60 protein-coding genes, 1 tRNA gene and 1 pseudogene (2 of these 62 only partly in view) are annotated in these 54,837 nt (G+C 59.7%); 49 read left to right on the plus strand and 13 right to left on the minus strand.

Annotation, left to right across the window (positions count from 1 at the left end; genetic code table 11):
- From LCU97_RS19270 to araH, 10 genes are all read left to right on the plus strand, one after another.
- On the plus strand, positions 1-543 hold the 3' portion of the coding sequence (locus tag LCU97_RS19270; protein WP_053150184.1) for a TetR/AcrR family transcriptional regulator. It extends 96 nt beyond the left edge of the window; the window shows 543 of its 639 coding nt (coding positions 97-639); the start codon falls outside the window, past its left edge; the stop codon is at positions 541-543.
- A gap of 137 nt (positions 544-680) precedes the next feature.
- Positions 681-1,649 (plus strand): GTP 3',8-cyclase MoaA, encoded by a 969-nt coding sequence (locus tag LCU97_RS19275; protein WP_232777492.1) that lies wholly within the window; start codon positions 681-683, stop codon positions 1,647-1,649.
- A gap of 97 nt (positions 1,650-1,746) precedes the next feature.
- Positions 1,747-2,352, plus strand: coding sequence for a DUF4823 domain-containing protein (locus LCU97_RS19280; RefSeq protein WP_053150192.1), 606 nt, complete (start codon positions 1,747-1,749; stop codon positions 2,350-2,352).
- A 15-nt stretch (positions 2,353-2,367) separates the two neighbouring features.
- Positions 2,368-2,928, plus strand: a complete 561-nt coding sequence (locus tag LCU97_RS19285) for a DUF1285 domain-containing protein (protein ID WP_232777493.1) — start codon at positions 2,368-2,370, stop codon at positions 2,926-2,928.
- Between the two features lie 173 nt (positions 2,929-3,101).
- A complete protein-coding gene (locus tag LCU97_RS19290) occupies positions 3,102-3,848 on the plus strand; it encodes a FadR/GntR family transcriptional regulator (RefSeq protein ID WP_053150200.1) in 747 nt (248 codons plus the stop codon).
- Entirely contained in the window at positions 3,845-4,720 is an 876-nt protein-coding gene (locus LCU97_RS19295) for an SMP-30/gluconolactonase/LRE family protein (RefSeq protein ID WP_232777494.1), read from the plus strand. The genes LCU97_RS19290 and LCU97_RS19295 overlap by 4 nt, the downstream gene beginning before the upstream one ends.
- A gap of 113 nt (positions 4,721-4,833) precedes the next feature.
- Positions 4,834-5,652 (plus strand): SDR family oxidoreductase, encoded by an 819-nt coding sequence (locus LCU97_RS19300; RefSeq protein ID WP_232777495.1) that lies wholly within the window; start codon positions 4,834-4,836, stop codon positions 5,650-5,652.
- Positions 5,653-5,823: 171 nt separating this feature from the next.
- Positions 5,824-6,828: a substrate-binding domain-containing protein gene (locus LCU97_RS19305; protein ID WP_053150209.1), complete on the plus strand. Its 1,005-nt coding sequence runs from the start codon at positions 5,824-5,826 to the stop codon at positions 6,826-6,828.
- Between the two features lie 102 nt (positions 6,829-6,930).
- Entirely contained in the window at positions 6,931-8,475 is a 1,545-nt protein-coding gene (gene araG, locus LCU97_RS19310) for an L-arabinose ABC transporter ATP-binding protein AraG (RefSeq protein ID WP_053150212.1), read from the plus strand.
- 9 nt (positions 8,476-8,484) lie between these two features.
- Entirely contained in the window at positions 8,485-9,453 is a 969-nt protein-coding gene (araH, locus tag LCU97_RS19315) for an L-arabinose ABC transporter permease AraH (RefSeq protein WP_053150214.1), read from the plus strand.
- Between the two features lie 139 nt (positions 9,454-9,592).
- On the opposite strand, the gene LCU97_RS19320 is transcribed toward araH, so the two are convergent.
- Together LCU97_RS19320 and LCU97_RS19325 are read right to left on the minus strand one after the other, a co-directional pair.
- A complete protein-coding gene (locus LCU97_RS19320; protein WP_053150217.1) occupies positions 9,593-9,973 on the minus strand; it encodes a Rho termination factor N-terminal domain-containing protein in 381 nt (126 codons plus the stop codon).
- Between the two features lie 31 nt (positions 9,974-10,004).
- Positions 10,005-10,349 carry a hypothetical protein gene (locus LCU97_RS19325; RefSeq protein WP_053150220.1) on the minus strand — a complete coding sequence of 115 codons (345 nt, stop codon included), beginning with the start codon at positions 10,347-10,349 and terminating at the stop codon, positions 10,005-10,007.
- 187 nt (positions 10,350-10,536) lie between these two features.
- Between LCU97_RS19325 and LCU97_RS19330 the strand changes: the two genes are divergently transcribed.
- Positions 10,537-11,019 (plus strand): GNAT family N-acetyltransferase, encoded by a 483-nt coding sequence (locus tag LCU97_RS19330; protein ID WP_053150223.1) that lies wholly within the window; start codon positions 10,537-10,539, stop codon positions 11,017-11,019.
- Positions 11,020-11,024: 5 nt separating this feature from the next.
- Here LCU97_RS19330 and LCU97_RS19335 read toward each other — a convergent pair whose 3' ends face one another.
- Positions 11,025-11,657, minus strand: coding sequence for a glutathione S-transferase family protein (locus LCU97_RS19335; RefSeq protein ID WP_232777496.1), 633 nt, complete (start codon positions 11,655-11,657; stop codon positions 11,025-11,027).
- Positions 11,658-11,843: 186 nt separating this feature from the next.
- Between LCU97_RS19335 and LCU97_RS19340 the strand changes: the two genes are divergently transcribed.
- The 5 genes from LCU97_RS19340 to LCU97_RS19360 all read left to right on the plus strand — a co-directional run bounded on the left by LCU97_RS19340 (position 11,844) and on the right by LCU97_RS19360 (position 17,016).
- The gene (locus LCU97_RS19340; protein ID WP_232777497.1) at positions 11,844-12,821 is read left to right on the plus strand and encodes a 2-dehydro-3-deoxygalactonokinase; all 978 of its coding nucleotides are present in this window, start codon (positions 11,844-11,846) and stop codon (positions 12,819-12,821) included.
- Between the two features lie 13 nt (positions 12,822-12,834).
- Positions 12,835-13,455, plus strand: coding sequence for a 2-dehydro-3-deoxy-6-phosphogalactonate aldolase (locus tag LCU97_RS19345; RefSeq protein WP_232777498.1), 621 nt, complete (start codon positions 12,835-12,837; stop codon positions 13,453-13,455).
- 47 nt (positions 13,456-13,502) lie between these two features.
- On the plus strand, positions 13,503-14,651 hold the full coding sequence (dgoD, locus tag LCU97_RS19350; protein ID WP_053150238.1) for a galactonate dehydratase: 1,149 nt from the start codon (positions 13,503-13,505) through the stop codon (positions 14,649-14,651).
- Positions 14,652-14,842: 191 nt separating this feature from the next.
- Positions 14,843-16,153 (plus strand): MFS transporter, encoded by a 1,311-nt coding sequence (locus LCU97_RS19355; protein ID WP_053150243.1) that lies wholly within the window; start codon positions 14,843-14,845, stop codon positions 16,151-16,153.
- 59 nt (positions 16,154-16,212) lie between these two features.
- Positions 16,213-17,016 (plus strand): IclR family transcriptional regulator, encoded by an 804-nt coding sequence (locus tag LCU97_RS19360; RefSeq protein ID WP_053150246.1) that lies wholly within the window; start codon positions 16,213-16,215, stop codon positions 17,014-17,016.
- Positions 17,017-17,034: 18 nt separating this feature from the next.
- Here the strand turns inward: LCU97_RS19360 and LCU97_RS19365 are convergent, their stop codons facing one another.
- Positions 17,035-18,087, minus strand: a complete 1,053-nt coding sequence (locus LCU97_RS19365) for an NAD(P)-dependent alcohol dehydrogenase (protein ID WP_053150249.1) — start codon at positions 18,085-18,087, stop codon at positions 17,035-17,037.
- 179 nt (positions 18,088-18,266) lie between these two features.
- On the opposite strand from LCU97_RS19365, the gene LCU97_RS19370 reads away from it, so the two are divergent.
- Positions 18,267-19,157: an AraC family transcriptional regulator gene (locus tag LCU97_RS19370; protein ID WP_053150252.1), complete on the plus strand. Its 891-nt coding sequence runs from the start codon at positions 18,267-18,269 to the stop codon at positions 19,155-19,157.
- Between the two features lie 183 nt (positions 19,158-19,340).
- On the opposite strand, the gene LCU97_RS19375 is transcribed toward LCU97_RS19370, so the two are convergent.
- On the minus strand, positions 19,341-21,005 hold the full coding sequence (locus LCU97_RS19375; RefSeq protein WP_232777499.1) for an electron transfer flavoprotein-ubiquinone oxidoreductase: 1,665 nt from the start codon (positions 21,003-21,005) through the stop codon (positions 19,341-19,343).
- A 544-nt stretch (positions 21,006-21,549) separates the two neighbouring features.
- On the opposite strand from LCU97_RS19375, the gene LCU97_RS19380 reads away from it, so the two are divergent.
- The 12 genes from LCU97_RS19380 to LCU97_RS19435 all read left to right on the plus strand — a co-directional run bounded on the left by LCU97_RS19380 (position 21,550) and on the right by LCU97_RS19435 (position 30,396).
- Positions 21,550-22,299, plus strand: a complete 750-nt coding sequence (locus LCU97_RS19380; protein WP_123345866.1) for an electron transfer flavoprotein subunit beta/FixA family protein — start codon at positions 21,550-21,552, stop codon at positions 22,297-22,299.
- A 2-nt stretch (positions 22,300-22,301) separates the two neighbouring features.
- Entirely contained in the window at positions 22,302-23,231 is a 930-nt protein-coding gene (locus LCU97_RS19385) for an electron transfer flavoprotein subunit alpha/FixB family protein (RefSeq protein WP_232777500.1), read from the plus strand.
- An 85-nt stretch (positions 23,232-23,316) separates the two neighbouring features.
- Complete coding sequence (locus LCU97_RS19390) at positions 23,317-24,141, plus strand: substrate-binding periplasmic protein (RefSeq protein WP_053150263.1); 825 nt, start codon at positions 23,317-23,319, stop codon at positions 24,139-24,141.
- 9 nt (positions 24,142-24,150) lie between these two features.
- Positions 24,151-24,510, plus strand: coding sequence for a DUF4398 domain-containing protein (locus LCU97_RS19395; protein ID WP_053150265.1), 360 nt, complete (start codon positions 24,151-24,153; stop codon positions 24,508-24,510).
- Entirely contained in the window at positions 24,507-25,316 is an 810-nt protein-coding gene (locus LCU97_RS19400) for an OmpA family protein (protein WP_053150268.1), read from the plus strand. Before LCU97_RS19395 ends, LCU97_RS19400 begins: the two co-directional genes overlap by 4 nt.
- Positions 25,317-25,511: 195 nt before the next feature.
- Positions 25,512-26,954, plus strand: coding sequence for an aminotransferase-like domain-containing protein (locus tag LCU97_RS19405; protein ID WP_053150272.1), 1,443 nt, complete (start codon positions 25,512-25,514; stop codon positions 26,952-26,954).
- Between the two features lie 104 nt (positions 26,955-27,058).
- Positions 27,059-27,532 (plus strand): hypothetical protein, encoded by a 474-nt coding sequence (locus tag LCU97_RS19410; protein ID WP_053150276.1) that lies wholly within the window; start codon positions 27,059-27,061, stop codon positions 27,530-27,532.
- 139 nt (positions 27,533-27,671) lie between these two features.
- Positions 27,672-27,926, plus strand: a complete 255-nt coding sequence (locus tag LCU97_RS19415) for a YkgJ family cysteine cluster protein (RefSeq protein WP_053150279.1) — start codon at positions 27,672-27,674, stop codon at positions 27,924-27,926.
- A gap of 73 nt (positions 27,927-27,999) precedes the next feature.
- Positions 28,000-28,608 carry an START domain-containing protein gene (locus LCU97_RS19420; protein WP_232777501.1) on the plus strand — a complete coding sequence of 203 codons (609 nt, stop codon included), beginning with the start codon at positions 28,000-28,002 and terminating at the stop codon, positions 28,606-28,608.
- Between the two features lie 139 nt (positions 28,609-28,747).
- Positions 28,748-28,984 (plus strand): hypothetical protein, encoded by a 237-nt coding sequence (locus LCU97_RS19425; RefSeq protein ID WP_053150286.1) that lies wholly within the window; start codon positions 28,748-28,750, stop codon positions 28,982-28,984.
- Positions 28,985-29,186: 202 nt separating this feature from the next.
- Positions 29,187-29,528: a ribonuclease E inhibitor RraB gene (locus tag LCU97_RS19430; protein ID WP_053150289.1), complete on the plus strand. Its 342-nt coding sequence runs from the start codon at positions 29,187-29,189 to the stop codon at positions 29,526-29,528.
- A gap of 64 nt (positions 29,529-29,592) precedes the next feature.
- Positions 29,593-30,396 carry a transglutaminase family protein gene (locus LCU97_RS19435; protein ID WP_053150292.1) on the plus strand — a complete coding sequence of 268 codons (804 nt, stop codon included), beginning with the start codon at positions 29,593-29,595 and terminating at the stop codon, positions 30,394-30,396.
- Positions 30,397-30,440: 44 nt separating this feature from the next.
- Here the strand turns inward: LCU97_RS19435 and LCU97_RS19440 are convergent, their stop codons facing one another.
- Complete coding sequence (locus tag LCU97_RS19440; RefSeq protein ID WP_053150295.1) at positions 30,441-31,268, minus strand: c-type cytochrome; 828 nt, start codon at positions 31,266-31,268, stop codon at positions 30,441-30,443.
- A gap of 586 nt (positions 31,269-31,854) precedes the next feature.
- Between LCU97_RS19440 and LCU97_RS19445 the strand changes: the two genes are divergently transcribed.
- The 3 genes from LCU97_RS19445 to LCU97_RS19455 all read left to right on the plus strand — a co-directional run bounded on the left by LCU97_RS19445 (position 31,855) and on the right by LCU97_RS19455 (position 36,049).
- Positions 31,855-33,060 (plus strand): acetyl-CoA C-acetyltransferase, encoded by a 1,206-nt coding sequence (locus tag LCU97_RS19445; protein ID WP_053150298.1) that lies wholly within the window; start codon positions 31,855-31,857, stop codon positions 33,058-33,060.
- A gap of 39 nt (positions 33,061-33,099) precedes the next feature.
- Positions 33,100-35,244: a 3-hydroxyacyl-CoA dehydrogenase NAD-binding domain-containing protein gene (locus tag LCU97_RS19450; RefSeq protein WP_232777502.1), complete on the plus strand. Its 2,145-nt coding sequence runs from the start codon at positions 33,100-33,102 to the stop codon at positions 35,242-35,244.
- Between the two features lie 85 nt (positions 35,245-35,329).
- Entirely contained in the window at positions 35,330-36,049 is a 720-nt protein-coding gene (locus LCU97_RS19455; RefSeq protein ID WP_053150301.1) for an amidotransferase, read from the plus strand.
- Between the two features lie 80 nt (positions 36,050-36,129).
- Here the strand turns inward: LCU97_RS19455 and LCU97_RS19460 are convergent, their stop codons facing one another.
- The 3 genes from LCU97_RS19460 to LCU97_RS19470 all read right to left on the minus strand — a co-directional run bounded on the left by LCU97_RS19460 (position 36,130) and on the right by LCU97_RS19470 (position 38,861).
- A complete protein-coding gene (locus LCU97_RS19460; RefSeq protein ID WP_053150304.1) occupies positions 36,130-37,101 on the minus strand; it encodes a magnesium and cobalt transport protein CorA in 972 nt (323 codons plus the stop codon).
- Positions 37,102-37,235: 134 nt separating this feature from the next.
- The gene (locus LCU97_RS19465; RefSeq protein WP_232777503.1) at positions 37,236-37,958 is read right to left on the minus strand and encodes a 1-acylglycerol-3-phosphate O-acyltransferase; all 723 of its coding nucleotides are present in this window, start codon (positions 37,956-37,958) and stop codon (positions 37,236-37,238) included.
- Between the two features lie 213 nt (positions 37,959-38,171).
- Entirely contained in the window at positions 38,172-38,861 is a 690-nt protein-coding gene (locus LCU97_RS19470) for a crotonase/enoyl-CoA hydratase family protein (protein WP_053150310.1), read from the minus strand.
- Positions 38,862-39,168: 307 nt separating this feature from the next.
- Between LCU97_RS19470 and LCU97_RS19475 the strand changes: the two genes are divergently transcribed.
- From LCU97_RS19475 to LCU97_RS19500, 6 genes are all read left to right on the plus strand, one after another.
- Positions 39,169-39,258, plus strand: a tRNA-Ser gene (locus LCU97_RS19475).
- A gap of 228 nt (positions 39,259-39,486) precedes the next feature.
- Positions 39,487-39,966: a hypothetical protein gene (locus tag LCU97_RS19480; protein WP_053150314.1), complete on the plus strand. Its 480-nt coding sequence runs from the start codon at positions 39,487-39,489 to the stop codon at positions 39,964-39,966.
- An 89-nt stretch (positions 39,967-40,055) separates the two neighbouring features.
- Positions 40,056-41,150 carry an apurinic/apyrimidinic endonuclease family protein gene (locus LCU97_RS19485; protein ID WP_232777504.1) on the plus strand — a complete coding sequence of 365 codons (1,095 nt, stop codon included), beginning with the start codon at positions 40,056-40,058 and terminating at the stop codon, positions 41,148-41,150.
- 55 nt (positions 41,151-41,205) lie between these two features.
- Positions 41,206-41,706 carry a nuclear transport factor 2 family protein gene (locus tag LCU97_RS19490; protein WP_232777505.1) on the plus strand — a complete coding sequence of 167 codons (501 nt, stop codon included), beginning with the start codon at positions 41,206-41,208 and terminating at the stop codon, positions 41,704-41,706.
- A 109-nt stretch (positions 41,707-41,815) separates the two neighbouring features.
- Entirely contained in the window at positions 41,816-42,448 is a 633-nt protein-coding gene (locus LCU97_RS19495) for a hypothetical protein (RefSeq protein WP_232777506.1), read from the plus strand.
- A 105-nt stretch (positions 42,449-42,553) separates the two neighbouring features.
- On the plus strand, positions 42,554-42,781 hold the full coding sequence (locus tag LCU97_RS19500; protein WP_082339707.1) for an integrase: 228 nt from the start codon (positions 42,554-42,556) through the stop codon (positions 42,779-42,781).
- 98 nt (positions 42,782-42,879) lie between these two features.
- Here the strand turns inward: LCU97_RS19500 and LCU97_RS19505 are convergent, their stop codons facing one another.
- Positions 42,880-43,812 carry a helix-turn-helix transcriptional regulator gene (locus tag LCU97_RS19505; protein ID WP_232777507.1) on the minus strand — a complete coding sequence of 311 codons (933 nt, stop codon included), beginning with the start codon at positions 43,810-43,812 and terminating at the stop codon, positions 42,880-42,882.
- A gap of 353 nt (positions 43,813-44,165) precedes the next feature.
- On the opposite strand from LCU97_RS19505, the gene LCU97_RS19510 reads away from it, so the two are divergent.
- The 4 genes from LCU97_RS19510 to LCU97_RS19525 all read left to right on the plus strand — a co-directional run bounded on the left by LCU97_RS19510 (position 44,166) and on the right by LCU97_RS19525 (position 48,095).
- On the plus strand, positions 44,166-45,515 hold the full coding sequence (locus tag LCU97_RS19510; RefSeq protein ID WP_053150323.1) for an MFS transporter: 1,350 nt from the start codon (positions 44,166-44,168) through the stop codon (positions 45,513-45,515).
- 98 nt (positions 45,516-45,613) lie between these two features.
- Positions 45,614-46,306 (plus strand): fumarylacetoacetate hydrolase family protein, encoded by a 693-nt coding sequence (locus tag LCU97_RS19515; RefSeq protein WP_053150326.1) that lies wholly within the window; start codon positions 45,614-45,616, stop codon positions 46,304-46,306.
- Positions 46,307-46,347: 41 nt separating this feature from the next.
- Positions 46,348-47,106 carry an SDR family oxidoreductase gene (locus LCU97_RS19520; RefSeq protein WP_232777508.1) on the plus strand — a complete coding sequence of 253 codons (759 nt, stop codon included), beginning with the start codon at positions 46,348-46,350 and terminating at the stop codon, positions 47,104-47,106.
- A 32-nt stretch (positions 47,107-47,138) separates the two neighbouring features.
- Positions 47,139-48,095, plus strand: coding sequence for a 2-hydroxyacid dehydrogenase (locus LCU97_RS19525; protein ID WP_232777509.1), 957 nt, complete (start codon positions 47,139-47,141; stop codon positions 48,093-48,095).
- Positions 48,096-48,114: 19 nt separating this feature from the next.
- On the opposite strand, the gene LCU97_RS19530 is transcribed toward LCU97_RS19525, so the two are convergent.
- Together LCU97_RS19530 and LCU97_RS19535 are read right to left on the minus strand one after the other, a co-directional pair.
- Entirely contained in the window at positions 48,115-48,489 is a 375-nt protein-coding gene (locus LCU97_RS19530; RefSeq protein ID WP_232777510.1) for a hypothetical protein, read from the minus strand.
- A gap of 37 nt (positions 48,490-48,526) precedes the next feature.
- On the minus strand, positions 48,527-48,925 hold the full coding sequence (locus tag LCU97_RS19535; RefSeq protein ID WP_232777511.1) for a VOC family protein: 399 nt from the start codon (positions 48,923-48,925) through the stop codon (positions 48,527-48,529).
- Between the two features lie 67 nt (positions 48,926-48,992).
- On the opposite strand from LCU97_RS19535, the gene LCU97_RS19540 reads away from it, so the two are divergent.
- Positions 48,993-49,583, plus strand: a complete 591-nt coding sequence (locus tag LCU97_RS19540; protein ID WP_232777512.1) for a GNAT family N-acetyltransferase — start codon at positions 48,993-48,995, stop codon at positions 49,581-49,583.
- Here the strand turns inward: LCU97_RS19540 and LCU97_RS19545 are convergent.
- Positions 49,577-49,849, minus strand: a pseudogene (locus LCU97_RS19545) (AAA family ATPase); the annotation flags it as partial. The gene LCU97_RS19540 and the pseudogene LCU97_RS19545 sit on opposite strands and share 7 nt — an antisense overlap.
- Before the next feature lie 381 nt (positions 49,850-50,230).
- On the opposite strand from LCU97_RS19545, the gene LCU97_RS19550 reads away from it, so the two are divergent.
- The 6 genes from LCU97_RS19550 to LCU97_RS19575 all read left to right on the plus strand — a co-directional run.
- A complete protein-coding gene (locus LCU97_RS19550) occupies positions 50,231-52,420 on the plus strand; it encodes a response regulator (RefSeq protein WP_053150345.1) in 2,190 nt (729 codons plus the stop codon).
- A gap of 665 nt (positions 52,421-53,085) precedes the next feature.
- The gene (locus tag LCU97_RS19555) at positions 53,086-53,493 is read left to right on the plus strand and encodes a glycine zipper domain-containing protein (protein ID WP_053150353.1); all 408 of its coding nucleotides are present in this window, start codon (positions 53,086-53,088) and stop codon (positions 53,491-53,493) included.
- Between the two features lie 122 nt (positions 53,494-53,615).
- Positions 53,616-53,774 carry a hypothetical protein gene (locus LCU97_RS19560; RefSeq protein WP_172679609.1) on the plus strand — a complete coding sequence of 53 codons (159 nt, stop codon included), beginning with the start codon at positions 53,616-53,618 and terminating at the stop codon, positions 53,772-53,774.
- Positions 53,775-53,804: 30 nt separating this feature from the next.
- Positions 53,805-54,008: a hypothetical protein gene (locus LCU97_RS19565; protein WP_232777513.1), complete on the plus strand. Its 204-nt coding sequence runs from the start codon at positions 53,805-53,807 to the stop codon at positions 54,006-54,008.
- A gap of 87 nt (positions 54,009-54,095) precedes the next feature.
- On the plus strand, positions 54,096-54,449 hold the full coding sequence (locus LCU97_RS19570) for a hypothetical protein (RefSeq protein ID WP_232777514.1): 354 nt from the start codon (positions 54,096-54,098) through the stop codon (positions 54,447-54,449).
- 200 nt (positions 54,450-54,649) lie between these two features.
- Positions 54,650-54,837: the start of an HAD-IA family hydrolase gene (locus LCU97_RS19575; protein ID WP_053150360.1), read on the plus strand. Its footprint extends 508 nt past the window's final position; 188 of the gene's 696 nt are visible here — the first part of the coding sequence; its start codon is at positions 54,650-54,652; its stop codon lies off the right edge, out of view.

Here is a 54,837-nt window from a genome sequence, read left to right on the forward strand (position 1 = left end):
AGCGTCACCGTCGAGATGATTGCGGATGCCGTGGGTATCGGCAAAGGCACGATTTATAAACACTTCAAGTCCAAGGCAGAGATCTACCTGCGCCTGATGCTCGACTATGAGCGCGATTTGAACGAGCTGCTGCATTCGGCGGATGTGGACAAGGACAAGGAAGCCCTGTCCCGGGCCTACTTCGAGTTCCGCATGCGCGATCCGCAGCGCTACCGTTTGTTTGACCGCCTGGAAGAAAAGGTCGTCAAGGGTAACCAGGTGCCGGAAATGGTCGAGGAGTTGCACAAGATCCGCGCCTCGAACTTCGATCGCCTGACCTTGCTGATCAAGGGGCGGATCAGCGAAGGCAAGCTCGAAGATGTGCCGCCTTATTTCCACTACTGCGCTGCCTGGGCGTTGGTGCACGGTGCGGTGGCGCTGTATCACTCGCCATTCTGGAGCAACGTGCTGGAAGATCAGGAAGGCTTCTTCCAGTTCCTGATGGACATCGGCGTACGCATGGGCAACAAGCGCAAGCGCGATACCGACGCCCCGAGCCACTGACATTCACCTGTCTGATAGCGCCATGTCTGCTTACATGGCGCAGTGCCCCAGTAATATACTCAGGCATGGGACTTGCTAAAACTTGAATTCTAGGTCAAGTTTCGGCTCGTCCGATTCTTCTTCCGCCGGAGTGATCCATGATCGTTGATCGTCAGGGCAGGCGTTTTCGCAATTTGCGGGTCAGCCTGACTTCCGCCTGCAACTACGCCTGTACCTATTGCGTACCTGACGGTAAGCGGCTGGTGGCTGCGCAGGATGAACTGTCGGCCGAAGCGATGGCTCGTGGCGTGGCTTATCTGATCGAAGCTGCCGGCATCGAGCGGCTACGCATCACCGGGGGTGAGCCGCTGGTCAGTCCCAAGCTGGAGCACTTCATGACGGCAGTGGGGCAGATGGGTCTGGAGGACATCAGCCTGACCACCAACGGCCAACTGTTGGCGAAAAAACTGCCGCTGCTGCTGCAAGCCGGTATCCGCCGCATCAACGTTTCCCTCGATACCCTGGACCCTGCGGCATTTCGCAGTATCGCTCGTGGCGGTGACCTCGCGACGGTGCTCGACGGCATGCAACAGGCTCGGGCGGCGGGGATGAAGATCAAGGTGAATATGGTGCCGCTGCGCGGGCAGAACCTGGACCAGGTGATGCCGCTGCTCGATTACTGCCTCGAACGGGGTTATGAGCTGCGCTTCATCGAGTTGATGCGCATGGGCCATCTGGCCAGCGATTCCAATGGTTTTTTGCAGCAGTTCGTCAGTCTTCAACAGTTGTTGAGCCTGATTGGCGACCGGTACGAGTATCTGCAAGCCAACGCGCCGGTGGATGCCACGGCGGTGCGTTATGAAATACCGGGAATGGGGTATTTCGGAGTGATTGCCAACGAGAGCGTTCCGTTCTGTCGCACCTGCTCACGGCTGCGGTTGTCGTCTACGGGCTGGTTGCATGGTTGTTTGTCGTCGAGCAATCGCCACTACATTGGCGATCTGCTGGACAAGCCTCGCCATCAGGCATTGCCGGCCATCCAGCGGCTGCTCGTCAAGGCTCTGGGAGACAAGCAGGAAGTGGCGTTCTCCGGTGGGGCCACCATCATGAAGATCATAGGCGGCTGATTTGCCTTGTGGCGACCCCCTTATCTATCGAGCTGGCGCAAAAGCTGCATCCAACGACCATTCGCCGGTTTTCCGACACCGGTTTCTGGAGGGTAGGATGCGTAGCCTGGTTTTGCTGCTGGCCGTCATGGCGCTTGGTGGCTGCATGAATGTCAGCGACATGGGGGAGGGCGTGCGTTATCACATGAGCGATGCCGGTCTGCTGGATCACAGCGACAGCCGTCGTGTGAATAACCTGCGTATCCAGCCCGATTCGTTCATCTATATTGCCCAAGGCGCCTTCGCTCCGCCGGGCAGTGCCTATCCACGTCCCAATGTCGTGGCCGAAGAAGCTTTCAATGGTTTCATCGAATACTTCCCCATGGTTCGTCGTGCCCGGGTGCCCGAAGGACTTGACCAGGCCATGGGCGAAGCTCGTGCCGCCGGTGCGCATTACCTGCTGTACACCCGATTCGCCAAGGCTGACAACCGTATTGGCAATACTGATGAATGGCTCGATGAAGAGGCGGTAGATCGTCTGGGGGTCGACACCAGCGTGATTCAGATCATGTTGATCGAGACCAGCACCCAGTATTTGATCGATACTGCACGTATCAAGAGTCGCGGCGGTTTGCTGACGCTGCATGACAAACAGCCACAAGACCTCATCGCCACGCCCTTGCGTGAATATGCTCGCAGCCTGTTGGGGATGAGCAACGAGTAAACATAAGGAATCACCATGAGCGGACCGCAAAAAGCCAATGACCTGCTGGGGCAGATCCCCAAGACCAAAGGCCTGCCGCCGGTCCACTTGTGGAATCCCGACTTCTGCGGCGACATTGACATGCGCATCGCCCGCGATGGCACCTGGTATTACCTGGGCACGCCTATCGGGCGCAAGCCGATGGTCAAGCTGTTCTCCACCATCATCCGCCGCGATGGCGATGATTACTTCCTGATTACCCCTGTGGAAAAAGTCGGCATTCGGGTCGACGATGCGCCGTTCGTAGCCGTGACCCTCGAAGTCGAAGGCGAGGGAGAGGGACAGGTATTGCGCTTCACGACCAACGTCGATGAAACCACCGAGGCCGGTCCCGAGCATCCTATGCGAGTGGTGATCGATCCGCAGACCCAGGAACCCGCGCCCTATGTACATGTGCGCGCCAACCTCGAGGCACTGATTCATCGCAATGTGTTCTACCAGTTGGTGGAGCTGGCGGTGAGCCGCGAGATCGAGGGGCAGAGGTGGTTGGGCGTGTGGAGTGGTGGGATGTTCTTCCCGATCGGCCTGGAACCGTAAATCCTGTGGGAGCGGGCTTGCTCGCGAAGGCGGTGGATCAGCAAGTGTTGATTTGACTGACCCACCGTCTGCGCGAGCAAGCCCGCTCCTACAATTTTGCGTAAATTCGGATTGACACCCAATCATATGATGATTAGCGTGAGCCACCCATAAAGAGTGGCCGCGGGGTTTTCATGTCCAGCAGTTTTCATGCATCGACCGTCGATTGGCTGGGTGGCTGGATCGCCGCCGGCCAGGTCAAGCCAGGGCAGACCATCAAGGTCGAGGCGGACCTGGGGGAGCAACTGGGGGTCAGTCGCACGGTCATCCGCGAGGCGATCAAGACCCTGGTGGCCAAGGGCATGCTGGAAGTCGGGCCGAAAGTCGGTACGCGGGTCTTGCCGGTGCGACGCTGGAATCTGTTCGATCCACAGGTCGTCGGTTGGCTATCGCGCAGCGGGCTGCCGGAAAACTTTGTCGACGACCTGCTCGACCTGCGTCGCACCATCGAGCCCATGGCGGTGCGTTGGGCCTGCGAGCGGGCGACCGCCCAGCAGATAGAGGCAATCCGTCTGGCCTATCATGCGCTGGAGCGGGCCGTGGACAGCGACGCCGACTACAACCGCGCCGACCAGTATTTCCACGAATGCATCCTAGCCGCCAGCCACAATCAATTCATCGAACAAATGGTCCCGGCCTTGGGGGCGTTGCTGGCGGTGTCGTTCGAGGTGTCGGCGGCCGATCCGGATGAACTGCGCCGGACCTTACCCATCCACAAGGATATCGCCGAAGCCATCGCCGCCCGTGACGCTGCGCGGGGTGTCTGGGCCTGCATGACCTTGATCGATAACGCTGACCTGGCCATCAAGCGCTTTTACCCTGACTTGATGGCCGGTCGTACAGACACTGCCGGGCAAGCCGGAAACAGGAGGATTCAATGATGTGGACGGCTGTGACGGAACACCGGGCGAAACTGGGCGAGGGGCCGTTCTGGGACGAGGCGACCCGGGCATTGTATTGGGTCGACATCGCGGGCAAGCAGGCGCTGCGGTTGATCGGCGCCAATGTGGATATCTGGCAGATGCCCGAGCACGTCTCCGCGTTCATCCCGACGCAGAGCGGGGATGCCCTGGTGACGCTGAGCAGTGGTGTCTACCGGTTGGACCTGGAATCGCCGGGCCTGGAGCCCCGGTTGACTTTGCTGTGCATGGCCGACCCTCAGCCGGGCAATCGGGCCAACGAAGCCCGTTGTGATGCGTTGGGTCGGCTCTGGCTCGGCACCATGCAGAACAACATTGGCGAAAACGGCGAAGACCTGCCCATCGAGCGGCGCTCGGGTGGCCTGTTTCGCGTGGGCGGCGATGGCCGGGTCATGCCATTGCTGCGCGGACTTGGCATCCCCAACACGCTGTTATGGTCTCCCGACGGGACCACGGTGTATTTCGGTGAAAGCCTCGACGGCACGTTGTACAGGCACTTCATTCATCCCGATGGCAACCTGGCGCCAGCCGAGGTCTGGTTCGGTCCTCACTCGCGCGGCGGCCCGGATGGTTCGGCAATGGACGCCCGGGGCTATATCTGGAACGCCCGCTGGGATGGCAGCTGCCTGCTGCGGTTGAGTCCGGATGGCCATGTCGACCGGGTCATCGAACTGCCAGTCAGTCGCCCCACCAGTTGTGTGTTCGGTGGCGAGGATCTCAAGACGTTGTACATCACCAGCGCGGCAAGCCCGCTGGGACACCCTTTGGACGGTGCGGTGCTGTCCATGCGGGTTGATATCCCAGGCGTGGCTTGCACACGGTTTGCGGGTTAAATCCCAAAATATGGGATGTAAATATATATATTGAGATTGTTTGGCGGTCGGGTTTATAGTCGGTCCTATCAGCGATACGCACTTACAAAAAAAACAAAGCAGGTGAAGTTTCCATGGCTGAACCCCTCTCCTTGCCGCCGGTGCCTGAGCCACCGAAGGGCGAGCGACTGAAAAACAAGGTCGTGCTGCTGACGGGCGCCGCCCAAGGCATTGGCGAGGCGATCGTCGCCGCGTTCGCTTCCCAGCAGGCTCGGCTGGTGATCAGCGATATCCAGGCTGAAAAAGTCGAGAAGGTCGCCGTGCATTGGCGTGAGCGCGGCGCCGACGTGCAGGCACTGAAAGCCGATGTATCGAACCAGCAGGATCTGCACGCCATGGCCCGTCGTGCCGTCGAGCTGCATGGCCGCATCGATGTGTTAGTGAACTGCGCCGGGGTCAATGTATTCCGTGACCCGCTGCAAATGACCGAAGAAGATTGGCGACGCTGCTTCGCCATCGACCTGGACGGGGCCTGGTATGGCTGCAAGGCTGTGTTGCCACAGATGATCGAGCAGGGTGCCGGCAGCATCATCAACATCGCTTCGACCCATTCGTCCCACATCATTCCCGGTTGCTTCCCTTACCCGGTGGCCAAGCACGGTTTGCTGGGGCTGACTCGTGCCCTGGGCATCGAATACGCACCCAAGGGCGTGCGTGTGAATGCCATCGCGCCAGGCTATATCGAAACCCAACTGAACATCGATTACTGGAACGGCTTCGCCGACCCTCATGCCGAGCGCCAGCGAGCAATGAACCTGCACCCTCCACGGCGCATCGGCCAGCCGATCGAGGTAGCGATGACGGCCGTGTTCCTGGCCAGCGACGAAGCCCCATTCATCAACGCTTCATGCATCACCCTCGATGGTGGACGTTCGGTCATGTATCACGACTGAAATGTCCGGGGTTTCAGGCATCAACGTGCCTGTCATCCAATCATCATACGATATGACTATTTGGATCTATGCTGTAGCAACACGCTTTGACCGCCCGGCCTGCGCAGTACCACCGATGGTGGGGTAGATACCGGACGTTTGGCTTTCAATAAAAAAAACAAGGAGTCAGCTATGAATCATCGCCGTGGGATTCGTTCCCTGTGTCGCGCCGCCCTGGCGGTTACCGCGTTCAGCCTCAGCAGCAGTCTGCTGGCGGCTGAGGAAGTGAAAATCGGTTTCCTGGTCAAGCAGGCCGAGGAACCCTGGTTCCAGACTGAATGGGCATTCGCTGAAAAAGCCGGCAAGGACAAGGGCTTCAAGGTCATCAAGATCGCCGTGCCTGACGGCGAGAAGACTCTCTCGGCCATCGACAGCCTTGCCGCCAACGGCGCCAAGGGTTTTGTCATTTGCCCGCCGGACGTGTCCCTGGGCCCGGCCATCATGGCCAAGGCCAAGCTCAATGATTTGAAAGTCATCGCGGTGGACGACCGCTTCGTCGATGCCAGCGGCAAGTTCATGGAGGATGTGCCGTACCTTGGCATGGCCGCATTCGAAGTGGGCCAGAAGCAAGGGGCCGCCATGGCCGCTGAGGCGAAGAAACGCGGTTGGGACTGGAAAGACACCTACGCGGTGATCAACACCTTCAACGAACTGGACACCGGCAAGAAACGCACCGACGGTTCGGTCGACGCCCTCAAGAAAGCCGGCATGCCGGAGGACCACATCCTCTACTCGGCACTCAAGACGCTCGACGTACCGGGCAGCATGGACTCCACCAACTCCGCATTGGTGAAACTGCCCAGCGCTGCGAAGAACCTGATCATCGGCGGCATGAACGACAACACTGTGCTGGGCGGCGTGCGTGCCACCGAAGCCGCCGGCTTCAAGGCGGCCAACGTGATCGGCATCGGCATCAACGGCACCGACGCCATCGGCGAGTTGAAGAAACCCGAGAGCGGCTTCTTCGGCTCGATGCTGCCTAGTCCGCACATCGAAGGCTACAAGACCGCCGAGATGATGTTCGAGTGGGTCACCACCGGCAAGGAACCGCCAAAGTACACCGCCATGGACGAGGTGACGCTGATCACCCGGGAGAACTTCAAGCAGGAGCTGGAAAAGATCGGCCTGTGGAATTGACGGTCGGTTGATTCAAAAAAGCGGTGCCGGTGTCCTGTTCTGCAGTCTGTAGGATGGGGCACGCAGGCGGCGCCGCTTGATCTCTGTGAGTTCGAGGTGGTTATGCAAGCGCAGACAGCGACACAGCAATACAGCATAGGCGGCAGCTTGCGATTCAACGGGATCGGCAAATCCTTTCCCGGTGTGCAGGCGCTGGCCAATATCAGTTTCGTCGCCCATCCGGGGCAGGTTCATGCCTTGATGGGTGAGAACGGCGCGGGCAAGTCCACGTTGTTGAAGATTCTCGGCGGTGCCTATATCCCGAGCAGCGGCGAGTTGCAGATCGGCGAGCAGACGATGGTCTTCAAATGCACTGCCGACAGCATCGCCAGCGGTGTGGCGGTGATCCACCAGGAATTGCACTTGGTGCCGGAAATGACCGTCGCCGAAAACCTGTTCCTGGGGCATTTGCCGGCTCGTTTCGGCCTGGTCAATCGCGGCGTGCTGCGCCAGCAGGCGTTGGCGCTGCTCAAAGGCCTGGCCGATGAGATCGACCCCCAGGAAAAAGTCGGGCGTCTGTCCCTCGGTCAGCGGCAGTTGGTAGAGATCGCCAAGGCCTTGTCCCGGGGCGCCCACGTTATTGCTTTCGACGAACCCACCAGCAGCCTTTCAGCACGGGAAATCGACCGCCTGATGGCGATCATCGCGCGCCTGCGTGACGAGGGCAAAGTCGTGCTTTACGTCAGTCACCGCATGGAAGAGGTGTTTCGCATCTGCGACGCGGTGACGGTGTTCAAGGATGGCCGCTACGTGCGGACCTTCGAAGACATGGGCGAACTGACCCATGACCAGTTGGTGACATGCATGGTCGGCCGCGATATCGAGGACATCTATGACTACCGTCCCCGCGAGCGCGGCGAGGTCGCGTTGCAGGTCGATCGGTTGCTCGGTCCGGGGCTGCGCGAGCCGGTCAGTTTCCAGGTGCACAAAGGCGAGATCCTTGGACTGTTCGGGCTGGTGGGGGCCGGGCGCACCGAGCTGCTACGCTTGCTCAGCGGCCTGGAGCGTCAGACCGATGGGCGATTGCTGCTGCAGGGTGAGGAACTGAAGCTGCGCTCGCCCCGGGATGCCATCGCCGCCGGCGTGCTGCTCTGCCCGGAGGATCGCAAGAAGGAAGGCATCATGCCGCTGGCCAGCGTCGGCGAGAACATCAACATCAGCGCCCGCAGCGCTCATTCCACTTTTGGTTGCCTGTTGCGCGGCGATTGGGAACGGGGCAACGCCGACAAACAGATCAAGGCGTTGAAGGTAAAGACCCCGACGGCGGGGCAGAAAATCATGTACCTGTCCGGCGGCAATCAGCAAAAAGCGATCCTCGGTCGCTGGCTGTCGATGCCGATGAAGGTCCTGCTGCTGGACGAGCCGACCCGTGGCATCGACATCGGGGCCAAGGCCGAGATCTATCAGATCATCCACAACCTGGCGGCCGAGGGCATTGCCGTGATCGTGGTGTCCAGCGACCTGATGGAAGTGATGGGCATTTCCGACCGAATCCTGGTGCTCTGCGAAGGGGCCATGCGTGGCGAACTGCCGCGTGACCAGGCCAATGAATCCAATCTGCTGCAACTGGCGCTGCCACGCCAACGCGTTGCCGACGCGGCGAACTGAGAGGTAATCATGACCATTCAAAACAATGCACTGCCAACGGCACGCAAACCCCTGGATATGCGGCGTTTCCTGGACGACTGGGCCATGCTGCTGGCGGCCATCGGGGTCTTCGTGCTCTGCACGCTGATGATCGATAACTTCTTGTCCCCGCTGAACATGCGAGGCCTGGGGCTGGCGATCTCCACCACCGGTATTGCGGCCTGCACTATGCTGTATTGCCTGGCGTCCGGTCACTTCGACCTCTCGGTCGGCTCGGTGATTGCCTGCGCTGGCGTGGTCGCGGCGGTGGTGATGCGTGACACCAACAGCGTCTTCCTGGGGATCAGTGCAGCGCTGGTGATGGGCCTGATCGTCGGCCTGATCAACGGCATCGTCATTGCCAAGCTGCGGGTCAACGCGCTGATCACGACGCTGGCGACCATGCAGATCGTCAGGGGCCTGGCTTATATCTTCGCCAATGGTAAGGCGGTGGGTATTTCCCAGGAGTCGTTCTTTGTCTATGGCAACGGCCAGTTGTTCGGTGTGCCGGTGCCTATCCTGATCACCATCGTCTGCTTCCTGTTCTTCGGCTGGCTGCTGAACTACACCACCTACGGGCGCAACACCATGGCCATCGGGGGCAATCAGGAAGCGGCGCTGCTGGCGGGGGTGAACGTCGATCGCACCAAGATCATCATTTTTGCCGTGCATGGCGTGATCGGTGCGCTGGCGGGTGTGATCCTGGCATCGCGCATGACGTCGGGCCAACCGATGATCGGCCAGGGCTTCGAACTGACGGTGATCTCGGCCTGCGTGCTGGGCGGCGTGTCGTTGAGCGGTGGTATCGGCATGATCCGCCATGTCATTGCCGGAGTGCTGATCCTGGCGATCATCGAGAACGCGATGAACCTGAAGAACATCGACACCTTCTACCAGTACGTCATTCGTGGCTCGATCCTGCTGCTGGCGGTGGTCATTGACCGGATGAAGCAGCGCTGAAGCCTGCGTCGATCGGGCGGGCCTCATCGCGAGCGGGCTCGCTCCCACAGTGGATCAGTGCTGCACCTCAGTTTTGCTGTTGGCACAAGACCCTGTGGGAGCGAGCCTGCTCGCGATGAGGCCGCCAGGACACCAGCGATCACGCGGCCTTGCGCAAGGCCTCGATCAGTTCCTGCTTGCGCATTTTCGACCGGCCGGGAATATTCTTCGCCCGCGCCTCCTTCATCAGGTTATCCACAGTCTGGGCTTCGTGGGAGGCCTTGCTGGTACGCGGATGACCTTCGCGGGTCTTGGCTGCGCGACGGGCTGATTCCTTGCGATCGGTTTTCTTCTCGGCGGCCGGTTTTTTCTTCCCCGAACCGCCGGAGCGTTCGCCGCCGCCGGACTGTTTGTTCACGGTCGCCCAGGCCCGCGCTTCGGCTTCGTTCTCGGACACACCTTTTTTCTCGTAACTCTCTTCGATGTGCTCGGCCTTGCGCTTTTGCTCGGCGGTGTATTTGTCTTTGCTTCCACGAGGCATGGGCTGGTCCTCCTCAAGTATGTGACCTGGATTACTGGCTGGCAGCGCCACCCTCGGAGCCCGACCCGCCCGTGGTGGTCTTCGAACCCACGCCAGTTTCGGCGTTATCAGGCGCGGTAGAGTCCGGCGTGTTCATGCCGCCCTGGCGACCCATATCGTTACCCTGCACACGGGGATCGGTGCCGGTGGCGGGTGGCTGACCGTTGTTCAGGGTGCCACCGGTGCCGTCCGTGTTCAGCTTGGGCATACCTTGGGTGGCAGGGGAATTGGGCGCCTGCACCGGGTCGGTCGGTCCGGTACCGGAGGTGGAAGCCGCGAAGGCCACCGAAGAGAGCAGTGCGGCAAATGTGAACGCTGTCAGCCTTGAAATGATCATGGTGTCGCCTCCATTTTTCAGATGCTTGCCTGATCTTGGGCCGTGAAGGGATGACGATGGTGCCTCGGGATCGACGAATGGCGCTTTCAGCACATGAGCTTGTTGCGGTCATTCCCATGGATTGGCATGTGACGAGCGTCGCATAGCGGCTTAGTATGGCGCTTTCAATTGGCTACAAGGCCCGTTCATGTCGATCGAGATCCGTCCTGCGCAACCCAGCGATGCGCCGCAAATCCTTGCCTTTATTACCGAGCTGGCGGATTACGAGAAGGCCCGTCACGAAGTCATCGCCAGTGTGGCGGACATCGAGCGCAGTCTGTTCAGCGAGGGCGCGACCGCCCATGGGCTGATTTGCCTGCGTGACGGCGTGCCGATCGGTTTCGCGGTGTTTTTCTTCAGCTATTCCACTTGGCTGGGCAGCAACTGCCTGTACCTTGAAGACTTGTACATCACGCCGGAACAACGGGGCGGTGGGGCAGGCAAGACTTTATTGCGGCACTTGGCGAAGATCGCCTGCGACAACGATTGCGGTCGTTTCGAGTGGAGCGTGCTGGACTGGAACACCCCGGCCATTGAGTTCTACAAGTCCCTCGGCGCGCAGCCCCAGGAGGAGTGGGTGCGCTATCGGATGGATGGCAAGGTGCTGCGGGATTTCGCCCAAGGCAACTGAGAGCTTCAGGAATAAGCGTCCCCGCCGTATTCGGCAAAACCCGGTCGTTGTTCGAGCCGTTTGCAATAGGCGGCCACGGCCGGGTAGTCGGGCCGCTCCATCGGCGTCTGGCGCCAGCGGTGCACGGACAGGCCGATGAGCACGTCAGCCAGGGAGAAGTCTGCGCCGGCCACGTAGGCGCCGGTCCGGCTGAGTTGCTGTTCAAGCAGACCCATCTTTTCGTTCCAATCCTTGACGCCGGCGGCGATACGTTGCGGGTCCTGGCAATCCGGGTCCTTGCGCGCCAGAGCGTAAAAAGGGTATCCCCATGAGCGGTTGAGTTCGGTCGCTTGCCAATCCATCCACTGCTCGACGCGTGCCCGGGCGGCGGGCTCGATGGGCAGCAGATCGCCGCGCCCGTGTTTGCCTGCCAGATAGCGGCAGATGGTGTTCGACTCCCACAGCACGCCGTTTTCATCAATGATCACCGGCACCTGGGCGTTGGGATTGAGAGCGAGGAACGCCGGATCATGGGTGGAATTGAAGCCAATGCCCCAATCTTCTCGTTCGTAGGGGATATCCAGTTCCTGACAGGTCCACAGCACTTTTCTGACGTTGATCGAAGAAGTGCGACCGAGGATTTTCAGCAGTTGGCCCATAAACGTTTCTCCCTGAGTGGCGAAGACATCCAGGCAGGAACTTAACAGGGTCGCTGGCGGTTGGCGATGGGATTTGATTCTGGATTTTCCCAATATATGGGATTGATATTTATATATTGAGATTTTCCTGTGCCAAGGTTTATAGTCCGTTCCACTCACTGCCAATAAACAGAACAGGTGAAGCGGATGCAGGCGCAATTGATCGCGCTCGATTGGGGGACCACCTCACTACGGGCTTATAAAATCGCCGCCGGAGGCCAAGTGCTCGAACAGCGTTCGCTGTCGTCGGGGATCATGCAGTTGCCCTCGGGGCCGCGGACCGTGGCGGGGCAGGTCTGCAGAGACGGATTTGAATTGGCCTTCGATGAGGCGTGTGGCGACTGGCTGGACGCACAGCCGGACCTGCCTGTCATCGCCTGCGGCATGGTCGGCAGCGCCCAGGGTTGGCGCGAAGCGCCTTACTGCGGCACGCCTGCCAACGTCGCCAACCTCGGACATTCCCTGCAAACCGTTCGCAGCCTTCGCGGTGTCGATGTGCACATCGTGCCCGGCGTGATCCAGCGTTCGCGGTTGCCCAATGTCATGCGTGGTGAAGAAACCCAGGTGCTTGGCGCGCTGCATAGTTTGCCGAACGAAGCCGTACTGATCGGCCTGCCCGGCAGTCATTCGAAATGGGTGGAGGTGGTCGACGGCTGCATCGTGCATTTCGATACCTTCATGACCGGCGAAATCTTCGCCGTTCTCAGTGACCACAGCATTCTCGGACGCACTCAACAGCGTGGCGCGGCGTTCGACGGCCCGGCGTTCGATCGTGGTGTGCGGGTGGCCTTGTCTCCCGACGGTCAGGCCGGTCCGTTGTCCACCGTGTTCAGCGCCCGCAGCCTGGGGCTCACCGGTGAACTTGGCGCGAACGCCCAAGCGGACTATCTCTCCGGCCTGTTGATCGGCCATGAGCTGACGGCGCTGGCAGCGGTGCAACGTCAACGACGCAACAGCGTTCATCTGCCCGCCGTGGTGTTGATCGGCAACCCTCAACTCTGCGCCCGCTATCAACGGGCCCTCGACGCGTGCGGTTTCGCCCGGGTGACCCTGACCGAACAGGCCACCGAACGCGGGTTGTGGCAACTGGCTTTGGCGGCCGGGCTGCTCGATCGCCAAATTTGACTGGAGGTTTGACATGCTCACACAAGCACTGACGCACAACGGGCTGATCGCGATCCTACGTGGTCTGCGCCCCGGAGAGGCGGCCGCCATCGGCGAAGTCCTTTACAGCGCCGGATTTCGCGTCATCGAAGTGCCGCTCAATTCCCCCGAGCCGTACGAAAGTATCCGCATCCTGCGCAGTACCTTGCCCGCCGATTGCCTGATCGGTGCCGGCACTGTGCTGACGCCGGAGCAGGTGGAGCAGGTCAAGGCCGCTGGCGGTCAGGTGATCGTCATGCCCCACAGCGATCCGAAAGTACTGCGCGCGGCCAAAGCAGCGGGGTTGTACCTGTCCCCGGGCGTCGCCACCCCGACCGAGGCGTTTGCCGCGTTGGCCGAAGGCGCCCATATGTTGAAGATGTTTCCCGCCGAGCAGATGGGCCCGGCGGTGGTCAAGGCCTGGCTTGCGGTATTGCCGTCCGGGACCGTGCTGGTGCCGGTGGGTGGGATTACCCCGGACAACATGGCGGCGTTCGTCGAGGCGGGCGTGAAGGGCTTTGGCCTCGGTTCCGGGTTGTTCAAACCGGGCCTGACGGCCGATGAAGTGGCGGTACGCGCCAAGGCTTACGTGGCCGCGTGGAAGGCTCTGAACTAAAGATTTTTCCGGCGCTCGGCGCTGCATCCAATAAGAGAGACAACAAGATGAAAATCACCAAACTGACCACCTTTATCGTTCCGCCGCGCTGGTGCTTCCTCAAGGTCGAAACCGACGAAGGCGTGACCGGTTGGGGCGAGCCCGTGGTCGAAGGTCGTGCCCACACGGTGGCGGCTGCCGTTGAAGAATTGTCTGACTACCTGATTGGCAAAGACCCACGCAATATCGAGGACATCTGGACCGTGCTGTATCGCGGCGGCTTCTACCGCGGCGGCGCGGTGCACATGAGTGCCCTGGCCGGCATCGACCAGGCGTTGTGGGACATCAAGGGAAAGGCGCTGGGGGTGTCGGTCAGTGATTTGCTCGGTGGCCAGGTGCGGGACAAGATCCGTGTCTATTCCTGGATCGGCGGCGACCGTCCGGCAGACACCGCCCGCGCCGCGAAAGAGGCGGTAGGGCGCGGGTTCACCGCCGTGAAGATGAACGGCACCGAAGAGCTGCAATTCCTCGACACCTTTGAAAAAGTCGACCTGGCCCTCGCCAACGTTGCGGCAGTGCGCGACGCGGTGGGACCGAACGTCGGCATCGGCGTGGACTTCCACGGTCGGGTCCACAAGCCCATGGCCAAGGTGCTGATGAAGGAACTCGACCCCTACAAGCTGATGTTCATAGAAGAACCGGTGCTCAGCGAAAACTATGAAGCCCTCAAGGAGCTGGCGCCGCTGACCAGCACGCCGATTGCCTTGGGTGAGCGGTTGTTTTCCCGTTGGGATTTCAAGCGTGTGCTCAGCGAAGGCTACGTGGACATCATCCAGCCTGATGCATCCCACGCCGGCGGCATCACCGAAACCCGCAAGATCGCCAACATGGCCGAAGCCTACGACGTGGCGCTGGCATTGCATTGCCCGCTGGGCCCCATCGCCCTGGCGGCTTGCCTGCAACTGGACGCGGCCTGCTACAACGCGTTCATCCAGGAACAGAGCCTGGGCATTCACTACAACGAGAGCAACGACCTGCTGGATTACGTCAAGGATGCGCGGGTGTTCGATTACGAAAAAGGTTTCGTGAAGATCCCTAATGGCCCGGGCCTGGGCATCGAGATCAACGAGGAGTACGTCATCGAGCGTGCCGCCGTCGGACACCGCTGGCGCAATCCGATCTGGCGGCATGCCGATGGCAGTTTTGCGGAGTGGTGATTGAGGCCTGATCACACTGTGCAAGCCATGGAATCCTGTGGGAGCAAGGTGTGGGAGCAAGGCTTGCCCGCGATGCAGGCGATGCGTTTTCCAGACGGACCGCGTCATCGTTCATCGCGGGCAAGCCTTGCTCCCACAGAGGCTCGCTCCACTTTTGCCGCATTCGACAAATATAAAAAGAGGCACCTCACATGCAAGCGCACACCTTGAGCGCGCAGGCGTCGTTGGTGACGCCCAGCCGCAAGCGTTTTTTCATCATGGTCCTGCTGTTCATCACCGTCGTGATCAACTACCTGGACCGCAGCAACCTGTCCATCGCCGCCCCCGCGCTGACCAGCGACCTGGGTATCGATCCGATTCATGTCGGGCTGATCTTCTCGGCGTTCGGCTGGACCTACGCCGCCATGCAGATCCCCGGGGGCTGGCTGGTGGACCGGGTGCCGCCGCGCATTCTCTACAGCGCCGCGCTGTTGCTGTGGTCGGTGGCGACGGTAATGCTGGGTTTTGCCGCCAGTTTCATCGCATTGTTCGTGTTGCGCATGGCGGTCGGTGCGCTGGAAGCGCCGGCTTATCCGATCAACAGCCGTGTGGTCACCACTTGGTTTCCTGAACGCGAACGGGCCACGGCCATCGGCTTCTACACCTCCGGGCAGTTTGTCGGCCTGGCATTCCTGACGCCTGTGCTGGCCTGGCTGCAGCATGCGTTCGGCTGGCACATGGTGTTCGTGGCAACCGGCGCGGTGGGCATTCTCTGGGCGGTGATCTGGTACGCCGTGTACCGCGAACCCCGTGATTTCAAAGGGGCCAACGCGGGCGAAATCGAACTGATCCGCGAAGGTGGCGGGTTGGTGGATATCCAGGCCGACACGGCCAAGGCCAAGGCGAAATTCAGCTGGAGCGACCTGGGCATCGTCCTGTCCCAGCGCAAATTGTGGGGCATCTACCTGGGCCAGTTCTGCCTGAACTCCACGCTGTGGTTTTTCCTGACCTGGTTCCCGACCTACCTGGTGAAATATCGCGGCATGGATTTCATCAAGTCCGGTCTGCTCGCGTCGTTGCCATTTCTCGCGGCGTTCGTCGGCGTGCTGTGTTCCGGTTTCTTTTCCGACTGGCTGATCCGTCGTGGCACCAGCGTAGGTTTTGCACGCAAGCTGCCGATCATTGGCGGGTTGCTGATCTCCACGTCGATCATCGGTGCCAATTTTGTCGAATCGACGCCGCTGGTGATCGCTTTCCTGGCGCTGGCGTTCTTCGGTAATGGGCTGGCTTCGATCACCTGGTCGCTGGTGTCCACCTTGGCGCCGGCGCGTCTGCTCGGACTGACGGGCGGGGTGTTCAACTTCATCGGTAATCTCGCCGCCATTGCCACGCCGATTGTGATTGGTTTCCTGGCCAACGGCGATTCGTTTGCCCCGGCCATCACCTATATCGCTGTACTGGCATTGGCAGGTGCGCTGTCTTACATCCTGCTGGTGGGTAAGGTCGAGCGCATCGAGTTGTAGTCCGACGGGGCGGGCGACCATAATGCCGCCCGTTCCCCGATCACTGTTGAAGGCCGGATATGCAGCAAGACGATCCAAAAATCACCAAGGACGCAGCGCCTACAGGCACCCAGACATTGCTGCGCGGCCTGGGTGTGGTCCAGGCGGTTGCCAGCGGTGCGCGGGACTTGAAGGAGATCGCCCGGCTGATCGGCACCACCCGTAGCACCACACATCGCCTGGCTAGTTGCCTGGTGGACGAACGTTACCTGCGCGTGGTGCCGCAAGTGGGCTACCTGCTGGGGCCCAAGTTGATCGAGCTGGGTTTCCAGGCGCGCGAAGAGTTACCGCTGGTAAACCTGGCGGGGCCGTATCTGGATGAGCTGTCGGCGCTGACCGGCGACACGGTGCATCTGGCGATTCGCGAGGGCGACGAGGTCTTGTACCTGTTGAAAAATCCGGGCCGCTACGGTCCGGAGATGCGTTCCCGCGTAGGTCATCGCATGCCGTTGGCACGCACGGGGATCGGCAAGGCGCTGATGTTGGACGACACCGAGGAGCAGTGGCAAAGGTTGTTTGAAATCAGCCAGCCAGCGGCAGGGAAAAATCAGTTCTGGCCGCAGCATCAGGAGCAATCCTGGGAGCAGTTCCAGCAGCGGATGCGAGAATATGTGGCGGGAGGCTACGCGTTCGACCTGGAAGACAACGAACCCTCGATTCGCTGCGTGGCGGCGCCGATCCGCGATGCGGGCAAGCGCATCGTTGCGGGTATCAGCATTGCCAGCACCGTGCCTTACATGCCGCTGGAAAAAATGGCCGAGCTGATTCCCCTGGTCAAAGGAGTCACGGCCCGGCTGTCGGCGGAGTTGGGCGCCAAGGTCTGATTAGTGGCCTGTGTGGCTTCAGGCCTTGAGGGTCGCCATGTCGATGACGAAGCGGTATTTGACGTCGCCGGCGATCATGCGGCTGTAGGCTTCATTGATCTGACGGATGTCGAGCATCTCGATGTCGCAGCTGATGTTGTGTTCGGCGCAGAAATCCAGCACTTCCTGGGTTTCGGCGATTCCGCCAATCAACGATCCGGCCAGGACCCGACGGCCCATGATCAAATTGGCCGCATGGACCGGCGGATCGATCGGCTCGACCAGGCCTACCAGGATGTGCACACCGTCGAACCGCAGGGTGCTCAGGTACGGGTTGAGGTCGTGCTGCACCGGAATGGTGTCCAGCAGGTAGTTGAACCGACCGGCCGCGGCGGCCATCTGTTCGGCATCGGTGGACACGATCACATGGTCGGCGCCCTGGCGACGGGCTTCTTCGGCCTTGCTGGCCGAGCGGGTGAACAACGTCACTTCCGCACCCATGGCCTTGGCGAACTTGATGCCCATGTGGCCCAGTCCGCCCATGCCCAACACGCCGACCTTGTCGCCGGCTTTTACGCCAAAGTGCTTGAGGGGCGAGTAGGTGGTGATGCCGGCACAGAGAATCGGTGCGGCGCTGGCCGGGTCGAGCGCGGCCGGGATGCGCAGCACAAAATGCTCCTTGACCACGATGCTGTTGGAGTAACCGCCCATGGTGTGCCCGCCGCTGACACGATCCGGGCTGGCATAGGTTTGGGTCATGCCCTCTAAACAGAATTGTTCCAGGTCGGCGCGACAGGCATCGCATTGGCGGCAGGAGTCGACCATACAGCCGACGCCCACCAGGTCGCCAACCTTATAGCGCGTAACATTCGCACCGACGGCGGTAACCTTGCCTACGATTTCGTGGCCGGGCATCAGCGGGTAAACAGCGATGCCCCATTCGTTGCGGGCCTGGTGGATATCGGAGTGGCAGACGCCACAGTAGAGAATGTCGATTGCCACGTCGTCGGCCTGCGGGCTGCGCCGTTCGAACTTCATGGGGGCGAGGGGGGCGGTAGGCGATTGGGCGGCGTATCCGATGGCGGTGTACATAATGAACCTCGCTGAGCAGTGAACAATGAGGCGATCTATTCTGGTAGCCGTGACGACATGGGGCGATGGCGATTCCTACGGGTGTCATGCCTAATCCTCCGGCCTTGGCCGTGAATTGATCCTATGGAGTGCCAGACCTGCGATGATGTTCCTATCCCTTTTTCCGTGAAGTCTTTCCCATGTTGTTGACCCGCCATCTCGATGCCAACGCGGCGCTGGTTTCGCTGATCGAACCCTTGGCCAACCGTGACGGTTTCATCCCTACGCGATTGCCTGGCGTGCAAGTGCTGCGGTGTAGCCAGGATATTGCCCGTGGTCCGCAGCTTTACGAACCGAGCCTGGTCATCATCGCCCAGGGCAGCAAACTGGCGTACCTGGGGCCTCGCACGCTGGAATACGGCGCGGGGCATTACCTGATCCAGGCGTTGCCGGTGCCGTTCGAGTGCGAAACCTATGCCATGCCCGATGCTCCGCTGCTCGGGATTTCCGTTGCGATCGATCGGGCGATGTTGGGTGAGTTGGTGCTGGCCATGGGATTGACGCCGGGACGAAGCCTGGCAGCCCAGACGCCGGAGTCCATGACCAGCGCCGAGCTCGATGACGCCATGCGTGGCTGTGTCGAACGTCTGTTGCAGTGCTTGCACGATCCGTTGGAGTGCCAGGTCATGGGCCAGGCGCGGCTGCGGGAGCTGCTGTTCGTTGCCTTGCGCGGACCCCAGGCTGACGTATTGCGGGCATTGGTGGAACAGCATGGGCAGTTTGCCCGGATTGCCGCGGCCCTGAGTCATCTGCATGCGCATTTCACCGAGCCGTTGAACGTCGAGACATTGGCCAGTTGCGCCAACATGAGCGCGTCGACGTTTCATGAGCATTTCAAGCGCAGCACGTTGCTCTCGCCGGTGCAGTACCTCAAGCGTTTGCGTCTGCTGAAGGCGCAACGGTTGTTGCTCGTCGAAGGGTTGGGCGTGGCGCAGGTGGCGCATCAGGTGGGGTATCAGAGCTCGTCGCAGTTCAGTCGGGAGTACAAGCGTTATTTCGAGCGTAGCCCAGGGGAAGAGCGCGCGGCTTGATCCACTGAAGATCCCTGTGGGAGCGGGCTTGCTCGCGAAAGCGGCCTATCAGTCAGCCATGTTGTTACTGACATCTCGCCTTCGCGAGCAAGCCCGCTCCCACATTCCGGACTCGGTGTTTCTTGAAATAGCACGCAACAAAAAGGCCCCCATTGCGGGAGCCTCGTTGTTCAGCGAATCGGCTTACATGTTCGGGTAAGTCGGCCCACCGGCGCCTTCCGGCGTCACCCAGGTAATGTTCTGCGCCGGATCCTTGATGTCGCAGGTCTTGCAGTGCACGCAGTTCTGGGCGTTGATCTGGAAGCGCTTCTCGCCGTCTTCCTGGGTCACCACTTCGTACACGCCGGCCGGGCAGTAGCGCTGGGCCGGTTCGTCGTACAGCGGCAGGTTCTTGCCGATCGGGATGCTCGGGTCGGTCAACTTCAGGTGGCAGGGCTGTTCTTCTTCATGGTTGGTACCGGAGATGAACACCGAGCTGAGTTTGTCGAAGCTGATCTTGCCGTCCGGTTTCGGGTAGTCGATCTTTTTGCAATCGGCCGCCAGCTTGAGGCAGGCATAGTCCGGCTTGTTGTCGTGCAGGGTGAACGGCAGCTTGCCGCCGAAGATGTTCTGGTCGAGCCAGTTGAAGCCGCCGCCGATGATGGCGCCGTACTTGTGAATCGCGGCGCCGAAGTTGCGGCTGGCGAACAGCTCTTCGTGCAGCCAACTCTTCTTGAACGCGTCAACGTAAGTAGTCAGCTCTTCAGTGCCATCTTTCTCGGCGAACAGCGCTTCAGCCACCGACTCAGCGGCGAGCATGCCGGACTTCATGGCGGTGTGGCTGCCCTTGATCTTGGCGAAGTTCAGGGTGCCGAGGTCGCAGCCGATCAGCGCGCCGCCCTTGAACACCATTTTCGGCAGCGAATTGAGGCCACCCTTGCAGATGGCTCGGGCGCCGTAGCTGACGCGCTTGCCGCCTTCCAGGTACTGCTTGAGCACCGGGTGGTGCTTGAGGCGCTGGAACTCGTCGAACGGTGACAGGAAGGTGTTGCTGTAGGACAGGTCGACGATCAGGCCGACCACCACCTGGTTGTTTTCCAGGTGATAGAGGAAGGAGCCGCCGGTGTTCTCGGTGCCCATGATGTCCAGCGGCCAGCCGGCGGTGTGGACCACCAGGCCGGGTTGGTGTTTGGCCGGGTCGATTTCCCAGATTTCCTTCAGGCCGATGCCGTAGTGCTGGGCGTCGGCCTCGCTGTCCAGGTTGAAACGCTTGATCAACTGCTTGCCGATGTGGCCACGGCAGCCTTCGGCGAACAGCGTGTACTTGGCGCGCAATTCCATGCCAGGGGTGTACAGGCCTTCCTTCGGATGGCCTTCGCGGTCGACCCCCAGGTCGCCGGTGATGATCCCGCGGACCACGCCGTTCTCGTCGAACAGCGCTTCCTGGGCGGCGAACCCCGGGTAGATTTCCACGCCCAGGTTCTCGGCCTGCTGGGCCAGCCAGCGGCACAGGTTGCCCAGGGAAATAATATAGTTGCCTTCGTTGTGCATGGTCTTGGGCACGAAGAAGTCAGGGATTTTGCTCGCGGTGTCGGCGTTTCTCAGGACATAAATGTCATCGCGCTTGACGGGCGTGTTCAGCGGCGCACCCAGTTCTTTCCAGTCCGGGAACAGCTCGTTCAGGGCGCGGGGTTCGAACACGGCGCCGGAGAGGATGTGCGCACCGACTTCCGAACCTTTTTCGACCACGCAGACGCTGATTTCCTTACCGGCTTCGGTGGCCTTCTGTTTCAGTCGGCAAGCGGCAGACAGGCCAGCGGGGCCGGCACCGACGATGACCACGTCGAATTCCATGTATTCGCGTTCCACAGGCTATCTCCTACTCAAGGCTCAGCGGTTTTTTCTAATTGGAGGTTTGGCGTTGCATCCATTGTTTCCTTCACCGCAGCGACGAAAGCGACAATGGATGACCCGCGATTCTCTCTTGGGGGCGCATTATATCTACACCACTCTCAGGGTCCAATACAAACGTTTGTTTGAAATCGCTGGAGGCCCGGTAAATCACTGACGTACGGCTTATGACTGGCTATTTTGCCGTATTGACCGGAATAGGTGTTCCGGTCAAGATACGGGCGGTTTTGCGCTCGCCGTAGGCTGACTGTTGGTTTCAAGAGCACCTCTAAAGACAGGGCGAAGGCAGCACAAAGTGACGTAACGCGTGGTTCGGACGCGCAGTTTACACGCCGCGATAATGAATGACTCATCGGTCACCACTGACGAACGGTCTTCACTCCCGTGAGCAAGTCATGTGTGGTTCATGCCGGCGTTTTTAGAGGTGCCCTTGCGCCCATGAGCATCAACCGCCAGGTTCGCCTAGGCGACTTTCTATTCACCGGAGAGTAACGAGGAATCCATGAAGGTTCTTGTAGCTGTCAAACGAGTGGTCGACTATAACGTCAAGGTTCGCGTCAAGGCGGACAACTCCGGCGTCGACCTCGCCAACGTCAAGATGTCGATGAACCCTTTCTGCGAAATCGCCGTAGAAGAAGCCGTACGCCTGAAAGAAAAAGGCGTGGCGACTGAGATCGTCGTTGTCTCCATCGGTCCGACCACTGCCCAGGAGCAACTGCGCACCGCGCTGGCGCTGGGTGCCGATCGCGCCATCCTCGTCGAATCCGCCGAAGACCTGACTTCCCTGGCCGTGGCCAAGCTGCTCAAGGCCGTCGTCGATAAGGAACAGCCACAGCTGGTGATCCTCGGCAAGCAGGCCATCGACAGCGACAACAACCAGACCGGCCAGATGCTCGCTGCATTGAGCGGCTACGGTCAGGGTACCTTCGCATCGAAAGTCGAAGTGTCCGGCGACAGCGTTGCCGTGACCCGTGAAATCGATGGCGGTGCGCAGACCGTTTCCCTGAAGCTGCCGGCCATCGTCACCACCGACCTGCGTTTGAACGAGCCGCGCTATGCGTCTCTGCCAAACATCATGAAAGCCAAGAAGAAGCCGCTTGAAGTGCTGACGCCTGACGCTTTGGGCGTTTCCACCGCTTCCACCAACAAGACCATCAAAGTCGAAGCGCCGGCTGCACGCAGCGCGGGTATCAAGGTCAAGTCGGTGGCTGAACTGGTCGAGAAACTGAAAAACGAAGCGAAGGTGATCTGATCATGACTATCCTCGTAATCGCCGAACACGATAACAAAGCGCTGGCTCCAGCCACGCTGAACACCGTTGCTGCCGCTGCCAAGATCGGTGGCGACATCCACGTGCTGGTGGCCGGGCAGGGCGCTGGCGCCGTTGCCGAAGCATCCGCGAAAATCGCTGGCGTGGCTAAAGTGCTGTCCGCTGACAACGCCGCCTATGCGCACCAGTTGCCGGAAAACGTTGCGCCGCTGGTCGCTGAGCTGGGCAAGGGCTACAGCCACATCCTGGCTGCCGCCACGTCCAACGGCAAGAACATCCTGCCACGGGTTGCCGCTGCGCTGGACGTCGACCAGATCTCCGAGATCATCTCGGTGGAAAGCGCCGACACCTTCAAGCGCCCGATCTACGCCGGTAACGCCATCGCGACCGTGCAGTCGACCGCTTCGGTCAAGGTCATCACCGTGCGTGCCACCGGTTTCGACCCGGTTGCCGCCGAAGGTGGCTCGGCTGCCGTTGAGGCCGTAGGCGCTGCCCACGACGCGGGCATTTCCAGTTTCGTCAACGAAGAACTGGCCAAGTCCGACCGTCCTGAACTGACCGCTGCCAAGATCGTCGTTTCCGGCGGCCGCGGCATGCAGAACGGTGACAACTTCAAACACCTGTACGCCCTGGCCGACAAGCTGGGCGCTGCTGTCGGCGCTTCCCGCGCGGCGGTCGACGCCGGTTTCGTACCCAACGACATGCAGGTCGGCCAGACCGGCAAGATCGTTGCGCCACAGCTGTACATCGCCGTTGGTATCTCCGGCGCGATCCAGCACCTGGCCGGTATGAAGGACTCCAAGGTGATCGTTGCGATCAACAAGGACGAAGAGGCGCCGATTTTCCAGGTGGCCGACTACGGCCTGGTAGCGGACCTGTTCGAAGCTGTTCCCGAGTTGGAGAAGCTGGTCTAATCCGGCATCTTCACTTATAAAGAGCCCGGCCTTTTGGCCGGGTTTTTTATTTTCGCACTGTCCGCTTTCAAGGGAGCGCATCGCCATGGAGCTTCGCCATTTGGCCAGTTGGTCGTTGTCATGGGTACTGGCATGCCTGCCCTCGGTGTCTGTCGCCGCCGGCAAGTGCGAGCGACTGATCGCCACCGGCAGTCCGGATGCGCCGCCTTACCTCTGGCAAGATCCCCAGGATCCCAAGCACTTGATCGGCGCCGGTGCCGACCTGCTGACACAAGTGGCAGGAGAGTTGGGCATCAAGGTCGAATTGCTCTACGCGGGCAAGCGTGCCCAGGCGCTGGAGGAGGTGCGCAGCGGGCGCATGGACCTGCTCACCGATGCTCCGCTGACCCCGACCGGACTTGATTCCCTGGACTACGTCCATCCGCCCTTGTTGGAAAACGACTACTTGGTCTGGACCCGCAAGGGGTCGACACTGGTCGTCAATCGCCCAGAGGACCTTCACGGGCATCCCGGTGCGTTGTCGGAAAAAGCTCGGATGACCCAGGGATTCAGCACTTTTGCAGAGAAGCAATTGTCCCTGACCCGTACCGCCAACTTAACCCAGGCCTTTCAGAAACTGCTGCTGGGAGAGGTTGAATATGTCCTGGCGGGTCGCTATTCGGGCCTGGCGATGGCGCAGACACTGGGCATGGCGAATGATCTACAGGCCACAGCGCAACCGGTGGACAAACCGGGTCTGTTCCTCGCGGTTTCCCATAACTCCGCCTGCAATGAGCCATGGTTACGCGGACAGCTGGCGCAAAAGATGACAGAATTGGCCGCGTCCGGCCTGACTGAGGCTGTGTTGCAGCGCAATCTCGAGCGTTGGAACATGCAGTCGCAGCCATCTGTCAGTGCCCCAAAACAGTAGGGAATATTAGTGATTATTCGACCTCTTTTCGCTGCCCTGGCCGTTCTGGCTCTGGCGGGCTGCGCGGCCGATCCGGCGCCGAATGAACAGATCCGCCTGACCGAACAGGCACTGGAACAAGCCCGGGCGGTGGGAGCCACCGCCGACGAAGTGCCCGAGCTGAAACTGGCCGAAGAAAAGTTCGCCAGGGCCAAGGGCAACATGGCCGATGAGTCGTACAAAAAGGCCCGCATGCGTGCCGAGCAGGCCGAGCTGGATGCCCGCCTGGCTGAAGCGAAGGTGCTGACCCTCAAGAGCCAGGAGCAAGTGAGCGTGCTCGAAACCCGCATCGCACGCTTGCGTAAACAGCTGAGGGAGGATGCCCAATGAAGCACTCCCGTATCGTTGGCGGTCTGGTCCTGCTGGGGTTGGCCAGTTTGTATGGTTGTGCGGGGCAACGCAGCGAGGCAGCGCTGGAAAAAGCCAGCGACGACTTCCAGAAGGTCAAGGAAGACTCCAACGTGTTACGTGCCGCACCCAAGGACGTGATACGTGCCGGTGAATCGCTGGCCCGTGCCGACCGGCTGTCCACGTACTGGGGCACTGGCGAAGATGTGCTGCATTACGCTTACCTCAGCCAGCGCTACAGTGAAATCGCCCGGGAGCACAGCAATCAGGTGCTCAACGAGGAACGCGCGACGAAACTCGAGCTGGAGCGCCAGCGCCTGCAATTGGCCTTGCGCGAGTCCAAGCTGCTCAGCGTCCAGCAGCAAGGCAAATGGCTGGAAGAGCAGATCAAGGAAATGGCGACGACCCAGACCGATCGCGGCCTGGTGATGACGCTCGGTGACGTCCTGTTCGACACTGGCGAAGCTGAACTCAAGAGTTCGGCCAACCGGCTCGTGCTCAAGATCGTGCAGTTCCTGCAGCTCAATCCCAAGCGCGTGGTGCGCATCGAAGGCTATACCGACAGCACCGGCGGCAAGCAGGAAAATCTGAAGTTGTCCCGTGACCGCGCACAGGCGGTGGCGGACGTGCTGGTGGACCTGGGGATCGATGAGAAACGCATCCAGGTCGAAGGCTACGGCGATCAGTTCCCGGTGGACGTCAACGCCACCGAGCGTGGTCGGGCGCAAAACCGTCGCGTAGAGATCGTGTTCTCCGACGAAAAGGGCCAGCTCGGCGCTGCCCGCTGAGGGGCGTCACTGGAAAACCCGGCCCCTGCAATGGCGCCGGGTTTTTTTGAGCCTGTGGATCGCATCATGAGAACAGTTGGGGCTGTCACTCCACTGTACTGTCGAGTAATCTGGCAACTGTCCCAGTACACTTCTAAACTGTTCCGGTATCGTTGCTCATAAGAATAAAATGCCCGTGAAATCGAGTGCTGCGCCATGACCAATCTCTTGCTCTATCAACGTATTGCACAGCAACTGGCCGAAGACATCCGCCGGGGTGTTTACCAGCCCGGTGAACGCGTGCCTTCGGTGCGCAAGATGAGTTCGCAGCTCAACGTCAGCCATGCGACGGTGCTACAGGCTTATGCCAATCTTGAAGACCAGGGATTGATCCGGGCGCGCCCACAATCAGGCTATTACGTGCACCAGACGCCCGCGCTCACGGCGTCGACCCCGGACATCGCTCGGGTGGAGCGTCCGGGTCTGGTGACCCGCAGCAGTATCATCCAGCAGGTGCTGGTCGAATCGCGGCGCGAAGGGGTGTTTCCACTGGGGGCCGCGGTACCCAGCGTCGACTATTTGCCTGTACGGGCGCTGCATCAACAGCTGGCCAAGGTTACGCGCTTTCACAGTCCTCGGGCGTTCAGCTACATGTTCAGCCCGGGCTTCGAGCCGTTGCGTCGTCAGGTGGCAATCCGCATGCGCGATGCCGGTGTGGTGGTCGACCCCTCTGAAGTGGTGATCACCCACGGCTGTGTCGATGCGCTGCAAATGTCCCTGCGGGTCCTGACCCGGCCAGGGGATCTGATCGCCGCCGAGTCACCCACCTACTATGGCTTGTTGCAACTGGCGGATCTGCTGGGCCTCAAGGTCATCGAGATTCCGAGCGACCCGGTGACTGGTATGAGTCTGGAAGCCCTTCAACTGGCGGCCAACCAGTGGTCGATCAAGGCGTTGGTGCTGACCACCCGCTTGAGCAACCCCCTTGGCGGTACCATGCCTGAAGAGCGGCAGAAACACCTGCTGCGCCTGGCGTCGGACTTCGACATCCAGATCGTCGAGGACGACATTTATGGCGAATTGATGTTCGAGCAGGGGCGTACCAAGGCACTCAAGGCTTACGACCGGCTGGACCGGGTCATCTACTGTTCGAGTTTTTCCAAGACCTTGTCGCCGGGCGTACGCATCGGTTGGATGATTGCCGGAAAGTTCCAGCAGGAGATCCAGCGGCTCCAGACCTTCAGTACTCACTCGGCCTGCAGCGTCACGCAGATGGGGATTGCTGCTTATCTGGAAAACGGTGGCTATGACCGCCACCTTCGCTACATCCGCCAGGAATACCGCAAGAACCTCAGTGCCTTCCAGTTGGCTGTGCAGCAACATTTTCCCGAGGGCACGCAGATGAGCCGTCCCACCGGAGGGTTCATTCTGTGGGTCAGCCTGCCGGGGCGGGTCAATACCCAGGAACTGCATGTCCGGGCGCTGCAGCAAGGCATCAGCATTGCGCCGGGGTTGATCTTCAGTAACACCGAGCAGTTCAACCACTGCATCCGCCTGAACTGTGGCATACCCTGGAATCGCGAGGCGGAACGGGCCTTGATGACGTTGGGGCTGCTCGCCACGCAGTTGTGCCAGGAAACGACCGGTGGTTTCTTTTAGGCTTTACGCAATCGTTCAAAGATCAGCGTATTGAGTTGATGTGCTTGTCAGCGCCCTGATATCGGGCGAGCATGTGGTTCTCTGTCATAACTGCCAGTGTATTTATGAAAGTCATTGCTCCTGCTGCCTGGATTTTGATCGGCCTGTTGACTGCCTTCCATGCCGAGGGCGTCCTGGCTGCTTCGACGCAGGAGAAACCGACCGCCAGCGACACGAAAAAGGTGTCGAAAAAAACAGCGGCGGTGAAACAGGCTCCGGCCAAAAAAGCAGCGTCTACGACGAAGAAACGACCCCCCATCGCTTCCAAGACCAAGTCGGCCCGGGAAGTTGCCAAGACGCCTTTGCCACCGGCCAGGCTGGACCTGAGCCTGCCTCATGAAATGGTCGAGGAGCTCGAGCCGCCGGGAAAAGTCCCTCTACCCAAGCGTGAGCCCTTGCTGCCGTCGATGTTCGAAGGGAAGCCCGGTCCGTTCCAGCTCAATGGTCGCCTGCTCAGTAACGAAATGCAGCTGCCGTTGCGTAATCAGGAACGTAATGAGGTCGAAGGGGCCGCGTTGGACTTCGAATTCAAACAATGACCTCTGGCGAGCTGTCGCTGACTGTCCGGTCATCCTCATCGAGCAAAAAAACGCGTCCGCGGTAATTTAAAACGAGCGTTTTAGCCGTTACTCTGTGTTGCGTTATTTATCCGTTTCCTGTCGTGAGGATGTTGACGTCATGAAATGCCGCGAAGGCTGTGGCGCCTGTTGCATTGCCCCTTCCATCAGCTCGTCGATTCCCGGCATGCCCCAGGGCAAGCCTGCCGGCGAACGTTGCGTGCAATTGTCAGTCGATAACCTGTGCCAGATCTTCGGGCAGCCGGAACGTCCAGCGGTGTGTTCGGGATTTGCGGCCGATATCGAAGTCTGCGGCAACAGCCGTGAAGAAGCCATCCGACTCCTTGGGTGGTGGGAACAGGTCACCGCAGCGTAACGGGGGATGGGTCTGAAAGATCCGCCATGATGAAGAAACTTAACGAACGGACTTGAACAATAAGGAAAACACTATGGGTTCGCTGCATCGTATGGCTGTGTCGTGTGGTCTGGTCGTTCTGTTGGCGACGGCAAACGCCCAGGCCGAAGACTGGAAAGTCGCCAAGGAGCAGGACGGCATCAAGGTTTCCCTCAGTGAAGTGGCCGGTTCCAAATACAAGGCTTACCGTGGCGTGACCGTCATGAAAACCTCCCTGGCCAAATTGCGCGCCCTTCAGGAAGACGTTCCGGGTGCCTGTGCCTGGATTCATGAATGTAACACCCAGGAACTGATCAAGCATGAAGGTGACAAGAGCTGGACCTATACCCAGTTCAACACGCCGTGGCCGGTCACACCCCGGGACTCTGTGCTGGAGGTCACTACCGTTGAAGGCACCGATGGCAGCCTGACCCGGAAGCTCAAGGGCGTACCGACTTATTTGCCTGAGAAAAAAGGTTTTGTACGGGTGACCCGGGTCGATGGCTTCTGGAAATTCACGCCCAAGGGCCCCGATCAGGTTGAGGTGATCTATCAGGTCCACACCGAGCCTGGTGGTGATGTACCGTCCTGGCTGGCCAACAAATTCGTGGTGGACGCGCCATTCAACACCTTGAAAGCCTTGAGAGAGCGTGCCGAAAAGTAATCGGCATGGCTTGGTGAAGAAGACCGCCCGTGAGGCGGTCTTTTCATGTGTACCGTTCAGTGACTCAGCGGAACGATTATTCCGCCGCCAATGTCGAGATAGAGGTAAGCCCGGCCATGAATTGATCGAGGAGACAGCAATGCAAAAGTGGGAAATCACTTTCGTTGATGACCACGGCGATGCCATCGCCGAGCAGTTCGACTATGACCAGGAGCCCACCATGGAGCAGGCGGCACATTTGATTCGCGAAAGATTGCTTCCGGTGTCCGCCAAGCTGGATCTCAATGATCTGGAAGGACGCACCGAGGAGCCGACGGTCAAGAACCTCAAATCCCAACACGCCATCGAAATCATCCGCATTAAACCGATTTCATGAAGTCATGGCCTGGCCCCGCTTGGCAGTGGCGATGACTTGCGGCTACTCTGCACTTGAGATCAGCGAAAGGATCGCCAAGGTCCGGTCTTGTCAGCTACATGCTTGTGTCCCGACGGTCAGTTGATGCCGTATTGCTTGCAATCCACGGGTTGCCTGCGCGGGAAGACGGAAAGTCTATCCATCGATTTGAGGAGGACGTTTCATGAGCACAGCCTATCAAGAAGACATCAGCACCCGCGTATTGCGCCGCATGAAAGAAGGCGGGTTCGATTTCTCACAATTCCATCCCATCGAGTTCTACGCCATTTTCCCGGATGAGGAGCGGGCGCGCAGGGCGGCGGGTCATTTTCGGGGTGAGTCATTGAATGCACAGATCAGTGCACGGGACGACGGTGCGTGGTCATTGGAATTAAGCCGGGTAATGTACGCCACTTACGATGACATTGGCGACTTCGAGCAAGACTTCGAAGCGGTGGTGGAGCCGTTGGGAGGCGTCATTGAAGGTTGGGGCGTCAAACAGGAGATCCGGCGCTTGCAGGCCTGACATCTCGCGCTTGGCAACCGACAACGGCTGACTTTTGGGTTGGCCGTTTTCACTTGGAGGTCATATGAGGCTTTCGATCAGCCACGAAACGGCCTATCACTATGAAAACCAGGTTCGCGCAAGCATCCAATACCTGCGCCTGACGCCCCACGACAGCGAGCGCCAGCAGGTCTTGAGCTGGCAGCTCGATTTGCCTCGACCCGCACGGGCCCAGGTAGACCCCTTCGGCAACATTCTTCATGTACTCACCCTGGAAGAGCCTCACGAAACGGTCATTGTCGGCGCCCGTGGCCAAGTCGATATCGACCCGTTGCGCGAGGCCGAGCACGAGGCCCCGTCGGCGCTGCCGTTCCTGCGGTTCACCCGCCTGACCGAAGCGGACGAGGCCCTGAGCACCTTCGCTCGCGGGCAATGCGGGCATCGACGCGACCGTACGGCGTTGATCGATCTGATGCACGGGCTGAACGCGCACATGGCCTACGCGCCGGGCTCCGCCGAAATCGAGACCAGCGCAGCCCAGGCATTCGCCAGCCGCAGCGGGGTGTGCCAGGACCACACTCATGCGTTCCTGGCCTGCGCCCGCAGCCTGGGCGTACCGGCGCGCTATGTGTCGGGCTACGTCTACAGCGAAGGCAGCGAGCACCTGACCAGCCATGCCTGGGCAGAAGCCTGGCTCGACGGCGCCTGGTACAGTTTCGATGTGACCCATCAACTGGCCCGCCCCGAGCGGCACCTTAAGCTGGCCGTCGGCCTGGATTACCTGGATGCCTGCCCGATACGCGGCCTGCGTCGTGGCGGTGGGTGTGAGCAGATGCGCGCCAAGGTGGTAGTGGCACCGGCAACGGTGATCACCTTGCAGCAACAGTAACGCAGCACCTGCCCGGCCTGGAGGCGTGTCAACCTGACCTGGGCCTACTGGCCTGAAGGCTGTTTGCGTCCCGCCATGTGCTTGAGATACCCGACCAGCAGATCCAGCTCCGAGTCCGGCAGCACGCTCGCCGAGAACCCCGGCATTTTTCCCTGGGGCCAGCGACGTAAGCTTTGTGGATCGCGGATATAACGCTTGAGGAAATCCCCTGCAAAGTATTCGGTGGGGTTGAAGGGGATATTCAGATCCGGGCCAAACTGTGCATCACCCGCGCCATTGAGGCGATGGCATGCCAGGCAGTTTTTCTGGAACAGTTCGAAGCCTTTGTTGATGGGATCGTCCTTGGCCAACGCAGGTGCCGGCAGCAGGGCAGGGAAGCGTTCGGCCACCGCTGACAGGCGCTTGATGCTCGCCACTGCGTAGGGCCATTGCTCAGGGCTGATATGGCCTGCCTGTGGATCTGTCCAGACCAGGTAAAAAGGCCCGGCGCTGTGCTTGCCCTCACCCAGCGCAGGCCAGGGGTTGGCCGGGTCTTCGATCGCCAGCCAGGCTCTCGCGCCGCTCTTGTTGAGCAACGGCGCGGCGGGCAGTTCAGCGGCGAAGCCGTCCAACGCCACGGCTTGCAGATGGTCCTCAGGCTTCACCTCGGTCAACAACGCCGTCAAGGGCACGGCGCGATAGGTCATCGCTTTCTTGTAGGAAACATCATCAGTGATCCGGACCGTTTGGGCCTGCGGATGCTTGAGCAGTTCTTCGGTTTGCCAGGTGCGCGTATTCGCGCCCAGTTCCAGCGTCAGCTGGGCGGCGTACAAGGGCGTGCCGAGCAGCAACGCCCCGAGCATGATAAGAGCCTTCAATGGATCGCCTTCCATGTCGAGTGGGTGCGCAAAGGTTGGCACAGCCACTGTGGCCCTAACAACGAGCCCGTCGCTTTTTTTAACGAGGCAACACAGTATCGAGGCAGCTACCCGCGTATGGATTCAGCCGATCACCTTGGGGATGTTCGGGAGAATCAACAGTAGCGTTGTGGCGAAGAGAATGAGTCCGGCTTGACGAACTTTCGAATGTTTGAACATGGCTGACCCGCCTTTTTTGTTATTTCCTGAGCCAGCCTGCGTCACTCCATATGGCTGGCGTTGCACTTCCTGTCTGACAAGCGCCTCGGCAAAACCCGACGACTCTCTTGTACAAGGATTACATTAGGGGCCACAGCTGACTTGGCTTAGATCCAATTCGTATCAGATCCTGACGTATAGTTATCAAATCGGTATGAGGCTTATTGCCATCTGTATGAAGGACCTTTTGCTAGACAGCTTGGCCTCCTGAAACGGTTAACCCGATAGCACGCTACCGTTCGTCTGACCGTGCTCGTCAACGCTGTTGAGCGCTGGGGTCATTGAATTCATCCCCGCTGGGCTTATGGTTGGGTCATCGCATACAACCGTGGTTGAGGATGTCATGACCCAGGCTTTGATCTTCGATGCGTTGCGCACGCCCCGTGGCAAGGGCAAGGCCGACGGAGCCTTATACAGCGTCAAACCGGTGAATCTGGTAAGTGGCCTGCTTGGCGCCCTGCAGCAGCGCATGGGGCTCGACAGCGGTCAGGTGGACGACATCGTGCTCGGGTGTGTGACGCCGGTGGGCGACCAGGGAGCCGACATCGCCAAGACCGCCGCCGTGGTGGCGGGCTGGGATATCAGTGTGGCGGGTATGCAGCTCAACCGCTTCTGCGCTTCGGGTCTGGAAGCGGTCAACCTGGCGGCGATGAAGGTGCGTTCCGGTTTCGAAGACCTGGTGGTGGCCGGCGGCGTCGAATCCATGTCCCGAGTGCCCATGGGCAGCGATGGTGGCGCCTGGGCGCTGGACCCACAAGCCAACCTGCAAGGGAACTTCATCCCCCAAGGCATCGGTGCGGACTTGATCGCCACCTTGGAAGGCTTCAGCCGCGAGGACGTCGACGCTTTCGCGCTGCGCTCCCAACAAAATGCTGCTCGGGCCAGGGCCGACGGTTCGTTCGACAGGTCCCTGGTGGCGGTACGGGACCAGAACGGCATCGTATTGCTGGACCACGATGAATTCATCCGTGCCGACTCTACGCTCGAAGGGCTGGGCATGCTCAGGCCGAGTTTCGAGACCATGGGCCAGATGGGCTTCGACGCTACGGCGCTCAGGGTCTACAGCCATGTCGAGCGGATCGACCATGTGCACACGCCGGGCAACAGTTCGGGAATCGTCGATGGCGCGGCGCTGATGCTGATTGGTTCTGAAGCCAAGGGACGCGACCTGGGTCTGCAGCCCCGTGCGCGGATCGTCGCCACGGCCGTCACCAGTACCGACCCGACCATCATGCTCACCGGCCCGGCCCCCGCCACCCGCAAGGCCTTGGCCAAGGCCGGGCTGCGGGTCCAGGACATCGATCTTTTCGAGGTCAACGAAGCTTTTGCCTCGGTGGTGCTCAAGTTCATCAAGGACATGGCCATCGATCCGTCAATCGTCAACGTCAACGGTGGTTCCATCGCCATGGGGCATCCCTTGGGAGCGACGGGGTGCGCCATTCTCGGCACCTTGCTCGATGAGTTGGAGGCGCGGCGCCTGCGCTATGGTCTGGCGACCTTATGTGTGGGTGGCGGCATGGGCATTGCCACGGTTATCGAGCGCTTCTGAGCCCGACTTCAGGAATGTTTTTTTCGAGGAATGTTGTTCATGAGCGATGCCATACGCTACGAAACCGGCCCTGACCGGATCGTCGTCCTGACCCTGGACATGCCGGACCAGAGCGCCAACACCATGAATGCGGTGTATCGCGAAGCCATGGCGGCCTGCGTAGCCCGTTTGAACGCTGAAAGAGACTTGATAGCGGGTGTCGTCATCACTTCCGCCAAGAAGACTTTCTTCGCAGGCGGTGACCTCAACGAACTGGTCCAGGTCCAGAGGGCCGAGGCCAAGGCGTTCTACGACATGATCCTGGCCCTCAAGGCGCAATTGCGTGCGCTGGAAACGTTGGGCAGGCCAGTGGTGGCCGCCATCAACGGTGCGGCCCTCGGTGGTGGCTGGGAGATTTGCCTGGCCTGCCACCACCGGGTGGCGCTGGATGACCCGTCGCTGCAGATCGGCCTGCCGGAGGTCACCCTTGGCCTGCTGCCGGGCGGCGGCGGGGTGGTGCGGATGGTTCGCCTGCTTGGCCTGGAGAAAGCCCTGCCATACCTGCTCGAGGGTAAAAAGGTTCACCCTCGACAAGCGTTGCGGGCAGGCTTGATCGATGAGCTGGCGGCCGACCGTGACGAGTTGCTGTCCAAGGCGCGCGCCTGGATTCTTGCCAACCCGAACGCGGTCCAGCCTTGGGATGTGAAGGGATACAAGATCCCGGGAGGGACGCCATCCGATCCTGGCGTTGCGCAGATGCTGGCGATTGCCCCATCGATCCTGCGCAGCAAGACCCAGGGATGCCTGCCCGCGCCGGAGAGAATCCTTTGCGCCGCGGTGGAAGGTGCCCAGGTCAACTTCGACGCGGCGCAGTTGATTGAAACCCGCTATTTCACTGAGCTGACCACCGGCCAAGTGGCGAAGAACCTGATAGGTACGTTCTGGTTCCAGCTCAACCAAATCAAGGCCGGAGGTTCGCGCCCACAGGGCTTCGCGCCCTATCTGACAAAAAAGGTCGGTGTGCTCGGTGCCGGCATGATGGGCGCCGGCATCGCCTGTGTCTGCGCTCTGGGCGGAATCGAGGTGGTACTCAAGGATGTCGACCTTCGTGCGGCGGAGAAGGGCAAGGCCCGTTTGGTCGCGCTGCTGGACAGGAAAGTCGCCCGCGATGAGATGACCGTGCAACAGTGCGAAGCTACGCTGGCCCGCGTCCATGTCACGGACAGCGATGCCGACCTCGCCGGTTGCGACCTGGTCATCGAGGCGGTGTTCGAAGATCGCGGCCTGAAGGCCAGGGTCTCGGCCGCCGCCCAGGCGGTGGTCGGGCGCGAGGCGGTCATTGCCTCCAATACTTCGACATTGCCCATTACCGGCCTGGCAACGGCGGTGCCGGACCCGACGAAGTTCATCGGCCTGCACTTTTTCAGTCCCGTGGAAAAAATGCCTCTGGTGGAAATTATCAAGGGCACCTGCACCAGCGATGAAACCCTGGCTCGCAGTTTCGATTTCGTCCTGCAAATCAACAAGACGCCGATTGTGGTCAATGACAGTCGCGGCTTCTTCACCTCAAGGGTATTCGGCACCTTCACCCAGGAAGGTATCGCCATGCTCGGCGAGGGCGTGAGCGCGCCCATGATCGAGACCGAAGCGCGCAAGGCCGGCATGCCGGTCGGCCCCCTGGCGGTTTCTGACGAAGTTTCCCTCAGCTTGATGAGTCATATCCGCGCCCAAACCCTCCAGGACCTGCGAGCGGAAGGAAAAGCACCGCTCGACCACCCGGCATTCGCAGTGATCGATCTGCTGCTCAACGAATACAAGCGTCCTGGTAAAGCCGCTGGCGCGGGTTTCTACGACTATCCGGCCAATGGGCCGAAGCATTTGTGGCCGGGCCTCAAGACCCGTTTCGAGAACGTTGGCAGGCAAATCTCCGAGCGGGACATTCGTGACCGTCTGCTGTTTATCCAGGCCCTGGAAACCGTGCGCTGTATGGAAGAGGGTGTGCTCGCTTCGACCGCAGACGCCAACGTCGGGTCGGTTTTCGGCATCGGCTTCGCGGCCTGGACCGGCGGCGCGTTGCAGTTCATCAACCAGTACGGTCTGAAGGATTTCGTTGCCCGTGCCCAGTATCTGTCCGAGCAATATGGCGAGCGTTTCGCTCCGCCGGCCCTGCTGTTGGAAAAAGCCGCGAGGCATGAGCTGTTCTGACGGTGAGGAAGGGCTTGCCTTGGAGCAGTGTTTCAAGGCAGGCTCTGGGTGTGCAATATTCCCATCACCGTGTCAGGTATTTTTTATGTCGCTACGCATCTGCATCTTGGAGACCGATATCCTGCGTCCGGAATTGGCCGATCAATATCAGGGCTACGGGCAGATGTTCCAGCGCCTGTTCTCGCAGCAGCCCATCGAGGCGCAATTCGTCGTCTACAACGTGATGCAAGGCCATTACCCCAGCGACGACGAGCAGTTCGACGCCTATCTGGTGACCGGCAGCAAGGCGGACTCCTTTGGCACTGACCCCTGGATCCAGACGCTCAAGACCTTCCTGCTGGATCGCTACAAGCGTGGCGACAAATTGCTGGGCGTCTGTTTCGGGCACCAATTACTGGCGCTACTGCTGGGCGGCAAGGCTGAGCGTGCGACCCAGGGCTGGGGCGTGGGCACCCATCGCTATAAATTGGCGGCCAAGGCGCCATGGATGAGCCCGGTGATGGAAGAACTGACCTTGCTGATCAGCCACCAGGACCAGGTCACCCAATTGCCCGAGAACGCCACGGTCATCGCCTCCAGCGATTTCTGCCCGTACGCGGCCTATCACATCGACGATCAGGTGCTGTGCTTCCAGGGCCATCCCGAGTTTATCCACGACTATTCCCGGGCGCTGCTGGATATCCGCCAGCAACATCTGGGCGAGCAGGTCTACAGTCAAGGCGTTGCGAGCCTTGAACAGGAGCACCACGGCACGACGGTGGCGGAGTGGATGATGCGTTTTGTGGCACACAAACCGCAGGCCTGACAGACCCTGTGTTTCGAACCCCTGTGGGAGCGAGCCTGCTCGCGATAGCGGCGACAAAACTCCCACAGTATGACGTTGCGTTACAACCACCCCGACCGCTTGAAGCTGGCCCACAACGCGGTGCATCCCACCGTAATCACGCCCAGCACCATGAAATACCCGTAATGCCAGCTCAACTCCGGCATATCCTCGAAATTCATGCCGTAGATCCCCGCCACCGCCGTCGGGAACGCCAGGATGGCTGCCCAGGCCGCGAACTTGCGCTGCACCACACTCTGACGTGATGCCTCGAGTAGCACGCCGACCTCGATGGTCTGGCTGGCAATGTCCGCCAAGGTGGTCAGGTCTTCCATCTGCCGTGTGACATGGATCTGCACATCGCGGAAGTACGGACGCATATTTTTGTCGATGAAAGGGAAGTTCAGCTTTTGCAGTTCTTCGCTGATCTCCACCATCGGTGCCGCATAGCGACGCAGGCGCAGCACGTCCCGGCGCAGGCTATGCAGTTTCTGGATATCCCGTTCGTTCAAGGCGCTGCATAGCACATACTGCTCTAGCTCATCGATCTCGGCATGAATGGCTTCGCCCACTGGCTGGTAGTTTTCGATCACGAAATCGAGGATGGCATAGAGCACGAAATCTTCCCCGTGCTCCAGCAGAAGGGGGCGGGCCTCACAGCGCTGTCGGACGTGGGCATAGGAAGCCGAATGGCCGTTGCGGGCAGTGATGATGTAACCCTTGCCGGCGAAGATATGGGTCTCGATGAACTGCAGCTTGCCGTCCTTGCGTATCGGCGAATACGTCACGATGAACAGCGCATCGCCGAAAGTCTCCAGCTTCGGGCGGCTGTGCTTCTCCATGGCGTCTTCGATGGCGAGTTCATGCAGGTTGAATTGACGCTGCAGGTTGGTCAGCTCTTCGGCATTGGGCTCTTCAAGGCCGATCCACACGAAATGTCCGGGTTTGGCAGCCCAGGCGCTGCCCTCGTCGAGGGTGATGTTGGTGACTTTCTTTCCGGCGCTATATACCGCAGCAGCAACGACTCTACCCATAATGGCGGTTCACTTCTTCTTCGAATTGGCAGTCAGGCAGTGTCCAGCTTAGCGTGCCCTGATGCTTGAGAGTCAGCAAAATCCATCGAGTTCGCAGGAAAAAGAAACCCGCCATACGGGCGGGTTATGCGGGTTCAAGCGTTCTGCACCTGTCGATCCATCGACTCGATGCATTCATGCATTTGCTCGCGACATTGGGCCATCAGCCGAGGCATGTCCTCCATGCTAAGCCCAGCTGTGGGAATGACCGGCAACGAGCGTATGAGAATGTCACCACTGCGCCAGCGATTGAGGCGCATGTGGTTGATGTAATTGCTGACGCACACCGGGACAATCGGCACTCCGGCGGCGATCGCCATCTGAAAGGCGCCTTTCTTGAACGCAAGCAACTCGTGACCTAGATTGCGAGTACCTTCCGGGAACACCCAGATGGACGTTTCCTCGTGCTGCAGTGTATGAGTGGTGGTCAGCATCGACCGACGTGCCTTGATCGCATTGCCACGATCGATCAACACGTTCCCCGCCAGCCAGAACAACTGTCCGAACAGCGGCACCCATTTCAGGCTTTTCTTGCCGATACACACCGTACGATGGGGCACTACATTGCCGAACACGAACAGGTCATAGTTGGACTGATGGTTGGCGATGATCACGCAACTCGGAGGCTTATTGGCCAGCGTTCCGACCTCGGCCTTGACCCGCAGGCCCAGAATCCGCATCGCGGGCCAGGCATACAGCCTCGCGCATAAACGGCTGTTGTCCGGATTGAACGGGCGGCATAACCCCAGGACCAGACCGAGTACACCCGCCAGGATAAAGTGCAGGCCCATCAACAACATGCGCAGTACGAACAACATCTACAGGCCCCACTGGGACAAAAGGTGGCGCAGTGTACGAATGTGCACTGTTTTCGGCAATTCTCGCTACGGGCATTGGAATTGGGCGATCTTCAACGAGATGTCTGGAATTTACGCGTAAGAAGCGAGCTAGAACGGCTAGAGATTTCTAAACGCGAGGTGTAATAAAAAACCCGACGCTGGGGTCGGGCTTTCTTTCGAGCAGTCAGGGCGTTAACCCATGTGCTCCTGATCCAGCAGAATGGCACTGTCCAGCGTTTCCAACAGCGCCTTGCGGACTTTCAACTTGGTGTTCTTGTGGGCGCTCATGTTGATCTTCTTCAACTGACGCGCCGCCTCCATGGCCGCACCCTGCAGCTCTTGCGCCGCTACCACTTTGTCGAGGAAGCCGGCATCCACGGCGCTCTGTGGATCGAACATCTCGGCATTGATGACCGAGCGATGGAAGGCCGACTTACGTAACCGATCACGGGCCAGTTCGATACCGGCGTGGTGCATGGTCATGCCGATCTGCACCTCGTTCAGGCCGATAGTGAACGGCCCCTCGACACCAATGCGGTAATCCGCCGAGAGCAACAGGAATGCACCCTTGGCCACCGCGTGCCCCGGGCAGGCGACAACGACGGGGAAGGGGTGGGACAACAGGCGACGGGCCAGGGTCGAACCGGCAGTGACCAGACTCACCGCTTCCTTGGGGCCGGCGGTCATGACTTTGAGATCGTAACCGCCGGATAGAATCCCTGGCTGCCCGGTAATGATCACCACCGCACGGTCTGCCGTAGCCTGGTCCAGCGCAGCGTTAAACGCAGTAATCACATCCGGCGAAATGGCGTTGACCTTGCCGTTGTTCAAGGTCAGGGTCGCGATACCATCCTCTAGGTGGTAGGCAATCAGATCGCTCATGGCGCTATTCCTTGTAAGAGAAGTGACGCAGACGTTACCCACCGTCGCAGGTCCGGTAAAGCGCTATGACTGACTCACCGGTCAGCCCTCCGGCACCGCAAACGCCCCGAACCGCCCGCCCGGCCGCGCCCCCCGTTAAAGAACAGTGCGCTGACGTACCCGAAGATTGTCCGGTTTGCCATGCGCCAGCCTGTTTGGAACCCCGATCCCTTTAACCGCATGAAAATTCTGAAAAAAACCTTTGCCATCGGAAAGCCTTTCGACTACATTAGCGCGCCTCGACAGACTGAACAGTTTGCCGAGACACGGTGAAGTGTCCGAGTGGCTTAAGGAGCACGCCTGGAAAGTGTGTATACAGGAAACTGTATCGAGAGTTCGAATCTCTCCTTCACCGCCAAATTCTGCAAGCACAAACCCCTGATTTTCCTGGAGAAAGTCGGGGGTTTGTGGTTTTTGGCGTCGTGAAAAACGTGGATATGGGAACAGCGTGGGATTCAAGCTGTTCAAGCGGAGCGTTCTTCGGTCCTGGTCGCCAGCTCACTCCAGCGCTGAATCCCCTCTGGCACCGCCCTCCGGATGAAACTAAGCTAGAGCCCGACTGCTTTCCCGTAATTGGATATGAAAGATGAAAAGGATTTTGTGCAGCGCAATCGCGCTGAGTACGCTCATTGCGTTCTCGAACCCCGCCTGCGCCGGGCCTTCCTCCCTGGATGACGCCCGCGCCCTCGTTGCTCAAACCGGACTGGGCAAGAAGCTCTCTTCCCTTGCGCTCCTGACCGCGAAAAGCACTACCACTTACGCAATGATCGCTCAAAAGCTGGGGAATGCGAGCGCAAACAGCGCGGTGTCCGACGAGATCAATGCGTTGCTGCCGAAATATCAACCCAAATGGGATGAAAGCCTTGCAGCAGCTTATGAAAGGTCGTTCTCCAGGGAAGAACTGTCATCGCTTGCCTCCGAAGGTCGCGCTTCAAAATATGCGCCGCAGGTCAGGGAGCGGCAGGCCGGGATCGGCCGCTATATGGAGTCGAACGCCAAGCCCATCCTGGTCGGCCTGGTTTCCGATGCGCTCAAGGCAGCCATGTCCAAGCACGTCCCCCAATAGATCGCGGAACGGACCCTTCGAATCGAAAGGGACGACTGGTCAATCGGGATGTCTATCGCCAACAGGATCCCCAATGGCCAGGACGTCCCATGCCTCATCCCCGTATCGGTTTCGCTTGCCAATACCGACATCCCGCGCAAGGCCTGTCGGCGAGCGAACTGAAGACAATCGAAAGCCCCTTCAACCCCCGCACCACCACGCTGCGTTGGATGGATGGGGTCGCGCCGCAGGTGGCCCGCGACAGGTTGGTCGACATCGTGGTCCACAACCTCGAAGCCCAGATGCGCTTGATTGCCTATGTGGCCGAGCTGCCACCCACGTTGCGCATGCTTCGATTGAGCAGCGACCTGTTGCCTTTCTACAGCCACGAAAAGGTGCGCGGTTTCTATCAGGACCGCATGATCCAGAGCCTGCTGGAGGAACGCTTCGCCGCGATTGGTCTATCAGCACGCGCCGCGGATGTTCGCCTGTCGTTTCATCCCGGCCAGTATTGCGTGTTGGGTTCGGACAAGCCGACAGTGGTCGAGAACAGCATCGCCGAATTCGAGTACCACGCCGACATGATCAGGATGATGGGCTACGGCCGTCGCTTCCAGGATTTCAAATGCAATGTCCATATAGCCGGTCGGCTGGGTAGCGAAGGGGTCCGTTCTGTCTGGTCACGGTTATCGGAGGTGGCGCGCAATTGCATCACCTTCGAGAACGAAGAGAAGACTTACGGGGTGGATGACTGTCTGCAACTGGCGGATCTGGCGCCGGTTGTCCTGGATATTCATCACTGCTGGATCAACGAAAACGACTACATTGCCCCGGATGCGCAACGGGTCGAACGCATTATCGATAGTTGGCGCGGTGTGCGGCCCACCATGCATTACTCACAGCCGCCGGAGCGCCTCCAGGACCTGGGCTTTGACGCCGAGCACAAATTGGAAATGGAGGCGTTGCTCAAGGTGGTTTCCAAGCGTGATCTATATGGTCACAGCGCCCGGATGTGGAATCGTTGGACGAACGATTATGCCCTCAAATTTCTGGACCGCTTCGACATCATGCTGGAGGCCAAGGACAAGAACCTGGCTGCACTGGCGTTCCATGAACATTTCGTCTCGACATTGAGTGAACGTGACCGCTCAAACAGCATCGTGCAACCCCACGGCAGTATCGAGCAAAAGCATCCCGGTACATAGGGTTAAGGTTTTCCTGAAGAGAGTCTTATCAGCTTAATCGCCGGGAGAAAACATCATGTTCATTTGGATGAGTCCAGCGGTGCGCCTTAAAGCGCTTGCGGTGTGCCTGGTACTTTCAACGGGCGCGGCGTTGGCTTCGCAAACCGCCAGCCAGGAAGCCAATGCACATCGGGTGCGCCAGGCGTTCGCGGATTGGCAGCACGGCAGGGGCACCGTTTTCGATTTGCTGGCGCCTGATGCGACGTGGACTGTCGCCGGATCCAGCCCCGTTTCCGCCGTGTATGGCAGTAAGGTCGATTTGATGGAGCGCGCCGTACGTCCCATCAGCGCCCGGCTGGCGACACCCATTTACCCAACCGTCGAAAGTATCGTGGCCGATGACGATGTCGTGGTGGTGCTATGGCGTGGGGAAGCGACAGCACTGGATCGCAAGCCCTATAACAACACCTATCTTTGGCATATGACGTTCAAGGATGGGCAGGTTATCGACGTGAAGGCGTTTCTGGATACTTTTGTGCTGAACGATCTCATGGTTCGCGTGAAGCCAACCCGATAGCGGTCTTTCTCTGCGAGGAGGCTGGCATGGGCTCATATCATGTCCTAGCCTTGCCTTGACCAGCAAAATCCCACCGGTCGCACCGAAAAGTAAGCCGGGGAGTCATGGAATGACCAAAAGAAAAGGAACTCATTTAGTGGCCAGTCTGGAAAAGATCAGCGGCGCGGCGGGCATTTTCGGCATTTGTTATTCAATACTTACATGGAGCGGTGTAGGGAAAGGATTCAGCCCCTTCAGCCTGGGCGCCTGGAAGAAGACCCTTGGAAAGCTTGTCGAGGATGGGCATGCCACGACTTTCCTGATCGTAGGCGAGAACATCACGCTGACAGGTATCAGTGAGGACGGCTGGGAGTTCAATACAGGGAGTCTTGGGGAAATGGACTGGGCCCGTACCACGGGGAGCTCAACGACTTACGTTTACTATATCGGTGTCAACAAGCAGTTCGTGAAGAAGTACAGGGCCCTTGCAGCCAAGCTGAAAAAGACCAAGACCACTTACGACGCTTTCTGGCCAAACCTTCCTTTGGCGAACACTCAGTATCAAAACTGTGTCAGCCATAGTCATTACGTGATTTCCGAGCTCGGCCTTGCGCACTGGGGAAATACCGTCAAGGGCTGGTGGATGCCATCCGCCAGTAACTGGGTGGATTGGTTCAAGAGTTTCGCACCCGTGCAACGAGACGGGTTCAGTTGGAAATACAAGAAGTTCGACAGTATCAATACCCATATCCCCGTTGTCTGACAGGCGACCCAGGCGTTTCGTGTTCAATGCGTTGGCGATTCAGAACGAAAGCTGTCAGGCATGGTCTTTCGAAGGCCAGAAATTCAACTCCTCAGAGGACGCACAATGAGTCTGATCGATTGCCCTGAATGCGCTTCCCGGATCTCTGACAAGGCCTACGCCTGCCCACATTGTGGCAACCCTTTCCGGGAACCAAGTTTCCGGCTGACGGAGAAAAACGTCGGTCAGATTGCCGGGGTTACCGGAGTCTGGCTCACGGCACCCTGGATCGCACGCATGGTGTTTGGCGTTGTAGTTGTGATCGCTGTAGCGGCGGTGTTGATCCTGCGCTGATTCGCACGGAAGTACATGAAACGGCTCGTTGGATAACGAGCCGTTTTTTTACCTTCGAGGGGCAATCGACGTGTGAAACGTCGTAGGTGCGGCGCCGCTCAGGTATTCAACGCCGACTGCGGTGTGTCCGGGTTGAGCTGCTGGCGCCTGAACTGCCCTGGCGGCAGGCCATGTATCTGGCGAAAGCGCCTGGAAAAATAAGCTTCGTCGGCGAACCCGCACAACCTCGCCACTTCGCCCACCGGGCGGGTGCCGTTGAGCAAGTAATTTCGCGCCGCATGCATCCTGCGCTCAAGCACCAGTTCGGTGAAGGTCTTGCCGATTTCCTTGCGCAACCAATGGGTCAGGTAAGTGGGCGACAGGTAAGTCGCGGCGGCGACCTTTATCAGGTTGAGATCGGGGTCGGCGATGTTCTTGCGCAGGTATTCGGACATCCTGCCCAACGCATCGCGCCGGCTGATTTCGGCGGCGTTTTCTTCGGCCAATCGCTTGAGCGGCTCGGCATACAAGGCACAGACGCTGCCGATCAGTTGCAGCAGCAAACCCTTGAGCATTTCTCGGGTGCCGAATTGACGGTTTTCATCCAGCACGCGCATTTGCTCGATCAACCCGCAGACCTTGCTGAAATCTTCCTGGCCCAGAATGAAATCCAGGTGCTCCTGGAAACGGAACGGCGATAACTCGGGGGCCAGGAGAATCGAGACTTCCTCCAGATCCATCGGGTCGCATTGCAGATGCGGCAACAGGAAGGTCTGGGAAAAGTTGATCACGATGAAGCTGCTGTCCGCCGGATGCGGAATCACATGCACGCGATGGGGCAGGATGAAAGCCAGTGTGTTACGGGGAAATGGGCGCTGGACGTTGCCGATGTGTTGCACGGTGTCGCCGCCGAGGTTGATCTGGATCTGGAAATATTCGTGACGATGGGGACTGGTTTCGGCTCGCCGGCCCTTTTTGTCGCGGATGTAGAAGTCCGTCAGTTCGCTGCGTTGTTGCATGAAATAGGTGGGGACCTGGCTCGGTGATGACATCTCCTGGGGAACCTCGACTGGTACGGAGGGAGGCGTTGATTGTGACGGGGCTGCCATGTGATTTTCAAGGAGTCGTACGATGACATGGCTAAGGGAGAAATTTATTTTCAAACAAGGGAAAGAGGCACTGTCCAAAATTCAAAAAATACTCTCAAATAATTTTTGCTTTAAAAACAATCGGTTAGTAGGTTTTCGGCGCCTCCCTGAAAGTTTTCACTGGCTTTTGCTTTTTGGACAGGTTTTTCACTCGCGGTGGCAAAGGTAAAAAATGATCTAACACCTTCGTTGATTTTGTTTGGTTGTACGACCACTGTCGGGCTCTCGATTTTTCTAACAATAATGAGGGCTTATCCATGTCGAGTTCACAAACTTCCCGCGCTGGCGCATCGCCAGCGCTGGCCCGCGCCCGAGATACCGCGGCGTCGATCAGGCTGCCGTCCCGTCGGCGCTGGTTCATGCTGTCGCTGCTGCTGATCGCGACGATCATCAACTACATCGATCGGGTGAACATCTCGATTGCGGCACCCTTCCTGGCCAAGGACCTGGGCCTGGACAAGATTGAAATGGGCCTGATCTTTTCTGCTTTTGCCTGGACCTACGCCATTGCATTGGTGCCCGCCGGATTCATTGCCGACCGCTTCGGGTCTCGGGTTACCTATGGGGTGTCGCTGATCAGTTGGTCGACAGTCACCGTGTGCCAGGGCTTCGCCACGGGATTCGCTTCACTGTTCGGCCTGCGTCTGGCCGTGGGCGCCATGGAGGCACCGGCGTTTCCGGCCAACAGTCGGGCGGTCACGGTGTGGTTCCCGGCGCGGGAGCGGGGCATGGCCAGTAGCATCTACGTCTGCGGCCAGTACTTGGGCACCGCACTGTTTACCGGTGCGTTGCTCTGGCTGGCGACTACTTTCGACTGGCGTCATGTGTTCTACAGCACGGGCGCCCTCGGTATCGTTTTTGGCGTGGCCTGGCTGTTCCTGTATCGCGACCCGATGAACTGCAAGAAAGTCAGCAAGGAAGAGCTGAAGTACATCGAGGCCGGGGGCGGACTGGTCAAGAGCAGTCAGGAACGCACCCGCTTCAACTGGCGACAGATTGCCGAACTGTTCAGCTATCGGCAGGTCTGGGCGATCTGCATCGGCAAATTCGCCAGCACCTCGGCGCTGTATTTCTTTCTCACCTGGTTCCCGACGTACCTCATCGAAGAGCGTCAACTGACGACGATCAAGGCCGGAATCTTTGCGGTGATGCCATTCGTGGGCGCGACGGTGGGCATTCTGCTGGCGGGGATCGTTTCCGATTTGCTGATCCGTCGAGGCTACTCGCTGTCTTTCGCCCGCAAGCTGCCGCTGGTGGTGGGTTCTATGCTGGGCATGTCCATCGTCCTGGTGAACTTCACCGATTCGAACGCGATCTGCATCGCCGTGCTGACGATTGCCTTCTTCGCCCAGGGCATTGCGTCGTCTTCCTGGGCGGCGGTGTCGGAAGTGGCGCCCAAGGAGCTGATCGGGTTGACCGGCGGGATCACCAGCCTGGCCGCCAATATCGGCGGCATTGTCACCCCCATCGTGATCGGCGCGATCGTCCACAAGACCGGCTCGTTTGCCTTGGCCTTCTGGTTCATCGGCGGTGTCGCGCTGATCGGCACCTTGTCTTACTCATTGCTGCTCGGTCGCCTCTATCGCATCGAACTCAAGGTTCGCTGAGTCAAGACAACCGATTTCTCCAATACGAGGCGGCTTTCGTCCAACTTCGCAACAGACAGCCGCCGTACGCTGATCCTTCCATCAGGACTTTAATCAGAATGAACATGCCCGAGTACGTCTTTACGCCCGACCTGCCCGTGACCTTGCCGGTAGCCGGCAGCCCCCAGCGGTTTCCCGTGGGCCGGGTATTTTGCGTCGGCCGCAATTACCCTTGGCCCGACACTCAAGGCCAGTCCCGACAACCGCCAGTGTTCTTCATGAAGCCGGCGAGCAGCGTGATAGAGGCGGTGGGTGAGATGGCTTATCCGTCCGTGACAGAGGAATTCGTTCACGAAATCGAGCTGGTCGTCGCCATCGGCGAGGGCGGTGCTCACATTCCTGAAAGCCAGGCCCTGGCCTATGTGTGGGGCTACGCGGTGGGCCTTGATCTGACGCGACGTGATGTCCAGCGCATGGCCAAGCGCAACGGCCTGGCATGGGAGGGCGCCAAAGTGTTCGATGGCGCCGCGCCAATGACCGCCATTGTGCCGGTGGCGCAAGCCGGGCATCCGCAAGGCGAATTGTGGTTGAGCGTGAACGGCGAGGAACGCCAGCGCGACAGTCTCGACAGCCAGATCTGGTCGGTCAGCGAAGTCATCAGCCGCATTTCCCAATCGGTGCCCCTCAGGGCCGGTGACCTGATCATGACCGGCAGCCCGGCGGGCGTCGATCTGTTGCTGCCGGGAGATGTCGTCACCGCTGGCATCGATGGCATCGGTCAACTGGAAATGCGCGTCGGCCCGCGCCCGTGAACCTGGCAATCGTCCTACTGATTTGAGAAAGGAAGCACCACATGTCCAATACCTTGAAAGTAGCGCTGGTGACTGGTGCCGGCAGCGGCATCGGTCGCGCCGTAGCCTTGGGGCTGATGCAGGACGGATTCACCCTGGTGTTGGCGGGACGCCGCCCGGAACCCTTGCAAGCGTTGGTCGAACTGGCCGCCGCCGAGGGTCGTGAAGCGTTGGCGGTACCCACCGATGTGCGTGATCCGGTCAGTGTCGATGCGCTGTTTGCAACCATCGCTGAGGTCTACGGACGTCTGGACGTTGTGTTCAATAACGCCGGGATCAACGCCCCGGCTGTGCCTCTGGATGAGTTGACTTTCGAACAATGGCGCAACGTGATCGACACCAACCTCAACGGGGTTTTCCTCTGCGCCCGTGGCGCGTTCGGGCTGATGCGCCGGCAACAACCCCAAGGCGGACGCATCATCAACAACGGCTCGATTTCCGCTCATACGCCACGACCCTTCAGCAGTGCCTATACCGCCAGCAAACACGCGGTACTGGGGCTGACCAAATCACTGGCCCTGGATGGCCGCGAATTCAACATCGCCTGCAGCCAGATCGACATCGGCAACGCCCTGACGGAGATGTCGGTGCGCATGACCAAAGGCGTGCGCCAGGCCAACGGCACCGTCGCGGTGGAACCGATGGTCGACGTCAGTCATGTGGCTGACGCGGTGCGCTACATCGCCGGCCTGCCGCTGTCGGCCAACGTTCTGAACATGACCGTCATGGCCACCGCCATGCCCTTTGCCGGCCGCGGTTGAGCCGGCGTTTTTATTCGCTACGCGAGGTCCCCATGAAGCCAGAAGTCTTGCAGCTCAGCCCGATCCTGATCCCTGAAATCAATACCCGGCTCAACGAGCTGTTTACCATTCGGCGTTATTTCGAACAGGCCGACAAAACCGCCTATGTGCAGGAACATGGCGCCAACATTCGCGGTGTGATCACCGGCGGGCACACCGGTATCAGCCAGGCGCTCATGGCACAACTGCCCGGACTGGAGGTGGTCGCGGTCAACGGCGTAGGCACCGACGCAGTGGACCTGGCCTACGCCAGGGATCGTGGCATTCGTGTCACTGCCACTATTGGTGCATTGACCGAGGACGTCGCCGACCTGGCCATCGGATTATTGATCGCTGTGTGCCGTGGTTTGTGCACCGGTGATCGCTACGTACGCTCCGGCCAATGGCCTCAAAGCCCGACACCGTTGGCACCGCTGCCATTGGCCCGTCAGGTGTCGGGCATGCGCATCGGCATCGTCGGCATGGGCCGCGTCGGTCGCGCGGTGGCGATCCGCGCCGCCGCGTTCGGATGCGCCATCAGCTATACCGACCTGCAACCCATGAATGACGTGAGCCACCGGTTCGTTGCCGATCTCAAGCAACTGGCGAGCGAGAGTGATGCACTGATTCTCGCCGCTGCCGCCGACAAGGCCGAAGCGATCATCGACGCCCAAGTGCTGCAAGCCCTGGGGAAGGGCGGCTATCTGATCAACGTGGCCCGGGGCAAGCTGGTCAACGAGACCGATCTGGTCGCAGCACTGAACGCCGGAGACATCGCCGGCGCGGCGCTGGATGTGTTCGTCGACGAACCGAACGTTCCCGAAGCGTTGTTTGGCAATGAACATGTCGTCCTGCAACCCCATCGCGCCAGCGCAACGTTGCAGACCCGCACGCGCATGGGAGAAATGGTGTTGGCCAGTCTGGTGGACAGCTTTGCCGGGAAGGTGCCCCAGGGGTGTGTGACGGGTTGAGGGCTTAGGTTTCGTATACCTAGCGTCCGAACGGGTAGTGCTCGATACGACAGGCATGACTGTTGCCATCGCCTTTGCAGATACCGTCCAGGTAGCGGTAGTCGACTCGCACCGACTGCCCCTTCCTGGGCCATTGCCGACGGGGAAGCGTGGCCTGGTAGTCGGCTGTTTCCGGCGTGAACGTGAGTGTCGTCCCTTCCTTTGGGCACTCCACCGTGGTCGACTTCGGACTTGCCGTCAGGACCTTGGCTTGTAGTTGTGGGAAAGGGCGTTTAAGTACGTCGGTAATGTGCAGTTCCAGACGGCAGATTTGCCAGGTGGCTGCTTGTACGGGATCGCACAGGACCAAGAGTGCCAAAGCGAACGGCACAAGACAGGCGGCTTGTTTTTTCATATCGTTTCCCTGAGAGCCCCGATTCCATTGAGCGCCACTAGGCTGCTTCAGGATCATGACAGCAAACGCACAGTTTGTTGCCGTCAAGGTCTCGAAAGTAGGCACCGTAATAATCGGGGTGATAGTGGGGTCTTAACCCTGGAGGGCCTTCACAAGTGGCCCCGAAAGCCAACGCTGTAGCGTGGGTTTTCCTGACAGCCTCTCGGTTGGGCGCGAGTAGGGCCACCATCTGTCCGTTGCCCGGCTCACTTGCGTTGCCGTCAAACGGCGTGCCTATGACGAAGATCGGGCGGGGGGAGGCTGGCGCGACCCAACCGGCCCAAGCCTTGCTCGCCTCGCAGAATTTCAACGTGAGGCCAAGACCAGCCATTATCTTTGAATAGAAAGCGAAGGCACGATCGAAGTCGCGTATACCTAAATAAACGTGGGATATCATGACAGTCACCACTGAAGCGATGGATGAACGGGTTTACCAAGCCTGAGAAGTAAAAAGGAACTTTATCGTGGACACCATCCCCGTGCTCCAGACTCGGCGCCTCATCCTCACGCCCCTGCAGCTGAACGACGCACCGGCTATCCAGCAGTTATTTCCTCACTGGGACGTGGTGCGCTATCTCGACAGCCGCGTGCCTTGGCCCTATCCGGATGACGGCGCGCTGACCTACATCCGCGACCACGCGCTCCCCGCCATAGAAGCGGGCCGTGAATGGCATTGGATGATTCGCAGGTGCGAAGAACCGGCGCACAGCGTGGGAAGTATCAGCCTGTACGACCAGCCCGGCAACAACCGAGGCTTCTGGCTCGCCCCTCAATGGCAGGGAAACGGCTACATGCGCGAAGCCTGCGAGGCCATCGACGCCTATTGGTTCGAAACCCTGGGACGCCCCGTCATGCAGGTACCCAAGGCCGTGGGCAACCAGGCATCGCGCAGGGTGTCGGAGCGCGAAGGCATGCGCCTGATTGCGACGGGGCAGGGGGATTTCGTTTGTGGGCCGATGCTCAAGGAAATCTGGGAAATGAGGCGGGAGGATTGGCTCGAGCGCAAGGCCGCGTCAGGAATGTATCAAGTCAGCCACGGCAAGACGGATCATTGAGCGTAGGCACGAAAAAAACGCCCCATGATCATGGCAACTGCTTCCGTTGAAGATACCAGGGCTGTGTCTACGCTGAACGGCGCGTGATCCCAAGCTTCATATTCATGATTCTGGACTGACTGCCAGCTTGGCGGAGTCAGTCCGGGAATATCGATCTGCCTGGTTTCTACCCGCCGTTGGTGTTCCTGCTTATCCGAACAGATCACTTGGATATCCACTAGCTCAACACCTGACTGTCTGGCGATTGTGCTCCACGCCTCGCGGCTTAAGTCGTCGAGAAAATCGGCGTCAGCACTGGCCTTGGCCTGTATGTCGGTGCCTTCTGGTATGCCTGCGGTGGCGAGGTCAGCCGCTACTTTGGGTTGGCCGGGATGAAGGCGAACGGTTTTGGCTGGCTGTGAATCAAAGGCCCTGACTCAGTCAGGGCTTCGTGATTCCAGGGATAGACCGGAAAGGCGATTCCCAATGATTTGTAGGAAATGACCGTAGCCTCATCGCCCGGTCCCACGCTTATGCCCCCATTTGCATCCTCACGAATTCCACAATCCAATCGCACATTCCTTCGCGGCGCGGGATAATAAGCCCCGGCTTAAGGACACAAGCACTTCGCTTCGATGATGTTGGGCGGCTGAGAGGGATCGAACGCAATGACAGACTGGCTGCAAAGCTATGGAGAAATGGCCGCACAGGTACGTCGCTATGATTGGGCCAGCACTTCCATCGGGCCGTTGGAGCAATGGCCGGATGTGCTGAAGACCACCGTGGCGCTGAGCCTTGCCTCCCATTTTCCCAAGGCCATCGTATGGGGGCCGGATCTGATTACCCTGTACAACGATGCCTTCATGGCGATCCTCGGCAACAAACCCGATGCGCTGGGCCGTCGGTTCGACGAGATCTGGCAGGAAGCATGGAGCGAGATCGGTCCGATCGTGCAGGGTGCATTCGATGGGCAAGCGACCTATATCGAGAATTTCCCCTTGGTCGTCGAGCGGGGCGGCGGCCCTGAGCAGGCCTATTTCACTTTCTGCTACAGCCCCATCCGTGATCAGTACGGCAATGTCGTGGGCATGCTTGACACCGTCACCGAGACCACGTCGACCGTATTCATGACCCAACGCCTGGCCGTTCTCGATGCCATTGGCAGTGCGGTGGCCAACGCCACCGATCCGCAGGCCATCATGGCAACGACCACGCGCATCCTGGCGGCGCACTTGAATCTGTCCAATTGCGCGTATGCGGACATGGAGGAAGACGAGGATGCCTTCACGATTCGTGGCGACTGGGCCCGGGCGGGCTCGCCCAGTATCGTCGGGCATTACCGACTGGCCGATTTCGGTCGGCTGGCGGTCGCCAACCTGCGGGCCGGCAAACCGCTGGTGATCAACGACAATCTGGCGGAACTGGCGCCGAACGAAGCGGCGGCGTTCCAATCGATCGGTATCGCCGCCACCATTTGCGTCCCGCTGATCAAGAACGGGCGATTGACCGCTTTAATGGCGATCCATGATAGAACGCCCCGGGTCTGGTCTTCGAACGATCTGGCGCTGCTGATGGAAGTCACCGAGCGATCCTGGGCCCACATTGAGCGAGCCCGTGCCGACGCGGCCGTGCGCAAGGGGCTGGCGGCCCTGGCCGAACTGAACGCGACGCTGGAGGAACGGGTCGAGGAGCGTACCACGCGGCTGAAGCAGACCGAAGCCGCGCTTCGCCAGTCGCAGAAGCTCGAAGCTATTGGCCAGCTCACGGGCGGTGTGGCCCATGACTTCAATAACCTGCTGACCATCATTCGTTCTTCTGTTGATTTCCTGCGCATGCCCAATCTGTCCGATGAACGTCGCCAGCGCTACATGAGCGCGGTTTCCGATACGGTGGAGCGCGCTGCCAAATTGACCAGCCAACTGCTGGCGTTCGCCCGGCGTCAGCCCTTGAAACCGCAAGTGATCGATGTGGGCAAGCAAGTGCAGAGCCTGGGAGACATGCTGGAAACCATCACGGGGGCACGGATGCAGGTCAAGGTCGAGCTGTGCGACCGGCCCTGTTACATCCGGGCGGACCTGAGCCAGTTCGAAACGGCCCTGATCAACATGGCGTTGAACGCACGCGATGCCATGAGTGGTCAGGGCACGCTGTGGCTTCGGCTCAAATGCGGTGCAGGCATGCCGCCGATCCGTGGTCATGCAGGATCCGGGCAGGCTTTTGTCGCCGTGGCCCTGGCAGACACCGGTACGGGTATTGCGTCTGAATTCCTTGAGCACATCTTCGAGCCCTTCTTCACCACCAAGGAAGTGGGTAAGGGCACGGGGTTGGGCCTGTCCCAAGTGTTCGGCTTTGCCAAGCAATCCGGCGGCAACGTCGATGTTTCGACCGTTGTCGGCCAAGGCACGGTATTCACCTTGTACCTTCCGGAAGTCGAGGCCGAAAGGGTGCAGCGACCGGTGGAGGAAGAAACCACCCGCCTGATTCTGGACAAGGGCAGGCGGCGCGTATTGATCGTGGAAGACAATGTGGAAGTGGGGCGGTTTGCCAACCAGATCCTGCAGGACCTGGGTTACGAAACCGCCTGGGCTACCAACGCCGAGGAGGCACTGGATCTGGTCGGCCCGGATGCCATGGCCTTCGATGCGGTATTTTCCGATGTCGTCATGCCGGGTATCAGCGGTATCGCGCTGGCCAAGGAGCTGCGTCGACGTCGCGAGGACCTGCCAGTGGTATTGACGTCCGGCTACAGCGAGGAACTGGCACACAGTGGCCATGAAGGTTTCGAGTTCTTGTCCAAGCCCTACTCGGCCGATCAGGTTTCCCGGGTGCTGAGCCGGACGATAATGCGCACAGATTGAGTGTTTCCCTTTTGAAACAGTGGCTTCCATTCGTCGGTCAAGCGCGGATAGGACAGGCGGTCTGTTGATGACCGGCTAGTCTCAAAGCCTGAGGATCGATATTTTCAGGCAATCGGTTGTTGCCGGTCTCGGTCTCGACGTAAAGGGGAAGGCAATGGGAACACCGTACAGCGAGGATATTGGAGCTGTTTATCCGATCAATGAAGGGTTGCAGTGTGGTCAGTCGGCCTATCGGGCCGACTTTGGCGACGAGCCGATCAAATCCATCAGGACCAAGGTGCCGAAAGTGCAACGAGGGGAAAGAGCCAAATTCCTGCCCAGGGTGCCGGCCAGGAAATAGGATCAGTCGCAGCCCCGTCAGCGGACGGGGCTTTTTGCAAGTGCTTTCCAAGGGTTAGGGCGCTGGCAGCATCGACTGTCGGATAACTATTCTTCATCTTTTTTTATCGACGTTTCTTTCACGTTTCTTTCACACGCGCACACGTAGCCTGAGCTCATCCGTTAGAAAGCAGTACCTGCCCGTTTCCCCAGCGGGCTTTTTTTTGTCTGTCATAAAACTACCCTCGTGTTCGTTGTCCAACCGGCATGGCTGAGCCGTTTGGCGTAAACTCGCGCCCGCGCGCATCGGCCATCTCTCCCGATGCGGCATTCTTGAGGTTTTTATCATGCGTTTGACTTTGTCCACCCTGGTGCTTGGGCTTCTGGTTGCTCAAGGCGCGATGGCGGCTGGCGATGGTACCGCCGCGATCGGCGGTGGCCTTGGCGGGGTATTGGGTAATGTGGTCGGCCAGCAGATGGGCGGCAGCACGGGCGCCGCGATCGGCGCCGGTGTCGGCGGTGCCGCCGGCAGTGCGGTAGGGGCTCGCAAGGGCAGCCGTACGGAAGCTGCCATCGGCGGCGGCCTGGGGTCGGCCGGTGGTTCGATTATCGGCAACCGCCTGGGCGGCTCCACCGGTTCTACCATTGGCGCAGGCCTCGGCGGCGCGGCCGGTGGTGCATTGGGCAGCAACCTGTCCAACGACAACGACGGTCATTCCGGCAAGAAGCACAAGCACAAAAGAAAGCATCGCTGAGGTGATGTCTGGATGAGAGGACCCGGCCACGTGCCGGGTTTTCTTTTCCCGGGATTTGTCCGGAACGTTTATCTCGCTCCCGCCTCGAATCCATACATCCATTTGCAATCACGAGGTGTGCCATGACGCCGGAAACCGAAGGCCAGGAAGAAAAAGGCCCGTCGGGTGTCCCTTTCGTCAATGATCCGGGCAATGAAGACCCGGGTTCCTTGATGGATGACGCCCAGGTGCCTCTGATCGACGACGAAGACGCCGAGCTTGAAGAAGAATCCTACGATTGAGGCCGGGTAGTGCGCCTCAGGAGATTTGTCATGACCGCCGACCCACCTATTCCCGACGACGATGAAACCCCGGAATACCCGCTGCCATCGCCCACCGACTCCCTGGGTCGCGACCAGCGACCGCCTGATGACGACGCCGGCGTAGAGCAGGTACCGAACGAAGATGAGGACATTGAGGCGAGTCCGGACGATCCGGATATCGCCGGTGACGACGCTTCCGGCCAACCCAGCTGAAGACCGGGCCGCCTGTCGCTTGCGGGGCACCATTGACCCGTTATGAGGGCCACACATCAGGTAGGTAACTTGAAAAGGAGACTCACCATGATGAAGTCACACATGACCGCGCTGACACTTGCCGGGATTCTTTCAGCCAGTTCACTGGCGGTTTTCGCACAGTCCTCCGATGAGAACGCGCCCGTGGACAAAGGCGGGATGCCGCCCTCTACGCAAATGGATGCCGGCTCGACGTCCGGCGCCAACGGTAACGCCTTGCCTCCGGGATCTGTCAGCGGGGGGAACGGCGGCGATGCCAACGGCAGCAGTACCAGCCCCGGCACGGGAAGCGGGTCCACGAGCGGCGGTAGCTCCGTGGGTGGCGGTGCAAGCAGTGGAGGTGGCACGGGCACCAGCGACAGTGGTGGCAGCTCGGGTGGCTCCAGCGGTTCGAGCCAATAAATCAATCACAACGACCAATCCTGTAGGAGCGGGATGAAGACAGTTCAGCTCCTACAGGCTCCTTTCTCAGGCTTGTAAGATTTTTCGTTGCCTGTTCCATACCCCCCTCGTTATTCTGCTGAATCCTTTAAGGCAGACACCCCACCTGGCCGCACCTGAGCCATCCCCTGGAATGTTGTGTTGATAACGGATCAGATGCGATGAATGCACCGCACAAAGAGTTTGGCCCGATCAAGGCTGTGATTTTCGACATGGATGGGCTGCTGCTCGACACCGAGGGCATCTACACCGAGGTCACGTCCATTATTGCCGAGCGCTACGGACGCACCTTCGACTGGAGCGTGAAGCAGAACATCATTGGGCGTGGCGCTGGGGATCTGGCCCGTTA

The organism is Pseudomonas uvaldensis (assembly GCF_021271205.1).
Taxonomy (GTDB): domain Bacteria; phylum Pseudomonadota; class Gammaproteobacteria; order Pseudomonadales; family Pseudomonadaceae; genus Aquipseudomonas; species Aquipseudomonas uvaldensis.

Excerpts from the sequence above, each read along its gene's own strand:
- LCU97_RS19550 (WP_053150345.1), top strand. The coding sequence starts at position 50,231 with ATGACAGACTGGCTGCAAAGCTATGGAGAAATGGCCGCACAGGTACGT.
- LCU97_RS19360 (WP_053150246.1), top strand. The coding sequence starts at position 16,213 with ATGCAGCAAGACGATCCAAAAATCACCAAGGACGCAGCGCCTACAGGC.
- LCU97_RS19345 (WP_232777498.1), top strand. The coding sequence starts at position 12,835 with ATGCTCACACAAGCACTGACGCACAACGGGCTGATCGCGATCCTACGT.
- LCU97_RS19285 (WP_232777493.1), top strand. The coding sequence starts at position 2,368 with ATGAGCGGACCGCAAAAAGCCAATGACCTGCTGGGGCAGATCCCCAAG.
- LCU97_RS19295 (WP_232777494.1), top strand. The coding sequence starts at position 3,845 with ATGATGTGGACGGCTGTGACGGAACACCGGGCGAAACTGGGCGAGGGG.
- LCU97_RS19420 (WP_232777501.1), top strand. The coding sequence starts at position 28,000 with ATGGGTTCGCTGCATCGTATGGCTGTGTCGTGTGGTCTGGTCGTTCTG.
- LCU97_RS19340 (WP_232777497.1), top strand. The coding sequence starts at position 11,844 with ATGCAGGCGCAATTGATCGCGCTCGATTGGGGGACCACCTCACTACGG.
- LCU97_RS19300 (WP_232777495.1), top strand. The coding sequence starts at position 4,834 with ATGGCTGAACCCCTCTCCTTGCCGCCGGTGCCTGAGCCACCGAAGGGC.
- LCU97_RS19450 (WP_232777502.1), top strand. The coding sequence starts at position 33,100 with ATGAGCGATGCCATACGCTACGAAACCGGCCCTGACCGGATCGTCGTC.
- LCU97_RS19455 (WP_053150301.1), top strand. The coding sequence starts at position 35,330 with ATGTCGCTACGCATCTGCATCTTGGAGACCGATATCCTGCGTCCGGAA.
- LCU97_RS19400 (WP_053150268.1), top strand. The coding sequence starts at position 24,507 with ATGAAGCACTCCCGTATCGTTGGCGGTCTGGTCCTGCTGGGGTTGGCC.
- LCU97_RS19325 (WP_053150220.1), bottom strand. The coding sequence starts at position 10,349 with ATGATCATTTCAAGGCTGACAGCGTTCACATTTGCCGCACTGCTCTCT.
- LCU97_RS19505 (WP_232777507.1), bottom strand. The coding sequence starts at position 43,812 with ATGTCATCACCGAGCCAGGTCCCCACCTATTTCATGCAACAACGCAGC.
- LCU97_RS19380 (WP_123345866.1), top strand. The coding sequence starts at position 21,550 with ATGAAGGTTCTTGTAGCTGTCAAACGAGTGGTCGACTATAACGTCAAG.
- LCU97_RS19425 (WP_053150286.1), top strand. The coding sequence starts at position 28,748 with ATGCAAAAGTGGGAAATCACTTTCGTTGATGACCACGGCGATGCCATC.
- LCU97_RS19435 (WP_053150292.1), top strand. The coding sequence starts at position 29,593 with ATGAGGCTTTCGATCAGCCACGAAACGGCCTATCACTATGAAAACCAG.
- LCU97_RS19415 (WP_053150279.1), top strand. The coding sequence starts at position 27,672 with ATGAAATGCCGCGAAGGCTGTGGCGCCTGTTGCATTGCCCCTTCCATC.
- LCU97_RS19290 (WP_053150200.1), top strand. The coding sequence starts at position 3,102 with ATGTCCAGCAGTTTTCATGCATCGACCGTCGATTGGCTGGGTGGCTGG.
- LCU97_RS19370 (WP_053150252.1), top strand. The coding sequence starts at position 18,267 with ATGTTGTTGACCCGCCATCTCGATGCCAACGCGGCGCTGGTTTCGCTG.
- LCU97_RS19445 (WP_053150298.1), top strand. The coding sequence starts at position 31,855 with ATGACCCAGGCTTTGATCTTCGATGCGTTGCGCACGCCCCGTGGCAAG.
- LCU97_RS19410 (WP_053150276.1), top strand. The coding sequence starts at position 27,059 with ATGAAAGTCATTGCTCCTGCTGCCTGGATTTTGATCGGCCTGTTGACT.
- LCU97_RS19470 (WP_053150310.1), bottom strand. The coding sequence starts at position 38,861 with ATGAGCGATCTGATTGCCTACCACCTAGAGGATGGTATCGCGACCCTG.
- araH (WP_053150214.1), top strand. The coding sequence starts at position 8,485 with ATGACCATTCAAAACAATGCACTGCCAACGGCACGCAAACCCCTGGAT.
- LCU97_RS19440 (WP_053150295.1), bottom strand. The coding sequence starts at position 31,268 with ATGGAAGGCGATCCATTGAAGGCTCTTATCATGCTCGGGGCGTTGCTG.
- LCU97_RS19535 (WP_232777511.1), bottom strand. The coding sequence starts at position 48,925 with ATGATATCCCACGTTTATTTAGGTATACGCGACTTCGATCGTGCCTTC.
- LCU97_RS19330 (WP_053150223.1), top strand. The coding sequence starts at position 10,537 with ATGTCGATCGAGATCCGTCCTGCGCAACCCAGCGATGCGCCGCAAATC.
- araG (WP_053150212.1), top strand. The coding sequence starts at position 6,931 with ATGCAAGCGCAGACAGCGACACAGCAATACAGCATAGGCGGCAGCTTG.
- LCU97_RS19515 (WP_053150326.1), top strand. The coding sequence starts at position 45,614 with ATGAACATGCCCGAGTACGTCTTTACGCCCGACCTGCCCGTGACCTTG.
- LCU97_RS19565 (WP_232777513.1), top strand. The coding sequence starts at position 53,805 with ATGACCGCCGACCCACCTATTCCCGACGACGATGAAACCCCGGAATAC.
- LCU97_RS19280 (WP_053150192.1), top strand. The coding sequence starts at position 1,747 with ATGCGTAGCCTGGTTTTGCTGCTGGCCGTCATGGCGCTTGGTGGCTGC.
- LCU97_RS19520 (WP_232777508.1), top strand. The coding sequence starts at position 46,348 with ATGTCCAATACCTTGAAAGTAGCGCTGGTGACTGGTGCCGGCAGCGGC.
- LCU97_RS19430 (WP_053150289.1), top strand. The coding sequence starts at position 29,187 with ATGAGCACAGCCTATCAAGAAGACATCAGCACCCGCGTATTGCGCCGC.
- LCU97_RS19355 (WP_053150243.1), top strand. The coding sequence starts at position 14,843 with ATGCAAGCGCACACCTTGAGCGCGCAGGCGTCGTTGGTGACGCCCAGC.
- LCU97_RS19555 (WP_053150353.1), top strand. The coding sequence starts at position 53,086 with ATGCGTTTGACTTTGTCCACCCTGGTGCTTGGGCTTCTGGTTGCTCAA.
- LCU97_RS19385 (WP_232777500.1), top strand. The coding sequence starts at position 22,302 with ATGACTATCCTCGTAATCGCCGAACACGATAACAAAGCGCTGGCTCCA.
- LCU97_RS19480 (WP_053150314.1), top strand. The coding sequence starts at position 39,487 with ATGAAAAGGATTTTGTGCAGCGCAATCGCGCTGAGTACGCTCATTGCG.
- LCU97_RS19460 (WP_053150304.1), bottom strand. The coding sequence starts at position 37,101 with ATGGGTAGAGTCGTTGCTGCTGCGGTATATAGCGCCGGAAAGAAAGTC.
- LCU97_RS19335 (WP_232777496.1), bottom strand. The coding sequence starts at position 11,657 with ATGGGCCAACTGCTGAAAATCCTCGGTCGCACTTCTTCGATCAACGTC.
- LCU97_RS19275 (WP_232777492.1), top strand. The coding sequence starts at position 681 with ATGATCGTTGATCGTCAGGGCAGGCGTTTTCGCAATTTGCGGGTCAGC.
- LCU97_RS19495 (WP_232777506.1), top strand. The coding sequence starts at position 41,816 with ATGACCAAAAGAAAAGGAACTCATTTAGTGGCCAGTCTGGAAAAGATC.
- LCU97_RS19530 (WP_232777510.1), bottom strand. The coding sequence starts at position 48,489 with ATGAAAAAACAAGCCGCCTGTCTTGTGCCGTTCGCTTTGGCACTCTTG.
- dgoD (WP_053150238.1), top strand. The coding sequence starts at position 13,503 with ATGAAAATCACCAAACTGACCACCTTTATCGTTCCGCCGCGCTGGTGC.
- LCU97_RS19510 (WP_053150323.1), top strand. The coding sequence starts at position 44,166 with ATGTCGAGTTCACAAACTTCCCGCGCTGGCGCATCGCCAGCGCTGGCC.
- LCU97_RS19305 (WP_053150209.1), top strand. The coding sequence starts at position 5,824 with ATGAATCATCGCCGTGGGATTCGTTCCCTGTGTCGCGCCGCCCTGGCG.
- LCU97_RS19405 (WP_053150272.1), top strand. The coding sequence starts at position 25,512 with ATGACCAATCTCTTGCTCTATCAACGTATTGCACAGCAACTGGCCGAA.
- LCU97_RS19560 (WP_172679609.1), top strand. The coding sequence starts at position 53,616 with ATGACGCCGGAAACCGAAGGCCAGGAAGAAAAAGGCCCGTCGGGTGTC.
- LCU97_RS19490 (WP_232777505.1), top strand. The coding sequence starts at position 41,206 with ATGTTCATTTGGATGAGTCCAGCGGTGCGCCTTAAAGCGCTTGCGGTG.
- LCU97_RS19525 (WP_232777509.1), top strand. The coding sequence starts at position 47,139 with ATGAAGCCAGAAGTCTTGCAGCTCAGCCCGATCCTGATCCCTGAAATC.
- LCU97_RS19390 (WP_053150263.1), top strand. The coding sequence starts at position 23,317 with ATGGAGCTTCGCCATTTGGCCAGTTGGTCGTTGTCATGGGTACTGGCA.
- LCU97_RS19485 (WP_232777504.1), top strand. The coding sequence starts at position 40,056 with ATGCCTCATCCCCGTATCGGTTTCGCTTGCCAATACCGACATCCCGCG.
- LCU97_RS19570 (WP_232777514.1), top strand. The coding sequence starts at position 54,096 with ATGATGAAGTCACACATGACCGCGCTGACACTTGCCGGGATTCTTTCA.
- LCU97_RS19365 (WP_053150249.1), bottom strand. The coding sequence starts at position 18,087 with ATGTACACCGCCATCGGATACGCCGCCCAATCGCCTACCGCCCCCCTC.
- LCU97_RS19500 (WP_082339707.1), top strand. The coding sequence starts at position 42,554 with ATGAGTCTGATCGATTGCCCTGAATGCGCTTCCCGGATCTCTGACAAG.
- LCU97_RS19320 (WP_053150217.1), bottom strand. The coding sequence starts at position 9,973 with ATGCCTCGTGGAAGCAAAGACAAATACACCGCCGAGCAAAAGCGCAAG.
- LCU97_RS19465 (WP_232777503.1), bottom strand. The coding sequence starts at position 37,958 with ATGTTGTTCGTACTGCGCATGTTGTTGATGGGCCTGCACTTTATCCTG.